Source organism: Pseudoalteromonas sp. SiA1, assembly GCF_018732205.1.
GTDB lineage: Bacteria > Pseudomonadota > Gammaproteobacteria > Enterobacterales > Alteromonadaceae > Pseudoalteromonas > Pseudoalteromonas tetraodonis.
In genome coordinates this window covers 3,241,434-3,299,104 of record NZ_CP076084.1, presented here as the reverse complement: position 1 = coordinate 3,299,104, position 57,671 = coordinate 3,241,434, and the positions used below count along the sequence as shown (strand labels likewise).

Genomic DNA, 57,671 nt, shown 5'->3' with positions numbered 1-57,671 from the left:
GCTTGATGGTAAGTTCTTACCTTACAAGCCTTTCTAAACGCTTTATAATATTTGTATATAAACAGTCGGCGCTAAGCGCCGGCTTTTTTTGGTTATTAAGGATGGTTTTTATTGATGAGTAATCACAGCACTTCTACTTCTTCTTATGTATCGGCGCTTTCGCTTTTTTGGCCAATGTTAATCATTGCTGTGCTCGCAATGACCTTACGACCCACGCTTACCTCTACCGGCCCATTACTTGAAGAAATTCGTTTAAGCACTGGGCTTGGTTTACAAGGGGCGTCTTTGTTAACCGTACTCCCTATGTTTTGTATGGGCGTGTTTCCATTATTGCTTCCTTGGCTTGGGCGTTATTTAAGTGAAAATGCGTGGATTGCTGGTGGATTGTTTGCAATTGCATTAGCTGGTTTTTGGCGTTTGTGGCTTGGCAGTGGTTGGGCGTTAATAATCAGTGCGCTATTAGGCGGTACAGGCATTGCAATAGTGCAAGCGATGGCTCCAGGAGTGGTTAAACGTTGGTATCCACAGCGAGTTCCTTTAGCTATGGGAGTGTATTCTGCCTCACTTATGGCAGGCGGTGGTATAGCTGCAATATTAACGCCGCGAGTGGCGGTGCACTATGGCAGTTGGCAAGCAGGGCTTGGAGTGTGGCTTATTATTCCTGTTATTGCTCTGTTGCTTTGGTGGTTAAGGCCGCAGGAGCCGATGGACGCAAAGCATAACAGTATTAAGCTTAATTTATTTTTTAACCAGCGAGCATGGTTACTTGCTGCCTATTTTGGACTCGCTAATGGCGGTTACGCGTGCATGATTGCTTGGTTACCTAGTTACGCTCAGGATTTAGGATGGAGTGCACAAAATAGTGGGGAGCTTATTGGCGTTATGACTGTTTTTCAGGTAAATGGTGCATTGGGTGCACCGGTATTTTCAGCACACCGCTTAGACAGGCGACCTTGGTTATTTTTTGCTGTTGCGATTCAGCTAATAGGTTTTATAGGATTAATATTGATGCCCGATTCTATGATGAACGTTTGGGTGGGGATGATAGGGTGTGGTTTAGGTGCTTGTTTTTCGCTAACACTCACCGTGGCGCTCGATCACTTGTCTAATCCAAAATTGGCAGGTGTACTCACTGCGTTTGTCCAAGGTGTTGGCTTTATTATTACCGCTATCGTGCCTTATATAGCAGGTGTTTTACTCGATGTTACTGCACGCTATCAAGCATCTTGGTTTATGTTGGTAATAACGCTAATTGCAATGCTGTTTATGACCACCCGCTTTGCTCCTGCTACGTATGCAAAGGCTATAAATATTACCCATTAACTTTTTAATGGGATTTAAGCTTTTTTAAATCCCATCCCCTTTCACTTTATTCTGCGTTTTATTGCCACCGTCATTTTTTCTTCATCAAAATTACCTTTATTAGTCATAACTCTTTTTTAGAGTACAGCGGTTGATGTTTTTTGTGTTCACACTTTTAAAAATAACCACTACATAATGGGAATTACGGATGAAAATTAAAAAAGTTGCTGCGGCAATCGCACTAACATTTGCGTTTAGCGCCGTTAGTCATGCCAATGTTCTACCGCAAAGTCAAAAAGACAGCAGCTGGTACAGCGCTGCGCAAGCAAAACTAACAACAAAAACAACGCAAGCACAGGCAATTAAAAACACCAAAGCTAAAAATGTTATTTTATTTGTAGGCGATGGCATGGGTATTTCTACCTTAACGGCAGCGCGTATTTTACAAGGTCAACGCAATAATCAGCTTGGCGAAGAAGGCTATTTAAGCTTTGAGCAGTTCCCTTACTCTGCGCAAGTTAAAACCTATAATGTGGATGCACAAACGCCAGACTCTGCAGGCACCATGACGGCCATGATCTCAGGTGTAAAAACCGATGTGGGTGTTATTGGTGTTGATGAAGATATTGAGCGCGGTGAGTGCTCAACGGTGGCTGGTAATGAGTTACTTACAGCCACTGAACTTGCTGAAATTAAAGGCCTAGCAACAGGAATTATCTCTACTGCTCGCATTACCCATGCAACGCCTGCGGCAACCTATGCTAAATCGGCAGATCGCAACTGGGAAGATATCTCAGACATGCCCGAAGCGGCTGTTAATGCTGGCTGTGAAGATATTGCCTCACAGCTGGTTAATTTTGAAAAAAACCTAGAAGCACGCTTTGTCGGAACCGATGTTGATGGCTTAGATTTTGTGATGGGTGGCGGCCGTCGTCACTTTTTACCAAAAGAGGCCGCGGCTAATTCTACTGACGCTATGAGCGCCGTAGAAGGCGATCGTACCGATGAGCGTAACCTTGTTACTGAGTGGCAAACACAGTATCCAAATGGCACTTATGTGATGGATGAAGCCGGTTTTAATAGCATTGCCGATGACGCCACTAAAGTATTTGGTTTATTTAATGAATCGCACATGCAATACGAAGCTGACCGTGCCAACGATATAGCAGGCGAGCCTTCACTTACCGAGATGACCACCAAAGCCATTGATGTACTGGGTAAAAACGAAAAAGGGTTTTTCTTAACGGTTGAGTCGGGGCGCATTGACCATGCTCACCATGCGGGTAACGCATATAATGCACTTAATGACACCATTGAATTTGCAAAAGCAGTACAAGCTGCCGTTGATAACACCAATCCAGAAGAAACCCTTATTTTAGTTACAGCTGACCACAGCCATGTATTTACTATTGCAGGTTACCCTAAACGTGGTAACCCAATTTTAGGTAAGGTGGTTGCTGTAGGGCAAACTACACCAACGCTAGCTGCTGATAACATGCCATACACCACAGTAGGTTATGCAAATGGCCTAGGTTTTAGAAACTTAATCGATGAAACGGATGCAGACGCAAGCTATGAAACAGCTGCGGTTGCAGGACGTGTTGAGCTAAATGGTGTTGATACAACAACGCCAGGTTTTCACCAAGAAACCACGGTACCACTGAGCTCTGAAACACACGCAGGTGAAGATATTTCACTGCATGCAACCGGACCGGGTGCTCACCTAGCTCAAGGTGTTATAGAGCAAAACGTTGTATTTCATTTAATTAATCAAGCTCTTGAACTAACTCAGCGATAATGGCGGCTCACATGAATAAATTAACAGTACTTTCTTTAGCAGTAATGGTCGCATTAACGGGGTGTTCGAGTGATGACGACAAAAACAGCAATAATATTTTAGCGGTCGATCTCCCAATTGCTGTAGGCTCAGCACAATGTATCAATGGCGGCGTAGAAACACAAAGCGGTGTTGATACCAATACAAACGGGCAATTAGAGAGCAACGAAGTAACGCACACTAACTTAGTCTGTAACGACCCAGCCACCTCATTAACGAGTGAGCAGCTGGCGTCTCTTAGCAATAACGTATGGTTTAGTGATGCACAAACTAAGCTCGCCGGCGCGCAAGATGCTGCAAGTAAAGTGGTAACTGAATCGGGTAAAGCTAAAAATGTGATCTTGTTTGTTGGCGATGGAATGGGTATTTCTACTGTGACAGCTGCCCGTATTTTAGCGGGGCAATTACAGGGTGAAATGGGTGAAGATCACCAATTAAGCTTTGAAACCATGCCGTACTCTGGGTTTGTAAAAACCTATAACGTGGATGCACAAACGCCAGATTCTGCCGGTACAATGACGGCAATGGCCTCAGGTGTAAAAACCGATGTGGGTGTAATTGGTATAGACGAAGCGGTTGAACGTGGTAGTTGTGCATCAGGCAAAGGACATGAGCTTGTTACGTCATTAGAGCTGGCTGAGATTGCCGGTAAGTCTACGGGTATTGTTTCTACTGCGCGTATTACTCATGCAACACCTGCGGCAACCTACGCTAAATCGGCAGACCGTAACTGGGAAGATATTTCAGATATGCCTGCTTCTGAGTCAGCTAATTGTGAAGATATTGCCTCACAGCTGGTTAACTTTGAAAAGAACCTAGAAGCACGTTTTAGTGGTGTTGATGTAGACGGAATTGAAGTGGTTATGGGTGGCGGGCGTCGTCACTTTTTACCAAAAGATGCCGCGTTTAACTCAGCTGATGCTGTTAGTGCTGTAGAGGGCGATCGTACAGATAATCGCGACTTAACCGCCGAGTGGAAAACGCAATATCCAAATGGTGCTTATGTGATGGATCAAGCGGGTTTTACTGCTATTGATGCAACCACAACTGAGCGTGTATTTGGTTTATTTAATGAATCTCACATGCAGTACGAAGCCGACCGTGGCAATGATATTGCAGGCGAGCCTTCATTATCACAAATGACCGAAAAAGCGATTGATGTGCTTAATAACAACGAGCAAGGCTTTTTCTTAACGGTTGAGTCGGGACGTATTGACCACGCGCATCATGCGGGTAATGCATACAACGCACTTAACGATACTGTAGAGCTGGCTAAAGCAGTAAAAGTAGCGATGGAAAACACCAACCCAGAAGAGACGCTAATTGTAGTAACAGCCGATCACAGTCACGTATTTACCATTGCGGGCTACCCTAAACGCGGTAACCCAATTTTAGGTAAAGTGGTTGGTGTAGGGCAAACAGAGCCCAGCCTTGCTGCCGACGATATGCCTTATACTACAGTTGGTTACACTAATGGTTTAGGCTACAGAGACCTAGGTGCAGAAACCGATGCTGATGCATCTTACTTAGCAGCACCCGTTACAGGGCGTGTTGATTTAAGTAATGTTGATACTACAACGCCAGGTTTTCACCAAGAGGCACTTGTGCCACTATCATCAGAAACTCACGCAGGCGAAGATGTAGGTGTGTATGCAATGGGCCCTGGGGCGCATTTAGTAACAGGTACTAATGAGCAAAGCTTTTTATTCCATGTTATGGACTTTGCCGCTGACTTTGTAAAAGCCGCGGATGAAAAAGTAGCGCAATAAACCTTGCGATATAAAACAACCCGCACACTGTGCGGGTTTTTTTATGTCATTAAACTGCCATTATTTTTGGTTATGTTAAAGGCAATTAAGCTAAAAGCGATTAACTAAAGAGATAGTCCAATGAAAAAAGTATTTTTAATAATGAGCGCATTATTTAGCGCAAGCAGCTTTGCTGAGCAGTGCGATATCAATCCACAGGTATTAAAAGCCACTTACACTATTATTAATAAGGCTCCACAAGCGCTTAAAAATAATAAGGAAAACAGCCAAACTCTCACCCTTTGGCGAAATGAGCAACAAGTGGCGCACCAAAGCCAAGTTATAACAGAGCTTTGGCAACATACGAGCAACAATCAAATACGGCCTATTCGTTATTTTAATGCGCAGCAGCGCGGTATTGAATATCAGCCCTCAGAGGTGCAAGGAGTGCAAAACTGGAGTGCAAAAGTACAGCTGGTAGATAATCATCTTATTGAAAAAATGACATTAGTGAGCACCGAAGGCGAAGGCTGCAACGAAATAAAAAATTACAGCTTAGAAGAAAATAACTCTCAGTATAACTTGGCATTTTTTACCCATTCAAAACTAGTAAAAACATTTAGTATTAGTAACCTAGCGAATAAAGCAAGCACGTCACTTAGCTTAGACGCTGTGCAAAATGACACACCAGCTATTAAGGCTCAGTTTGCAAAATGGGATAACTTTCAAACCACCGACTATGCCGACATTGGCGATAACGAAAGCGACCCATTTTTAGCAAAAATGATTAACCTAGGCTTTATAGAGCACGGCGCCACCGGTTTTTATAATCCTCAAGGTGAGGCTATTCAAGGTGGACATCATCATTAGGTCGTTTTTTGGGCTTAGCAGAGTCTTCTGTTAAGCCATTTTCATAATTGTTGGCATCACAGGTATTTAAATTTTGCTGTGCTTGCTTATCTTGCTGTAATACCTGTTTTAAATCTTCCATACGTTGGCGTACTGCAACGCCGTAGCTGGCATCATCTCCCCAAAGCTCAGAAAGTTGTAACACAGATGCACGGTCATGATCCCTAAATAATTTACCAGCACGCTCAGCGTCTTCTTTGCTATTGCCAAGTAGCTGCAGTGATTCTATGGCTAAGTTAATGGCTGAGTCGACGGTTTCGCGGTTAAATGCATCCACTTTTAGATTCAGTAATTGATACGCATGGCGACGATCGATTGCGCGCGCCACTATTTTTAATTGTGGGTAGTTTTTATGTGCCAGCTTAATAATTTCAATGGTTTTATCTGGGTTATCAATCGCAACAACCAGCATTTGTGCAGTATGCGCGCCTGCGGCTTCAAGCAGTTCTTGGCGAGCAGCATCACCGTAAAATACGGTGTTACCAAAGCGGCGCAGCAGTTCTATTTGGCTTGGGCTGTGATCAAGTACGGTAATTTCGTAGCCTTGTGCATGTAATAAACGTCCCATAATTTGCCCAAAGCGGCCATAGCCCGCAATAATTACGTGTTTAGCGGTATTTATTTGTTCTGGTTTATCAAACTCAGGCTTAGTGCTACTACTGCGTTTTTGTATTTGCTCATACAGCATCAGTAATAAAGGAGCTATCAACATAGATACCGCAACCACTAAGGTCACTAGACTGGTTTGTTCTGGGGTTAAAATACTTAATGTGGTGGTCACGCTTAAAAGTACAAAAGCAAATTCACCACCTTGTGCTAGTGCCAATGTAAACAATAGTTTTTGCTTTGAGCTAATTTTAAATGTGACAGCAAGGGCAAACAAAATGCAGGCTTTAATGACAATTAATAAGGCAACTAAAGCAACCACGGTACTAAATTGATTAAATAATAGCTCAAAATTAATTGAAGCCCCTACAGTGATAAAAAATAGTCCTAGCAATAGGCCTTTAAAGGGCTCTATGTCGGCTTCTAATTCGTGTCTAAATTCACTTTCGGCCAATACTACACCGGCTAAAAAAGTACCTAAAGCAGGTGATAGGCCAATACTGTGCATTACAAGCGAAATAGCCACGACTAAAAACAATGCAAAAATAGTGAATATTTCACGCATGTGAGTTTGTGCGATGTATCTAAACAGTGGCGCAGAAACATATTTACCGCCGGCAATAATAGCGGCAATAACAGCTACAGAAACGCCTACTTGTTGCCAAACAGGCCAGTCAGCAATGATTGAATCGCTAATTTGTTTTGAACTACTTGGTGCAGCAAAGGCCAGTAAGGGGAGTAGCGCTAAAATAGGAATAATGGCAATATCTTGAAATAATAAAACCGAAAATGCATTTTGCCCAGCTTCTTGCTTTAACCAGCCTTTTTCTTCGAGGCTTTGCAATACAATCGCGGTAGAAGAAAGTGCCAGCATTAAACCAATGGCCAATGCGGTTTGCCAATGCATGGTAAAAAACCAATAACAAAAGGCAAAAATAACCGCCGCAGTTAGCACCACCTGTAAGCCACCAAGCCCTAAAATAGAGTGCCGAAGCTTCCATAGTCGTGAGGGTTGTAGTTCAAGTCCGACCAAAAATAGCATCATCACTACGCCAAATTCGGCAAAATGCATTACATCGGTTTGATCCCCTACGACTCCCAATGCATAGGGACCAATTAGTATGCCAGCAATTAAATAACCCAGTACTGATCCTAAGCCAAGTCGTTTGGCAATAGGAACAGCCACAATGGCGGCGGCTAAATAAATTAAAGCAATTTCTAGCATGGGGTGCTCTCTTGAGGTTAGGAGTTATTTATATTTTGATACTACTATAAATTAAGTTTGAGTTAATTGTGAAAGAAACATTATTAACGCATACTAATCCGCAATACTATTTAATCATTTTGAACGGGTAAACCAGATGTTAGTTGCGTTAAAAACTTCTCTTTTAGAACAACTAAATAACAAAGTTTTACCTTGCTATCGACACGATTGCCTTCCCTCAAAATAGCTCACTTAATTAAGCGAATTGGTATTACTTTATTGTGTACCATTAAATTTAATAATATGTTTTTTATAGGAACTAAAATGAGTATTAAGCTGCTTTTAAAAATTATGCTGACCACTGTGTTTGCTGCGGTATTTACACAAACGGTGCAAGCTCAACAGTACAAGGTTGAGTTTGAACCACAGCGAGCTGAGCTTGAACAGCAAATTACTGGTGATGAATTTAATGACTATTTAGTTAGTGCAAAAGCAGGTGATATCCTGAATGTGACTCTGACTCCTTCAAATTTAAGTAACTACTTTAATATTTTGCCCTTAGACAGTAATGAAGCCGTATTTATTGGCTCAATAGAAGGGCATGAAGCTAAATATCAACTCAGCACAGATGGAGATTATATTGTGCGAGTTTATTTAATGCGTAATGCAGCGAGACGTGGTGAAACAAGTGATTATAAGTTAACCATCATTAAACATGCAGGTGTAGCCGTGCCTGTAAAAACTATGCACCCAAGCTGGGATAGCGATGGCGATGGAATAAATGATTGTGAAAACGATGGCAGTTGTGACCACACCATTGATTATACAAAACCAAAAACGGTCAATTAATTGACCGTTTTATATGATTTAAAAGTAAGATTAGATTATTAGTCTAGCTTTACTGAACCAGAGATATTATCGATACTAACATCGCCAGAGCCTGCTTCTGTAATTGTTAGCCCTTTAGCGTAATTAACGCGAATATCGCCAGAGCCATCTTCAATCGTCACGCTTGAGCCAATATGTTCAATCAACATATCTCCTGAGTTATCGTCTACGGTGACTGCGCCTTTAATATGTTTAATAGTTATGCCGCCCGAGCCATCTTCAACATTTAATACGCCTGTTACGTTAGTCACTTGCATTTCGCCCGAGCCATCTTCAATAGCGACATTACCACTGACATTATCAATATCAATGCTGCCTGAGCCGTCATTTAATACTAAGTCGCCGACCACATTTTTTACGTAAATACTGCCCGAGCCATCATCAATATTTAGGTTTTTAGCACCATTGATAGATAAGCTGCCAGAACCATCTTTTACATCAATATTGCTGTGCATCTCGTTAATAACAATATCGCCTGAGCCGTCGTTAATATCTAAATTTAGGGTGTTAGGTACGGTAACAACTAAATTGATACTTGGTGATTGCCCGCTGTAAAAGCTAATCCCATTATTACTTTTATTTTGTGCAACAAGTTTTGCTTGTGTACCGCTTTTCTCAAGGGTGAGTTCGTATTCATCGTCAATGTCGGCGGTGTAAATGATGGCATCAACGCTAATATTGGTTGCAGTATTAGAGCCCTGAATATCGAGCGAACCGGCACCACTTAATATCGTTAAGTACTCAAGGTTATTGCTTGGTAGTGAAAGCTGCTGGGTTTGTTTAACTGATGCGACACTGGGCGATATGTGAAATACACAACCGCTGAGTAATAAAATGCCACTAATTAATGAAACGGGCTTAGTGAAGTTGAATAGAGTTGATGCGCTCATGTTTAGTCCTTTGATATTGATTATTTTAGTTAATATACAAAGTATAGAGCAAAATTGAGGCCGAAATGTAAGTTGTTGTTTTATATGAGGTGGCAGCAGTAATTAAAAAGTTAAAATGCCAAAATATGGTTAAAAATACTAAATGTTAATAAAAAGGATGCACACTGCATCCTTTTGTAATTACTCGATTGTTAATGGGCGTTTTACTTAAAAATTGTAAGTAATGTTACCGTATAAAAAGCGCCCATCTAAACTGTAGGGTGTGTAAGGCGTGTACGGAAATATTTGGCCAAAGTTAGAGTAGCCAATATTATCTACCGTTGCTTGAGGGTACTGATCGAACAAGTTATTTGCACCCACTGCAAATTTCCACGCTTCGTTAGGACGATAAGCGACTTCTAAATCAGCAATCCATTTAGCATCTAAATATTCATCACCCTCGCTGGTGGTTGAAATATCTGCCACTTCCCCATAGCGAGTTGCACGCAAGGTTGTTTGCCATTGGTTAAAGCTCCAAACAGCCGATAGGTTTAACTTGTTATCGGGTGTGCCTTGCTCAAAACGGCCTACTTCACGACGGGCAAATACCACGTAGTCATCGCCTAAAGAATTTAGCTCGCTCGGGTTTGCATCTACATGAGTCACTTCGGTATCGTTAATGTTTGCCGCCGCATTTAAGCGCACATCACCCAATGTATTTAAATCAAGTGTGTACGTTGCCACAATATCAACACCTTGCGTGCGCGAATTGATGGCGTTGGTAAAGTAACGAACACTTTCGGTATTTAGCTCGCCAGCATTCGCTAGAATTTGCTGCACAGCGTTACCGCTTAAGTTTTCAGAGAGTACAATCCGGTCATCAATATCAATGCGATACGCATCAACTGTTAAGCTAAAGCCACCTTGAGTGTAAACAAATCCAGCGGTAACGTTAACTGAGTCTTCTGCATCGAGCTGTTTTGCACCTAACGCTTGCGCTGCAGGAGCAGAGCTTGGGAATAGACCAACTTCAAAAGGCTGGTTATTTTCGAGAATAGTCGATATTTGACGGTACGAGCTTTGTGCAAGTGACGGCGCACGAAAGCCAGTACTTGCCGCACCACGTAACGATAGGTTGTCGTTAATACTGTAACGCGTGGCTAATTTTGAAGTAAATGTGTTACCAAAATCGCTGTAATCTTCATAGCGACTGGCTAAAACAACATTCCATTTATCAGTTAAGTAAGTATCAAATTCAGCAAATACAGCAACATTATGACGACTTTCATTGGTTGCGCTTTGCGGCCCAAACCCAGGAAGCACTTGCGCACCGCCAGCAGCAATTGGGTTGCCGTTGTTATCAAGCGCAGTAATATAAGAGGCTTCTTCGCCTTGCTCTATTTTATAGCTTTCACGGCGGTATTCAGCACCAATAGTGAAAAACACATCATCGGGTAAACCAAAATCAACGCTGGTATTGGCATCAAAGTTAACTAAAAACTGATCGTAAACCATGGCGCCGTTATCAAACTCAGTTTGGCTGTTAGTACCTAACGAAGTATTTAGGCTATTTACAACCCCTAAACCAAAGTCATTTCGGCCGTAGTTGGTGCTTACATCCCAAGTCCAGTCGCCACTATCGCCTTGTAAACCAAGTGCCAGCGAGTAATCTTTTACGTCGGTAGCAATTTGTGGCAAAAAGCCATTAGGGTATAGCTCTAAAACATTGCGGCTGTCTTTTGCACGACGGTAAAATCCGCCCGAGTTACCTTCACGCTCTGAATAGCTACCAAACGAATAAACATTAAAGCCATTCTCTAAATCGTATCCCATATTGTAAAACAAAGCGTAGTCTTCCAACGCTGCTTTACCAAAACGGTGATTGTAGCGATCAATTGTAAATTCGCGTGGGTCTAGGCTGCCATCATCTAGGCGGTTGTATTGTTCGCGTGGATCAAAACCAGAGCGTTGAGTTGAGTCGTTATCACGGTATTCAATTGATACATTTACAAAACCATTGTCTGTTAATGAAAAACCTGAGTTTGCGCTAATTGTGCGGGTACTACCGTCGTTAACGTGACGATCGTCGCCTAAATTAAATGCAAGGTTGCCGTTATCATCCGCATAAGTGCTATTTAGTTGCGGTACACCGGCCATTTGGCTGTCGTATTGGCCATAAGTTACGCTAACACTGCCGCCTTCGGTGGCATCTTTTAAAACAATATTGATTACTCCCGCAATGGCGTCAGAGCCATATTGTGCTGCAGCCCCATCGCGCAGTACTTCAACACGCTTAATTGCAGAGGTTGGGATCATGTTTAAATCAACCGCGGTAGAGCCGCGACCAACCGTGCCCCCTAAGTTTAATAACGCACCAGAGTGGCGACGCTTACCGTTAATAAGGACTAAGGTGTGATCGGGTGCAAGGCCTCTTAAAACCGCTGGGCGAGCATGATCGGTGCCATCAGAGAGTGTGGCACTTGGGTAGTTAAAGCTCGGGACTTGGTTAGCGAGCACTTGGCTAATTTCAAGTTGCCCCGTACTTGCCATATCGTCACTGCTAATAATATCTACAGGCACAGTACTTTGCGCAATACTACGCAAACTGCGGCGCGTGCCTGTTACTGAAATTACTTCGATATTTTCTTCGACTTGGTTAGTTTGCTCAGCCGCATTAGCAGCTGAAAAAGAGGCGCTAAGTGCGGTGGAAATAGCCAAGCTAAGTGCTAATTTTTTATTAGCTGATAAATGCTGAAAAGTCATTAAGCGTGCCTTGAAGATTTTGAAAAGGGCGCATCATATATAAGCGGCTAGTGCATCGCAAAGATCTAAATTGACTAAGTTATTCAACTATTTTCATAAAAATAAGTGATCGGAATAATAGATTGAAACAGGAACAGACAAGGAGGCTAAAATATAGGATTATGCTTATTTAGGCAGCGAAAATGACTAACTTGGTTTAAAGCTTTGCTAAAGGGTTTAAATTATAAAGAAGCTACAGGCCAAACGATTAATGTGGCCTGTAGGGAATTAAAAAGTTATTCAGGTGCTACTTCAAGGGTGGTAAATAATACATAACGGCTGGCGTCTACATCTTTTTCGTTTACTGTCACTTTTTGAGAGGTTTCGATTAGGTATAGGCCTGGCTCTTTCCACGTTGTGCTAAACATGCCGTTTTTGTCGGTCGTTACTTTTATTTCGCCACGTTCGTTACGGTAGCGTGTATCGCCTTTTAAAATGCTGACTTCAATGCCTTCGCCAACCGGCTTTCCATCGCTTATTAGCTGAAAGCGCGCTTGCTCGCCAACAAATAAATCGTTTGGATGCGTTGGGCCGCTAAGCTCTAAGCCTTGACCTAATTGTGCTGGTTTAGAGGTACCATTATGACTAACAAAGGTATCAACAGTAGAGATGGTTTTAATTGTAGTGATGTCGCTGGCGTCTTTAGGTAGATTGGCATCTGCTTTTTTGGCGAATACACGGCTTCGCTCACCTGCTGCATTTTTGTAGAAGGTCATGTACATAGGTTTTTGCGTCATCGCAATATGATAGGTGCCTTGTTGCTGAAGTTTTACTGCAGCAGAGCTTTTGCGTTGTAGGTAGTAGGCACGAATGGTATCGGTAACTTGCTCGCCATTTGGGGCAAGTGCCATAAGCAGAGTGTCGTCGTATTCAGCGCCTTTTGTGCTTGGACGAAATGCTTTATCAGGTGCAAAAATTTCGTTAGAAATACTCGCATCAATCATTACATAATGGGCTTTATCCCCTGATAGCGAGGTATGCGAAGGTAGTAACCAGCGGCCATGTGCACTTGCAGCTGTTGATACCAGCGCTGATAAACTCAGTGCGCCAATGAGTGCTGTTTTTAATAAATTAACGTTCATTATTTTTCCTTTAAATTTGAATGATAAGTAGGGACTACCTAGCGGATACAGTGACAAAGCTGGTTGAAAATTCGTTTTTACCATCAATGGTTATTTTTCCTGATTGGGTTAAATCAAGCTCAATACGGCTGTAATCACGCCCGCCTTCTTCACGAACAACTTCAACATTTAACAGGTATTTTCCTGCGATAACTGATTTGCCATTAAGATCGTTTCCGTCCCAATTAATGGTATAAGTGCCTGCGCGTTTGGTTGCGCTACTAACCCCATCGAAGTTTGCATCACTTTTACCTGCTTTACGCCACCATTGGCGTAGGTCTTTAAACCATTCCGCTTTTTGTACCCAAAGCGCTAAAGTTGTGACATGTTTTCGCTCTGGTGTTTCGAGCCAAACTGCAACATAAGGGCGATGATAGGGCTGCACATCTAACTCAGGTAGAGTTAATTCGATTTCTAATTGGGGCGATTGCGCTGCCACCGAAGTGTGAAAACACACGGCAATTAACAACAATACGGTGCTAATTAAAGATTTAAACTTGAACATTAAAATACTCCTTTAATTTGTGGAACCCAGCATAAATAAATAACCAATGGTGTTGCGATTCCTAATATGGTTATCCATATTCCTGCTAAGCGTTTTTTTCTGTTTTGAAATAAAATAATCATGCCGGTGATGGCAAATAGAATCATCAGCACCGCTGATATATCAATAACCCAGCTCCATACTTCTCCTGAGTGACGACCTTTGTGTAAATCGCCAATAACACTTAAAACCCCCCCGGTTTGATAATCGAGTAACAATTCACCACTGATAAAATCAAACTCTGCATAGGCATAGCCTGCTGGTAATGGGTAGTCGAGCATAACCAGTGAATCTTGCTTTTCCCATTCAATGCTTTTTACTTTATTAAGCCCATAGTGTTTGGCTAAGTAAGCTTCAATTTGGGGATAAATAGCAGGCAGGCTATTTAATTGTGTATTTGCTTGAGTAAGCAGATCTTGGGGGATTTGGACCGTAATTTGGCCATTGTTTTTATCGTTTTTTAACCAGTCAACATGGTTTAGCACTATACCGCTTACACAAAATAGAATAAGTAAAAAAAACAAAGCGGTGGAAATATAGATATGTAGAGTACGACTTGTACTATATAAAGTGCGTTTATTAACAAAGGGCATAAAAGGTACAAACTTATTTAATTTATACGGATGATAATGATTTGCATTAGCTGTTACAAATTTATTTACCAAACTTTACACTTTATTTTTTAGGAGGAGCTGAGGGCTTAGAAATTAAGTAAGCCATAACCAGCACTTCAACAACCGCCACTAGGGCAATAATCCAAGCTGGAGGGCTGTTGTATAATAAAAATATAAAGCCTATTAGCATACCTATACCCGCAGCATACTTTGCCTTTACAGGAACCACTTGATGGGCGCGCCAATGTTGTAATGTTGTGCCAAAGCGAGGGTGGTTTAATAGCCAAGACTCAAGCGCTGCGGATGAGCGAGCAAAACAGGCTAAGGCTAAAATTAAAAACGGCGTGGTTGGCATAACCGGTAGGGCAACACCAATAATGCCGAGTAATACACACAGTAGCCCCAGCAATTTAAAGCCGAAATTTTTATAATAAATAAAAACGTTTTTTATGCTCACTTTAGCTCTTTTTTAATTAATTAAACGGTAAAAGGGTAAGCTAATTAAAAGGTAAAATGAAGAGAAAATGGCTTAGTTGCATGTTATCAACTAAGCCATTTAGGGTTAGCAAAGGAAAAGAATTTCCTGATTGCACTACCTATTAAAAATAATAGCCTAAATTAATATTAAAACGGCGCTCGGTATCGCCATCACCAATAATGGTACCGCCAATAAAGGGTTGATTGCGGGCTTGTACGAAATCAACATAACTAAAGAATCCGCCAGCAGTAATGCTCATACCGGTTACATTCATCCAAGTATTGGCGCTATTATCTGACTTGTTGTAGATGATCCCATAGTCGTTATAAAACTGCAGGTTGGTAACTGGGCCCCATTCTAGTGCGTAGTCATAGGCAATATTAAAGTTGGTCATTATGGCTTGGCTCGATACACTGTCATAATAGTCAAAAGCACCCACCGCAAAGCGGTTATTACCATCGTCTAAGTCGTAGTCATATTCACCGTGTTGCAATTGAATATTCCAGTTATTAATGTTGCTGTTTAAGTGAACAGCCCAAGCACTGTAATTACCAGCGCGCTCTTCACCGTCGTGAAGTCCGCCACTGAGTAACGATACCCCGATGTCAGTGGTGATATTTTTACTATGCTCAAGCTGATAAGTAGCGCGACCAGCAAAGGTGTTGTATTCACCAAGCTGCTTTGCTGGTTCAGCATAGATGCCTTCATCTGCAGGACGACTACCAACAATATCATAAGAGTAACGATGATTTTTGTCTGATGCTGAGCCATCAACTCCACCCAGTTCATCATTTTTGAAAAAGCCTAAATCAAGTGTCCAGTTGTCTTTAAGTTTGCGCTTAGCAACCACACCTAAATCAAAATCATCTTCTAGGCCAACATAGTAGTTGGTGCTAAAAAAGTAGCTGTGGGAATTATAAGGACCGTTACCAAACGGCACGGCTGTTATGCCTGCCTGAGCTTCCCAGCCATCAATAAATTCGTACCCTAAGTAAGCGTACTTTACGACAGTCATATAATCGTAAAAGCGTATTTCACCATTGACTGAAATATCATTAATTTCGCCAGAGACATTTAACCGGAAAATATCAAAATCAAAGTCACCACCGCGATCTTCATTGTCTTCATCGTAAGAGTTTATACCGTAGTTAGCGCGAATAGCACCTCCTACCTTTATTCCAGATGATTGCTTTTCTTGCTGTGCAGTATCTGTAGAAGTAGCTTGCAACTGTTTACTAACTTGTTCTACTTGCTGAGACTTTTTTTCAGCGAGTTTGCTTTCAAGTTTATCTACTTGTTGCTTTAACTGCGTTAATTGGCTTTGGAGAGGTTGAAGATTTGATGCATAAGAATTGCTAGCAACACCACTTAAAATTAATGCGAGTGTTAGTTTTGAGAGTTTAGTCATAATAGCCGTTTTGATTGTGATTAAAAAAATAAAGGCGCAACGATGCGCCTCTTAGTGTGGAAAAAGGAGAAAATGGCAGACTAATTTAGTTTATTGTTTTTATACTGCGTTTTATTCTTTAGAAGTTTGAAACAGTGCGCCTACTTCTAAAAGAGGAGAGGCATCTAGCTTATCTGCATCCATCATTGCGGCAATACGTTGCATTGATGAAAGTAGTAGGCTCTGTTCCCATTCAGCAAGCGCTGAAAATTTTTCGATAAAGTGTTCTTGCAAGGGCTGAGGCGCTTTTTCGAGTAATTCTTTACCTTGTTCAGTAAGGTATAAGCTGACCCGGCGTTTGTCCATTTGACTACGAACGCGTGTTACCAAATTCTTGCTTTCTATTCGGTCAAGAATATTTGTGACCGTTGCCGGACTTAAATTGACGTTTTGCGCAATACGACTGGCGGTAATACCATCAGTTTGAGACACTTCTTGCATAATAAGCAGTTGTGGTCCAGTTAAACCCGCTGTTTTATTAAGTTGTTTTGAATGTAAGTCAATCGCACGGATCACCTTGCGTAAAGAAACTAGTAACTCGTCATATTTTTGCATTTGTTTGTCTCATGAAAGGCGAATCAGTTGCCGTAATCACGAAATGTTACACATCAAATAAATTGAATTCAAATGATATATGTTGTTTTAGCCTGCTGTTATTAGTTTTTATTGGTTTTTATTAATTTGAGCAGTAATTAAAATGGCATTTATTATCTTTATTTTATTAAAAGTTAATAACACTCTGTTTGCTAAGGCTGCGCACCTTACGTAAGTTAAAAGCGATACGCAAGCCACAGGTTTAAAACTTTAGTCGTAATTGAGCCGTTGATGTGGCATAAAAATATAGTAACTAACTCAATTTAAATAACTATTCTATGTAGCTTATGCTTTAAGCATGCATTATTGTTTGTGTACAGTAACCTGAACTCAGGTTAAGTACTAAAAAATTAGTCTCAGTGTTAAAGGAAATAAAATGCAATTATCACCCTCAGTATGTATTGAGCGTACACATAGCGGTTTGGAATTTATTAGTATTAATAGTCGCCAATGTAAGGCGAAGATATTTTTACAAGGTGGGCAAATAACTGAGTTTACACCCAAAGGAAAATTGCCACTATTGTGGGTGTCTGGGGATGAAACCTTTAGCGAAGGGAAGGGCATTCGTGGCGGTATTCCTATTTGCTGGCCTTGGTTTGGTCAACATGAAAATAAAGACTTTCCAGCACATGGTTTTGCGCGCACGCACGTATGGCAAGCCGATGAAGTGCATGAAACCGAGAACGAGATTACTGTTAGTCTTAAATTACCAATGAAGCAGATAGATTCTACCTTTTGGCCTCATCAATCTTCTTTAAGGGTTGAGTTTATTTTATCTGAGCAGTTAGAGGTGCGTTTAACCACCTGTAATTTAGGTAACACCCCATTTAGTTATACACAGGCGCTGCATACTTACTTTCCAACTGATGATATTAATAATACTCGCGTAACAGGGCTGCAAGGGGCGCAATACATAGAATTTGGCCAAGGGCCTTATCAGCAAAGTGATGTGGTTGGTTTTACCCGTGAAACCGATATGGTTTATACCCAAGCCGCGGCTGTGCAAACCATTGAAACTCCTCAAGGGATGATCAGCGTTAGCAGAGAAAACTCGCGCTCGTGCGTGTTATGGAATCCATGGATTGAAAAATCAAAGCGACTATCAAATTTTGCCGATGATGATTATAAAAGCATGTTATGCCTAGAGGCTGCGAATGTACTTGAAGATGCGGTTACGCTTGAGCCAAAACAAAGTCATACCCTAGTAACAACAATTAAGTGGCTTGGCTAAGCCTACCATAAGCGTAATGGAGCAAAGTGTGTTTACTAATCAACAAATAACCGACCTACCGCAACATAAAAGCATAGTGTTTGAGCCGCTTGCGGACAAAGCATTGTTGCATGCACAATTGAATTGGTTGTTATTTTTCATTCCTTTTTGCTTAGTACTAGCGGCTGTTTGCTATTTTAATACAGACTTTGCTGCTATGGCGCAAGGTTACTTATTGGTTGCTGTTCCGCTATTAATTTTACTGTGTATGTTATATAGCGTGTTCAGCATAAAATTACAGGGCAGCGCGTTGCGTACCCACGATATTGCTTTTAAAAAAGGCATTATTTGGCAGCAGGTGACAATTTTACCGTTAGCGCGTGTGCAGCATATTGAAATACACCGTGGGCCCATAGAGCGAAAGCTTGGTTTAGCCAGTTTAAGACTTTATAGCGCCGGCGGTATGAGTGCCGATTTACAAATTAGCGGCCTGACCCATGAAAAATGCAAAAATATTCGTCAGTTTGTACAAAGCTATCGCCACGATGAAACCGCAAGCGAGGTAGCTGCCAGTGAGTGTTGATGCTGCGCAAATAACGTCACCTTCACTTAATTGGCAAAAAGTGTCGCCCTGGGCGCTGGCTTATTTTGTGATGCATTTTAGTGTGCGCTTCATAAAAGACGGCTTATTTAATTTACTGCCCGTGTTGGTGGTATTTGTTACCCAAGTAGAAAATAAACTATTTTGGGGGCAAGTTGGGCTCGCGGTTGCTTTGACCTCATTGCTTGCCTATTGTTTTTTGTATTACCGTAGTTTTCGTTTTTGTATTACTGACGAGCATGAAATTTTACTTAATAAAGGCGTATTTAAAAAAGAGCGACTTACCTTAAAATTTTCTCGAGTGCAAAACGTAAATATAGCGGAGCCATTTTACTTCACCCCCATAGGGTTAGTTAATTGTATTTTTGATGCGGCAGGCAGTGTGGCTCAAGAAGCTGTTTTGCCAGGGGTAACTAAAGATTACGCGCAACAAATGCGTAAACGAGTGTTTGACTATAAAGCGCAGCAGCAACCATCAGCTGAAGTGGCTGATACAGCGCAATCTCATATTGAAGAGCAGAGCGAAAATAGTTTAGTTATCACCAATAAAGAAATAGCTAAGTTTGGTTTAATGTCGAATATGGCTATTTTGGCACTTGCGGCAATTGCCCCTTTTATGAATGTGGCCATCGACTTTTTAGAGCAGCAATTTATAACAAAAATAGAGAGTTATTATCAGCAAGAGCTCGGTATGATGGCTAATGCAGCTGTGTTAGCGGTTATTACTTTAATTATTATGTTGGTATTTATTGCGGTGTTTTTATCGGTGACTATGTCGCTCATTCGTTTTTATAACTATCAGCTTTACTTTAAAAATAATAAATTCAAACGTATTGCAGGGCTGTTAGAGCGTCATCAACTATCAATTAGTTTAGACAAAGTACAGTCAATCGTTATTAAGCAAAACCTAGTTGCTAGGCTATTAAAACGCTTTACTGTGGAGTGTTTGCAAGCCAGTAGCGGCGGTGCTGCAAGCATGGCGAAAAAGAATAAACAAACCTTAGTGCTGCCTGTGCTCACGCAGGAGCAAGTTGATAATGTGTGTCAGTGGATTTATCCGTGGTTTGACAGTAAAAAGCTGGCATTCAATGCGGTAGAAAGGGCGTTGTTATATAAAAACACGGTGTTTTATGCTTTGCTACCGAGCGTTGCTTCTGGTTTTTTTATTAGCTTTATGCAACTTAATATATTAATTGCATTAGCATTATTCTTGGTATTAGCCGCGTTAGTGTTTTTATCTTATAAACGTTATGGGTATTACCTTCATCAACAAGATGGGCGTTTTTATTTGGTGGTACGCAAAGGTATGATTGGTGTGCATTACCGGGTATTTGAGCTGTACAAAGCACAAAGCGCTCGCAGTGTGAGCACCTTTTTTATGCGTCGTTCTGGCTTAAAAAGCCTGTATATACAACTTGCTGCAGGCGGTGCGTACGTCCCATATTTAAAACAGCAAGATGCTGACTTCATTATAGATTTTACACTTATGCAGGCTGAGTCAGACCCTCGCAGTTGGATGTAACTTCCTTTGTTCAAAACTCAGATTAAATAATAAAGCGGGTGTAAATACACATTTGCACATGCTTTATTACACTTTTTTACTGCCCGTTTTTTCCATTTGATAATACTCTAAACATTATCAAATGTACTATTTAAGGGATTATTGTGAAAAAGTCACTCATTGCATCAGCCTTATTATTGGCTGCACCTAGCTTTGCTGCTAATTGGCAAACCATTCATACCGAGCATTTTAATGTTCACTTTAGTAGTGAGCATACTGATTTTGCTAAATCGACTGCTGTGGAGCTGGAAATTGTTCGCACTAAAGTGCTTGAGCAACAAAATCGGGCGCTTGATAAAATCGTCGATGTGGTGGTGTTTGACCCTCTAAATGCAGCGAATGGCTTTGCCTTACCAACCTCTAATAATCCTGTTATGGCGCTTTTTACTACGCCACCGCAGTCGGATACCGTGATATCAAATTCATCGGGTTGGCAGCAATTGTTGGTGCTGCACGAATACATTCATTTAGTCCATTTAGCGCAGCCAACCCGTAACGACTGGCAGCAAAAGATTCGCGGTGTATGGGATATATACGATTTAACCTATGGTGATACACCGCGCTGGGTAGCCGAAGGGTACGCCACTTTAATTGAATCAAAAATGACAGGTCGAGGGCGCTTATTTGATAACTATGCTGAGGCAATACTTAGAGAGTTTGCTCAGCAGGGAGCGCTTCCCACCTATGGGCAACTAAATAGCGATGAGGGCTTTATGGCGGGCTCTATGGCATATTTAATGGGAAGTCGTTTTTTATATTGGTTAGAGCAAAATTACTCAGAGCAGCTACTCGATAATGTATGGGTTCGTATGCGAGCAGTGAAATCACGAGATTTTGACGACGCATTTTCTGGTGTATTTGGGCAAAGCGCTGCCAAGCTATATCGTCGATTTATTGCTGAATACACTTATAAAGCAATGCAACAAGAGCAAACCGAGTCATCACTTAATAGCAAGCTTTGGTTAAAGCTAGATTTATACGCTAGCAATCCTGCCCTTTCAAATGATGGCAGCAAAATTGCGATAGTTGAACGTGATGAAAAAAGTAAAACAAAACTAATAATTTACAGTACAGAAGACAACATCAAAGCACGAGATAAGTTTACTAAGGTGCAAAAGGAGCTCCTAGAGAACGATAAGCAAGATGTTCCTGATACCCCACCAATCGTGTTTAAGCGCGAACAAAAACAAGTACTAAATCAAATTAATCGCGCAGGTATTGCTAACCCGCAATGGGTAAATAACAACACACTTTATTTTAATGCCTACAGTAGTGAAGAATTGGGTACTTATAACAAAGTGTCTGACATTTTTAGCTACAACACCGACACTGGCAACATAGAGCAACTTACAGAGCTGGCCGGTATTCGCCGTTTTAGTGTTACCCGTGATGGGAAAACACTTTACGGTGAACAAATACGAGCTGGTTATTCTGAATTGGTTAAAGTCGATCTTAATACGCAAACTATAACGCCGCTTTTCAGCAAAAGCTTAAAAACCACGTATGATTACCCGACGCTTAGCCCCGATGAAACAAAACTAGCTTACTTATCAGCATCATTAAACGAAAACTGGCAGTTGTATATACAAGGCTTAAACGGTGATGCCAGGCGGTCAATCCCAATGCCTAACGGGTATCAGTATTTAAGTCAGCCGAGTTTCAGTCAAGATGGGGAATCTATCTATTTTGTTGCTGGCCTAAATAATAAAACTGATATTTATAATTATCATATAAAAAATAACACCCTCACCCGCTTAACTAACGGGCAAGAAGCGCTCGCATACCCGATTGAGGCTGAAGATGGCTCACTACTTTATTTCTCTATTAATGCCGATGGCCCTGATGTAAAAACGCTAACAACAAAAAACCGCACAGCCGTGACTTATTTCGCTGTAAACAGTGAAGCTCCATTGTTGATGGTAAATAAGCATACTCTGCCACCGGCAAAAATATATACCGATGAGATAGCAGAACAAAGCGATTACGCAGTACTTGATCAGCAAGCGACGTTTGCCTTGGGATCTCAGTATTATTCAGCGTCAACCAGTTTGCTAAGTGTAGGTATAAAAAGTAGCGACCTATTAAAACAACTTGATTTACAAGCGGGTTATAACATTGATTTGCATGACGGTGCATTACATGGCGGCTTTATACAAGCAAAATACAATGCGTTAAATACAAAGTTTAAGCTTGCGCTATTTGATTATAATTTGGATACATCACATCAATATCAACCTAGCTTAAACGCTGATATTGAAGCCCGAGGTGGTTATGCTGCAGTAAGCCACCCATTGAAATTTGGCCAGTTACATTTAACCCCAGAATTGGCCTATAACTATACAGATTATAAAAATAGCCATAAAAATTGGACACGGTTGAGTATTGCTCAAAGCTGGCAACATGACCGCCAAGCATTTGCTATTGGGCAGAGTATTTATGCCAGCATTTATGATGGGCAGAATCACAGTAGTCATTGGCAAGGTTATGACTTGGCAGCAAAAATATTTGGTAAAGCGTTTGATATACCACTTTTTGTTAACTTTGAGCAAAAGCAAAGAGATGACAGTAGCCTGACATTAGGCGGCTTTAGTTCTAATTTAATTAATCAGCAGCAAAGTAGTGAATTTGTGCTTGCTGCTGAACTGCCTTTTTATAGTGCAACCACTGAGCGCTACCAAGGGTATGGTGGTGGCATCAGCTTTAAAGAAGGCATGCCTTGGCTTTATTACAAGCAACATCAATTAGACAGCAACGTTTATGCACAAAGTTACGGCTTAAAATACCAAGGTGACTTTAGCTTTGGTATGGGGCCTGCGGGCGTTAATGACTTAACCTTTGATATGGGGTTGTCGCGAGTAGAAGGTGACAGCTTTGAAGATGAAATGCGCGCGTGGTTAAGCTTTTACTATTCATTGTAAAAGCCTATTTAGCTAAGTTACTTACTCGCTTTTAAGGACAGTAACTTAGCTTGATATACATTTAACTTTTGCTTGTCTTTTTCGAGCTCTATCGCTTTCTCAAGTAATTTTTGTGTTTGGTGATTTTTTCCTTGTTGATAGCGAATTTTAGCAAGCTCTAAATAAAGTTCTGCAATATACGGCGCTTTTGTTATGGCTTGTTCAATATGCTCTGTAGCGGTATTAATTCGTCCTGTTTCTAGGTCATTTTTTGCAATAACTAAAAGTTCATAAGGATCTTTTTCTACTTCAGTAAGTCGGCTTGCTAATTGTTCAACAAGTTGCTGATCACCAATTTGTTTGGCTAAAACTTGATAATTACTAAGTAAATTTATATTTATCAGCTTATTATCTAAAGCAGTTTGGTAAATAAGCTGTGCACTTTTTAAATCGCCAGCTCGTCGATGTAAAATTCCAGCCATATTAAATAGCTCAGGATCATAAGGGGTGTATTTATTTGCTTGTAAAATAAGAGAGTACGCTTGATCAAGCTGCTTATCTAAAAGCGCGTCAGCAGCTAAGTTACTATAAAATTTAGAGATTAAATCATTATAATTAGCACTATCAGAATACACACTACCTCTGGTTGGGAAGTAGTCTATTAAGGTTCCTGGGCGAAAAAAAGTGATCACATTTTCTTCTTTTTCAGGCAGTTCCTCTTCTGGGGCATAAACTTTAGTTCTAAAATGGTTTGCTACATAAACCAAGTTATCTTCCTGTGCGTAAACTGGCTCGCTAGTCATTTCTTGAAAGCTGGTTTTAAGCCCTAATGTTTGTGCATAACTTTGGGTAAGAACAGCAAGGCTGATACAGTTACCTTGTGCAAGGTTGAGAGATTGAGATGATGTAAGCGTATCGCCATGATACTTAAAATTAGAGAGCTGATTTTCAAGGTAGTTATAAATAATACGGTCACTACGAATATTAGCTGTTTGTTGTTTTGTTACGAAGGCTAAAAAGCGTGCTTTTTCTGCCTCGGGAAGTTCAAATATAACCTTTTCAGAAGGTGTGGTTTGTTGTACAAATAATGTGTGATTAATTAATGAACTTAATTGTACGCGCTGAGTTTGCATATTGATTTTGCTGCTGCACCCCACAACAAATAAAAAAGTTAAACTTATTATTACCTTGAACATATTCATTAACTCACTCCCTCGTTGGTTTCACTTTACAAGGGAGTGATTGTTTTATCAAGCATTCGCGCTTCGTTGTTGAGTTAAGCGATTTTTGTGTGATTGCTTTTTACGTTTACGGCGTGTGAGCCATAAATAAAAGCCTGTACCAGCGAGCCATACAGGGCTAAGGCCAACAATACACCATAGTATTTTACTGATAAGCCCAGCAAAATAACCAAAGTGTAGTTTTCTAAAACTGTCTATTACTTGCCAACCAGCACCAGCCTCTCGAATATCCCAGTTAGCCATGTGTTCACCTGTTTGCTTATCATAGGTTATGGTATTGGCGTATTCACTGGTTAGTGGGTTACTGGTATTTACTTCGCCATAAAGAGTAATATTTTCATCGGGCTCTCGTGGAAAAACTAAAAAAGTTGTATTAAAAGTGGGTATTTGCAGTTTGCTATCATTAAGAATCCGCTCAAAAGAGATGTCGTCACTATATAATTTATTTGTAATAGTGTGGTGCTCTTCTTCTGCGTGTTCTATTACTTCGTGATACCACACTGCTCCATTAAAATAGCCACCGGTAATTGCTAAAACGATAAGGATAGGTGAGCCTAAAACACCGGTCATCTTATGAATGTCACTGAGTACTATTTGTAACGTTGCGCGCCAGCGTACGCTAAATAGTCGCTGCCAAAATTTGCGGTAAATAATTAAGCCAGTAATACCTAAAGTTAATAAAAATAAAGCAAAAAAGAACCCTAATACGGTGCCTGTTTGCCCTGGTAAACTTTTTAAGTCGTTAAGTAAAAAGGTGTAATGGAGCTCTAAAAACCAGTCGGTAAAATAATGAGTTGTGCTTACGGGTTCTGATAAAACTTCTCCCGTGTATTGGTCTAAATGCAACTTATACCAATTGTCAGTGCCACGCTTAACCAAATAAAGCCGGTCGGCGGTGGTGTTATTAAAAAGCTCCCAGCTTCCTACTACATACTCAGGAAAGGCTGCTTCGGCTTTATCTATTAATGAGTCCATAGGTAAGCGAGCAGCTTGCTGCTGTACCACAAAGTGTTTGTCAGGCATCAGTAAGCCGTCTATTTCACTTTTAAACACTAAAACACTGCCAGTAATGCTAATAACAATTAACGGAATAATGGCAATTAGCGCCAACCAACTATGAATTTTAAACAGTGTTTTTCTCATTATTTTAGCTTGTATGTTAAATTACACGTATGCGCATGATAACAGTTATCATTTGTATTGCAATTAGTTGAAGTGGCGTGCTGTGAAGTTTTAGTAACGGTTTTTGTATACTCAAGTTGCCATCACTAAAAACTAAAGTAAGCATGAAGCTTGTATAAAACCTAGCCAGCCCTACAATGCGCGCACACAAATAAAGCCTTTAAAAACAAATGTTTAAAAAATGTTTTATTTCTTCCTTTTTATTAACAACAATGTAACGAGCGAGGTTTGCTTTGGCGTATTATTTGCCTATTTTGTCAGTGTTTATTTTGGTTTTTAGTTTTTTACCGTTACTTAATAAAATTATTAAAAACCGCAGTGTATCGGGTGTATCACTGCTAATGATGACATTTGGTTTAGCGCAAAGTGTGTACTTTATTAGCTACAATCTTTATTTTGCTCGCTTTTATATTGCCTTGCCGTTTTTTGCGACAGGATTGTTGAGTGGTTTAATTTTATACTTTTTTGCCCGTTATAATGCCGCTAAACGTCAGAAGCTGCAGTTACTTGGCATGCTTAGCTTTTCGTTATTACCTTTTTTGTTGCTGTTAAACCCTAACCTAAATACTGCCTCTGTGCTAAACGGCTTAACTTATGTGGGCTTAATTATGAGTTCGGTTCGGGTTATGCCACAAACCTATAAAACATTGCGAACAGGGAATATTAGTAACCTGAGTGCGCGCTATTTTAGTTTGCAATTTATAGCAGGTATCTGTGGTTTGTTTGCAGAACTTGCCATGCCAGTGCAAAGTACTTCGCATATATTAATGTTTATTATGATATTGCTAACTAATGCGCTGCAATTTGCGTGTATGCAGTATTATCGCGTACGTCCTGTGTTGGCATAAAATTATAGTGACCGTTAATTTCATTTGTGGCACTTTGAGTGACCAATAAATAAAAAGTGCCCACTATGAAATTAACTATCCATCAAATCGATGCGTTCAGCAGTGAACTGTTTAAAGGTAATTATGCTGCCGTGATCCCATTGGAGTCTTGGCTTAGTGATGATCTTATGCTGAATATAGCTTCGGAAAACAATGTGTCTGAAACCGCTTTTACTTGTCAGTCGGCAGATGGAAGCTTTGCGATACGTTGGTTTTCGCCATTAATGGAGATTGATTTTTGCGGCCATGCTACTTTAGCTGCGGCCTATGTGCTTTGTGAGCAACATAGTATATCGCAGGTGTGCTTTAGCGCAGAGGCGGTGGGCAAACTGATTGTTAATAAAAATAACGATGGCAGCTTTGCTATGACCTTTCCTAAACAAGCCCCTGAAGAGGCTCAGCTCATCCCTGATGCTCTATTAGCTGGCCTGTCTATACAACCTGTTAAAGTGCTGAAAAACCGCCAAGCTTATTTTGCTATTTATGATAATGATCAGCAGGTTGTAGATCTGAAAACAACCAATGAACAACTAAAAAAATTAGCCCCATTAGATGTGGTTGCAACAGCATCGAGTGTTGAGTATGACTTTATTTCTCGTTATTTTTGGCCTGCCAGTGGGGGTGATGAAGACTTTGTAACCGGCTCAATTCATACTGGGCTTGCCCCTTATTGGGCAGGGCAGTTTGGAAAAAATTCTCTCAGTGCTTATCAAGCCTCACAACGAGGTGGGAAGCTACACTGTGAAGTGGGCAATACAACAGTGACATTAACGGGTCATGCCGTAAGGTACCTTAAAGGCACTATTTACCTTTGAGTTAGTGTAAAAAAGGCCACGTATGACGTGGCCTTGGTTTACTCAGTGTTATTTATGCTTCTAGCGCTTTGCTAATTAAGCGGTCGATATATTTTTTATGTGCTTTGGTTGCGGTATCAGCGCCCCATGCAACCTTTTTATCGGCTATTTGAGTTAGCTGATATAGCGCGGCTGTTTTCGCTAAGTTATCGTATTTACTTGCTTTTTCTAGGCCTGCAATCGCAATTAGCTGATTAACATATTCAATCTGTAAATTATGACTGATTGAATTAGCGGTTTTACTATCAACAAAGATACTCGCAGTTAAATCCTCCATAAATTGCGTAAGGCTGTATTCATTACCATATAAAGCAGTATCTGAAATACGCAGTAACACAGCAGGATGTAGTAGTTGCGCTAGTACACTCTTTTGCATACCTAAAATCATTTTATGCGGTTTAGGGTCTTCGTTTTTACCGTAATGATTAAACCCACGACGCTGCTGCTGCATAAAGTTATACAATGGCTGCATGCTTTGCAGTACATTTGGAGCAAACACATACTCAGCTAAAATAGCCATTGCTTGGGTTTGACGCTCAAGTGGTACCGGTGTAAAAGGCTTTGCTGCATTTTCATCGCCCACGACGGCACGCTCTACATACACGCCACCAATTTGACGAGATACCACGCCTGCTTGTGCACGATACTGGCCAAATAGGCTGTTAGCTGAAGTAACAAGCTGTTGGTAAGACTCACCTTTTACTGTAGCTTTGTCTTTAAGTTCTGCAAAGAGCGTATTGATCAGTGCCATTCTATCTGCGCCGTAAGCTGCAGGGTTAGACGACAAGTCACCTATCATCACGCGAGGGTCTATATGGCGGCCAGGGGCACGCATATCGTCGGCATCGTTACCAAAGGCCAGTGCATGTTCGCTTGAGCGAGCGAGTATTTTATCAAGGCGAGCTTGCTCTGCAGCTTCATCTTTAAGCGCTGCGCTGTAGCCGTAATTTATTGCCCAATCATCGTATGGACCTGGTTTAGTTTGGAAAATATCGCCTTGAGTCACACCCGTTGGCGCTATATTTGCTGGCGCATAGTCCATTACCGAGCCGGTAACTATGCCTTGGGTTTTACTTTTGTCGTGAACTTCTTTCTCATCCCACAAAATAGAAGACTTCATGTTGTGATTAAGACCTAGAGTATGCCCTACTTCATGTAAAACCAGCTGAGTTAAGCCTTGGCGTAACATTTGGGTATCTTCAATATCAGCGCCATTTGCTAAGCCCTTGGCCATTATTAGGCTTTGCTGTAATTCATGACCTAAAGAGCAATTGAGTTCTGAATAGTTGGTTGGCTGTGTATGGCTCATCGTGCCTTGAGTATACAGTGTGTCGTATATCCAGCGGTTTTTCATAAATACAAACTCAAGCATAATGTCTGAGCCTAAAATTTCACCGGTTAACGGGTTCGCTAATGCTGGCCCATACCCACCAAACGGTGGTTTGGGTGATGAAGTCCAGCGTAGTACGTTATAGTTAATATCGCCGGCATCCCAATCGGCATCGTCAGGTTGTATTTTTACTTCGAGCGCATTTTTAAAGCCTGCTTTTTCAAATGAGGTGTTCCAAGCAAGTACGGCATCACGCACGGTGTCACGCCATTCAACCGGTGTGGTGTTTTCTATCCACCAGGTAATCGGTTTTACTGGTTCTGAAAGTGCAGCGTTTGGATCTTTCTTTTGTAAATCCCAGCGCTTAATGACATCTTGGTATGGCGCCCAGTCGGTTGACGTCATTTTATCAAACTGATTGGTGAAATAACCAATACGTGCATCATCAAAGCGAGGTTGGTAATTGTTTTCTGGTAAAGCCACAAATGAATGTTGTACTTTTACCGACACACTTCGGGGGTCGCTTATCGCACCTGAACCTCGAACGGTTGGGCTGCTATTGGTAAAAACATAATCAACAACCACATCTAGGTTGTTAGGGTATGGGCGCTGTTTGATGATGCGTGATTTTTTATCGTCTAATTTACCTAATTTAAAACGCTTTTTAGCATTTTTATCGTTCGGGTTAGGCGTAGGAGACACTTTATGTAGCGCTTCACTTAAAAAAAGCTTATTTACATTAAAGGCTATTTTACCTTCTTCTTGTTTTTCTATTTTTATACTTGCAAGCACGGCTTCGCTGATATTAGCTTCACTGGCTTTGGCAAGTGCGCTATTTTCGTTAAATAAGTAGCGAGGGGTTTTACTAATAATATCAATACGATCAAAGTATTTTCTAAATTCAATCAGCTTTGTTTCACGATACGACCCACGAAAATGACCTGCATCAGTTACACCATCAATGGTATGCGCAAAGTACACAAAGGGCGTATCGAGTTGTGATTCGTTTATCACCATTAAGTGATCGCCGGTTTTTTCATCTTGGTAAAGATTAAAAATACCCGCAAATTCGGTTTGGCCTTTAATCATTTCAGTTAATGTTTGTGGTTTCTTTTCTTCTTTTTTTTCTGCTGCAACAGCATAGCTGCCACTAAGCGCTATACTCAGCGCCAAGGTAAGTGTGGTTAATTTCATCGTTTAGTCTTTTTTAGTTGTTAATGTAATTTTACTGTACGGTGTGTCATGCTTTTTCGCACAGTATGATTAATAAATACTAACCTAAAGTGATTAGCTTTATGATTTATAATGGTAAAAGATTGTAACAATACATTTATAAAGCGACTTAACAGTGCTTTTGACTTACCTTTTATTCGCTGAAGCAGACCTTTTTTATACTTTTTTGTAACAGTTGCTTACAAATGTCACGTTAATGTTTCATTAAGCTTTGGTATCATAGTGCTAATAGTAATTTGGGAGAAATAAACAGATGCAAGGTAATGTACTTAGATGGGCTTTTCCATTTGTAGCACTGGCATTAGGTGTTGCTGGTTTTGTTGCAATTAATGCGATTGCAAAAGAGTCAGATAAAAAAGAAGTCATAGACACTCGACCAACGGTGCAAGTTGAAGCCGTTTCCGCTAACGATCATCAAGTTATCATTAATAGTTATGGTGAAGTGCAGCCACTAGAAAATACCCAACTTTCAGCGCAAGTGTCAGGTGAAGTCGTCAGCTGGCATCCAAGCTTTGTGGCGGGTGGTGTTGTGGGTCGCGGCGAAACCTTATTTACTATTGAAAAAGATAACTACGAGGCTGCGGTATTGCAAGCTGAAGCTGAACTTGCCCGCGCTCAAGCGATGTTAATTGAAGAGCAAGCGCAAGCCAAAGTCGCAGAAGACGAAGCAAAACGTTTCCCAAATAAAGCACGTACAGATTTATTTTTACGCAAACCACAAGTGCTGAGTGCGCAAGCATCAGTTAAGTCGGCGCAAGCAGCATTAAAAAGAGCCCAACGCGATTTAGACAATTGTGAAATCACCGCACCTTACGATGCATTAGTGGTTAGTCGGAATGTGGGGGTTGGCCAGTTTGTTAGTATGGGCGCTCAAGTTGCCGAGCTGAATAATATTGAAACCGCTGAAGTGATTATTCCGATCGCAGGTTTTGACAGTGTGTTTTTACCTGAGCGCGTTAAAGGGGTAACGGCAACCGTTATTAAAACAGGATTCAATGGGTTTACTCGCCAAGCAGTAATAGACCGCGATTTAGGGATTGTTGATAACGCGACTCGCATGAGCAGTTTAGTGGTAAGAATTGAAGATCCTTACGGACTGACTAATCAGCAGCCTGCAATTAAATTTGGCACTTATGTACAAGTAAACTTTGCCGGCACTATGCTCAATAATATTTATCGTTTACCGCAAGAGTTAGTAAATAACCAAACCGTGTGGATAGTTAATGATGAGCAACAGTTAGAGCCGCGTAAAGTAAAAGTGATTCGTGAAGAAGGCGAATATTTTTATATTAGCGATGGCTTACAAGCCAACGATAAGCTCGTTACCACCTTACCGGAATACCCTCAAAAAGGCATGGCAGTAAAAATAGCCGGTTTAACAGAGACTAAAAATACAGATGCAGCAGAAAATGCATCCACTGAAAAACTTTAAGGTAGGGTGAGTTATGAATAACACAGAACAGCCCAATACAACCAAACAAACAGGGTTAATTGCGTATTTTGCTAACAACTCTGTTGCTGCCAATTTAATGATGTTTTTTATTATTGTAATGGGGCTTATAAGCTACTTTACCATTCAGCGACAAATGTTCCCTAATATAGAAGTCAACTATATTACTGTAAATGCAAACTACCCGGGGGCGTCGCCACAAGAAATTGAAGAAAGTATCTTAATAAAAATTGAAGAGTCGCTAAAAGATATAACTGAGATAAAAAAAGGGGTATATCGCGCTTTTCGTAATGGGGGTTCTGCCAGCCTTGAAATTAATACTGACGCAGAGCTTACTGACGTTCTCGATAAGGTAAAACTGCGAGTAGATGGTATCGCGACTTTTCCTGCAGGAATGGAGCCGGTTACCATTAGCCAAATAGAGTTTCGCCAAGATGTAATTGGCATGACGCTCGTGGCTGACCTACCGCTAAATGAGCTTAAGCCAATCGCAAATCAGGTTGAAGATGAACTCTTGCAGTTATCGAATGTATCTTTAGTGGTAAACGATGTGCCACTGGATGAAATTGCCATAGAAATAGAGCCCGACACACTGCGCCAATATAATTTAACCTTATCGGATGTAGCGAACGCGGTACGTCGTTATTCGGCTAACTTTTCAGCCGGACAACTAAAAACTGATGCGGGTGTTATTTCGGTTCGAGTAGAAAATCAGTTTTATTCTGGTGAAGAGTTTAGGCAAATTCCGGTAAAAATTGGCGCCAATGGTGCCAAAGTGTTGCTACAAGATATTGCTATAATCAAAGATCAGTTCGTTGAAGGTGAGCGTTACTTTAAATTTAATGGCGAAAACGCGGTTTATTTATCGGTAAAAGCCACCGAAGATCAAAACATTATTCCGGTGGCCGATTCGGTTAAAGCGTATATTGATCAAAAAAATAAAGAACTGCCATTGGGTGTACGTATAGAGCCGCTAATGGACTTTACTTACTATCTAAATGCACGCTTAGACATGATGAAAGCTAATTTGCTGCAAGGTGCAATTTTAGTCGCTATTATGCTTTCATTATTTTTACGTTTTAAGCTCGCACTGTGGGTAATGATTGGTTTACCAGTGTGCTTTTTAGGTGCGATGATGCTGATGCCGTTATTTGGTATCACAATTAATATTGTGTCTTTATTTGCCTTTATTATGGTGCTGGGGATTGTGGTGGATGATGCCATTGTCATAGGTGAAAGTGCCTACACCGAAATAGAAAAAAAAGGCGGCGGTGTTGTTAATGTGGTTAATGGCGCTAAACGAGTGGCAACCCCTGCCACCTTTGGTGTACTAACAACCATTGCGGTATTTGCGCCGTTTACGCTTTCAAGCGGCCCTGAAAGTTCCTTTTTTATAGGTATTTCAGTGGTGGTGATTTTATGTTTAATATTTAGCTTGATTGAATCTAAGCTGATATTACCGGCACACATTGCGCATACTCACTTTTCACCTATTAACCCTGACGGTTGGCGAGCACGCTTTAATAAGCGCTTTTTTGGCTTTGTAAATGGACCGTATAGGCAGTTTATTGTTAATTGTATAAAGTGGCGTTGGACGGTGCTGTTTAGTTTTATTGCGCTACTAATTTTCACCTTTGCGTTAATATCGTCAAATCAGGTGAGAATGATCCCATCGCCTAAAGTGCCGCATGACTTCCCGCAAATTAATGTTGAGATGAACGATAACGTATCAGACATCCAAACTATTAATGCTATTCGCCAAATCGAAGCCATGGTGCTTGAAATAGATAAGCAAACCGAGCGCGAAGAAGGGCAAAAGATGATTCGCGATGTATTGGTATTTAACCAAGGTCGTACAGAGGCGCAGTTATTAGCGCCATTGGTTGATGAAGATTTACGCCCTTATAATGCCTTTGAGCTTTCGCGCCGCTGGCGTGAAGCGATGCCTAATATTGCGGGCGTTAAATCGTTAACTATTCAGGATGATGTTGGCGGTGGAGGTGGCGGCGGTAACGGTGAGTTTGGTTACTTGCTGTATGGCTCTGATATCGATACATTGAATGAAGCAGGGCGTCGCTTTATTGGATTATTGCAGCAGCAAGAAGGCTTATTTGATATAAGCTCTACCATTGATCCTGCTAGCAAAGAAGTACAAATGAGCTTAAAACCAGTCGCCTTTGACTTAGGGTTAGATTTGGCCTCAATTGCAAATCAAGTCGGTGCCAGTTTTTATGGTGGCGAGGCGCAACGTGTTATTCGTCGCGGTGAAGAAGTACGGGTGATGGTACGTTACCCTAAGCTTACTCGCGAAGCGTTTTCATCGCTTAAACACGCGGTTATCACCACGCCCCAAGGCAAAGAAGTATTGCTAGGAGATGTGGTTGAGCTAACTGAAACCCCTGGTATTAGTTATATTCGTCGTGAAGGCGGTTATCGCACTGTTTATGTGTATGGCAACATTGATGAGGAAGTGATTGAGCCAGGCGAAGTGGTTAAGCAAGTAAAAGAAAATTTACTACCACAACTGTTGGACGAATACCCAAGTGTTAAGTCAGAACTAGGTGGCGCAATTGAAGAACAGCAGGCGCAAGCTAATGAGCAACTGCTATTTTTTGCTGGTGGTATGATTTTAGTTTATATACTACTTGCCGTACCGTTAAAAAGTTACTCACAACCTCTCATTGTAATGTCGGTTATTCCATTTAGTTTAACGGGGGCAATATGGGGTCATTTTTGGTTTGGTTTAGATATTAGTTTAATGTCGGGCTTTGGTTTAATTGCTGCTGCAGGGGTGGTTATTAACGACTCCTTAGTGATGACTGATTTTATTAATCAGGCGCGTCGTGCTGGTATCAGTATAAAAGATGCGGTTATTGAAGCAGGCTGTGCACGTTTTAGGCCCATATTACTTACCTCAATTACGACCTTTGCAGGGGTATTGCCGATTATGTTTGAGACCAGTTTACAAGCCAAATTTGTAATACCTATGGCGGTAGCTCTGGGCTTTGCGGTTATGTTTGCAACACTGATCACCCTTATTTTGGTGCCGTGTTTGTATATTATTTTAACCGACATAGGCGCGCTATTTAAGCGCCCGTTCGCAAGTAAAAAAGCGAGCGTAAGTTAACATCACCCAGATCATGTAGCTGAAAAAAGCCAACCGTTTATAAAGCGGTTGGCTTTTTTGTTTTATGCTCATTAGTGCAAACTTTAGTATTGTTTTTAAACTCTGGTTACATTCTTTTGTTTGATTATTGCAACATTGCGAATTACAATCAGTCGGTATTGGTATTACACAATGGTTTTTAACCTAATACTTTAGTTAACGCATATTAGCTCACGAGCTAGTTTGCCTGTTGAAAGCCATATGTTATGGGCGACGTTTGACTCTTTAAGGTTTTGCAGTGTTTATACATTCATCATTAACATGTGGAGAATGGTTAACTATTGGCTGTCTTGGGCTCGATCAGTATAGCCAGCTCTTTGTTGGTGATACGGTTAGTGTGAGCTTTTACGATGAGCATGGCGAATTAACTCAGCTAGCGTTTGATTATGAAATACTCTCTCCAGAGCAGGGCGAACCGCATGCTTGGAGTTTGCTGGTGGTTGAGCATATTAATATGCATATTCCGCTTGTGTGCGCTGGTAGAATGACAGAGCAAGGATTGGTGGTTGCGTACCGACATAACAAAATATTTGCACTTGAAAGCAGTGGTATTTGTAGCGCGGTGGTTCACTTTAATCGCGCTGAAAAAAATAAAAAATTAATCACAGTCAATAGCCTTGGATACGACGCGGTTTATCCTCAAAATGGCGATATGTACAGTGCGGGCACCAAAGTATTACAGCCAAAAACAGGGCATATATACCAGTGTAAGGCATGGCCATTTAGTGAGTTTTGCCGTGTGAATGAGAATAGCGCTATGTTTGAGCCAGGCGTTGGTGAAAGCTGGGCGATGGCTTGGCAGCAAATACAGTAAATCAACTTCCCTTAGGTATAACGACAACAATAAAAATTCTCGTAGTTTTTAGTTATCGAATTTATACCGCTTTAGCCCACTCAACTATGAGTGGGCTTTTTTATTTTTATGATAAACTGACCGCCATTGTTATTTTTTAAGCGGTTTTTTTGTGTCTTCTTCTGATTATTCTTTAAGCTTATTACCTAATTTCCCTGTTGCTAAAAAGCAAGCTCATGCGCTGACTACTCATGCTAAAACACGCAGTGATGATTATTATTGGATGCGCGATGATGAGCGACAAAATGCCGATATACTCGCACATTTAGCGCAAGAAAATGCCTATTGTGATGCACAATTAGCTGCCATTAAGCCACTACAAAATACATTATTTGAGGAGCTTAAAGGTCGTATTGTAAAAGACGATAACACTGTACCGGTAAAAGACGGCCAGTATTGGTATCACTCAGAGGTTCGCGGAGATGATGAATATGCGCGTCATTATCGCAGCCGCAGTATGGCAATGGCTGATAAAGAACTACTACTTGATGTTAATGAGCTTGCCAATGGCTATGAATTTTATGAGTTAGGGGAAGTGGCACTGAGCCCCAACGAGCAATTAATGGCTTACTCTGAAGATACCGACGGCAGACGTATATACACAGTACGGTTTAAAGATTTAAGTAGCAATACAATGCTCGACGATGCACTTGAGATTACCGAGGGGCAAGTTGTTTGGGCGAACGACAATAAAACCGTATTTTATGTAAAAAAGGATTTAAAAACCTTATTGGGTTATCAAGTTTTTAGACATGAGCTAGGGACTGAGCAACACCAAGATGTGCTGGTATACGAAGAGCAAGACAGCAGCTTTTTTATGGGCTTAGGTAAAAGTCGTGATGAAAGCTTAATTATTATTGATTTAGCGAGCACAGAAACTAACGACATGTGGGTGCTTGATGCCAATCAACCGCAAGGTGAGTTTACCGCTTTAATGCCGCGCGAAGAGGGGCATGAATTTGATATCGATAAGCTTGGTGATACTTTTTATATAGTGACTAACTGGCAGGCCAAAAACTTTAGATTAATGACCGCAACAAGCGACACCATTGCTGATAAAAACCAGTGGCAAGCACATACCCCTCACCGTGAAACTGTATTATTAGAAGGCGTTGAACTATTTAACGACTTTTTAGTGCTTAGCGAGCGCGAACAAGGCCAAGCACGCTTTGTTGTGGTTAACAAAAACGGCGAGCGAATGAACCTTGAGTTTGATGATCCTTGTTACTACGCCGCTATTGCGATGAACCCAGAGCCAAGTGTAACCCATGCACGCATTTACTATTCAAGCTTAACAACGCCAGGTTCGCTCTATAATGTTGATTTAACCACAGGCGAAAAAACCTTACTTAAACAACAAAAAATACTCGGTGATTTTAACGCAGAAGGCTACCAGTCAGAGCGACTTATGGTAAGCGCTCGAGATGGAGTAAAAGTACCCGTGTCGTTGGTATATCGTAAAGATAGCTTTAACAAAGATGGCTCAAATCCGTTGTTTCAATATGGTTATGGCGCGTATGGGATCACCATAGATCCTAGTTTTTCGAGTACATCACTGAGTTTACTAGACCGTGGCTTTGTCTATGCGATTGCGCATGTGCGTGGTAGCGAAATGCTAGGGCGTTCATGGTACGAACATGGTAAAAAACAGCATAAACAAAATAGCTTTAATGACTTTATAGATGTAACCAAAGCGCTCACTGAGCAAGGATATGGCAACAAAAGTAAAGTGTTTGCCTCTGGTGGCAGTGCTGGGGGGTTATTAATGGGAGCTGTGGTAAATCAAGCGCCTGAGCTTTACTGTGGAGTGGGCTGCCATGTGCCATTTTTAGATGTACTCACCACAATGTTAGATGAAAGCATTCCGCTTACAACAAATGAGTATGATGAATGGGGTAACCCAAATGACCCCCATTTTTACGACATTATTGAAGCGTATTCACCGTACGACAATATTAGTGCGCAACACTATCCCAATATACTGGTGACAACCGGTTTGCACGACTCACAAGTACAGTATTGGGAACCAATGAAATGGGTGGCTAAAATGCGTGAATATAAAACCGATGATAATATTTTAGTGTTTAAAACCGACATGGATGCAGGACATGGTGGGGCATCGGGTCGCTTTAAAAGCTTAGAAGAAAAAGCGCTAGAAATGGCCTTTTTTATCGCTTTGTCATAGCCCGTAAATGATTGTTACAAAAAAGCCTCAGTAATAACTGAGGCTTTCTATTTTTTAAAATAACTTAATCTAGGTAGGCTTTTAACATCCACACTAGTTTTTCTTGCTCTTTAATGTAGTCACTCATTAATGACGCGGTACCTTCATCATCAGCTTCAGCGGCTTGTGCAAGAATATCGCGCTGCATTTTAATTAAGCTGCTGTATCCGGCAAGTAAGTTCTCTACTGCGGTTACGCCGTCGCTGATCCCTTTTGCTTCTTTAATTTCGCTTACTTCTAAGTAATCTGAAAATGCATGTAGCGGTGCACCATCAAGCGTTAAAATACGTTCTGCGATTTCATCTACTTTTAACAGTAGTAAGTTATAAATTTCTTCAAACTTTAAATGTAATTCAAAAAAGTTTCGGCCTTTAATATTCCAGTGAAAACCGCGCGCATTCATATATTGAATTTGATAGCTGCTTAAAAGCGTATTCAGTGACTTAATAATATCTTCACTTTTTGTACTGTTTAAACCAATTGCATTTACTTGCGACATACTTTGCTCCTTAAATAACCGTTTTATGAATTTGTTTACACCTTGTTCAATACAGTCAGTATTACCTAAGATGGTGTATTAATAAAATCGTTTATACATATTGGTGTCATAGCTAAAAGCTATCACCGTAGCTCGACTTTTTAAATAAGTTAGCTAACGCTGTTCAATAGATATGGGTTGTGTTTATAAAAATACTACCTTGAGCAGCGAAATTGTTTATTTTGTGAGTACAAAATATGATCTAAAACAAGCTTTTGACAGGCGCAGCGCACACTTATTTTATTTATTGATGTAGGTCAAAAAACGCTCATAAGTAAAGCGCATAATCACTATAACCCAACTTGATAGAGATCACTTTATTGAGTTAAGGGGCTACTTGATTAGATGCGGAGAGAAATTATGGAAGCTAAAACACGTAAAGAAAATAAAGCTGAACTCATCGTTATTGGTATTGCTTTGCTAGGGTTTGTATTAGGGTTAGTTGCGCACTTAGCGGGTGCAAGTTTTGCAAACTCTGATGCCTTTGGCTATATTGCTGCACCAATGCCCTTAGTGCTAGGTATTATATTTTTGATCAGCTACAAAGTGGCGGCTGCAGCCGAGGACTAAATGTCCTCATTCAAGCGCTCAAGAATATAATTAACGACTTGGCGTGAGTAAATCATACTGGTATGGCTTAAGTGAAATACCTTATGTTCGGCCATACCCTTTAGCTTGGTTTCATCTAATAATACGGTGCCATCAGAGCGGCTGCCTTTTACAATGAGTGGCATTAAGCCAATCGGTAAGTCGCCGGCAATGCTATATAGCTTGGCTTTAAAAGGCCAATCACCATTCTTAGAGAGTAAAAACTCAACGCTATTTTTTAATAATAGCTCGAACCCTTTTTGCTGCATTTTTTCAGCAATATGGCTGCCAGTATGTGGCGTTCCTAAGGTGATTACCTTTTCAACATGATGACTTGGCGCTGAGTTTGCCTCTAAATAGGCGCGAGCAACTAAGCCCCCCATAGAGTGACACACTAAAGCAGAAGGCTCGTTGCCAATAAATTCATCTATTTGCGAAAAAATAGCATCCCGATTAGGGTCACGCGTATTGTAGGTAAGGTTTAAAACTTTCACCCCCGACTCCTCCAAGCGTGAGCACAACGGGCGCATCACCAAGCCAGACATATATAAGCCATGTAAAACAATAACGTGTTTAACTTTCATATGCCCCCTAATACCAATTTTATTAAAAACATGATCATTCTAGCGTATTAAATAATCCGCTACCTACGTTAAAAATTATTTATATAGAACAACTATATGTCACAATTTTCGCCTTGTTACCGACTTATTTACTTGTCGCTATAATAGATAACTAATTTAATGCAATTGGTATAACCTATTCTAGTTACATTAATTGCTGAGGTTTTATCTCAATGTTAGTGGTGTCGGTATTAACCCAAACTTCACCATCTTGAATGGTAATTGCCAATTTAATATTACGATCAACCAACGCAGCTAATAGCTGAGTAGCAGCATAATCAAGACTAAAGATGCTTAAGTTTTTAAACTCATATAATTTAGGCTGATGCTTTTGCCACCAAATAGCTTGGTTATTCTCGCCATAGGTATATAAAATTACTTTTTTAGCTTTATTACAGGCTTTTTTAAGGCGCTTTTCATCTGGTAACCCCAGCTCAATCCACAGCTCTATTTCTTCACTGTAATTGACATGCCAAAGCTCCGGCTCATCATCAGCGCTTAACCCTTTGGTAAACTCTAAACCATCACAGCTATTAAGTGCAAAAGCGAGTAAGCGGATCATCAACCGCTGATCTGTTTCTGATGGGTGTTGTGCCAAGGTCAGGTGAAAGTCTTGGTATACGTGACGGTCCATATCGCTAAGCGATAACTGCGCCTTCATGATGGTAGATTTGAGAGCCATAGTGTCTTATATGAAAAAATTTGCGTCAGTATAGCGCAATTAAATGAATTGCCAGTTAAAATAGCTACAAATTATATGTTAGGAGTTAAAAATGGCTATCCAGTGGTTCCCTGGGCACATGAATAAAGCCCGAAATGAAATTAAAGAAATAATGCCACAAATGGATGTGATCATTGAAGTGCTAGATGCGCGCATTCCTTACAGTAGCGAAAACCCGATGGTGGCTACCCTGCGTGAAGGTAAGCCGGTCATCAAAATTCTCAATAAAGCCGATTTAGCTGATCCTAAAATGACGCAAACCTGGAAAGACTATTTTGAGCAAGAAAATGGCGTAAAAGCCATTGCATTTGGTAACGATAAAGCCGCAGAAGTGCATCGAATTAATGAGCTATGTAAAAAGTTAGTGCCACATAAAGTCGGTGCCGATAAGCAAATTAAAGCCATGATCATGGGTATTCCTAACGTAGGTAAATCGACGCTCATAAATGTGCTTGCTGGGCGTATAGTGGCTAAAACGGGTAACGAGCCTGCAGTTACTAAGGCGCAGCAACGTATTAAACTTGATGATGGCATTATGCTTTACGATACGCCAGGGATGCTGTGGCCAAAAGTAGAGAACGAAAACTCAGGTTATCGTTTAGGCGCAACCGGTGCGATACGTGATACCGCTATTGAGTACGAAGAAGTGGCAAGTTACACCGCTGAGTATTTATTGCATGCTTATCCTGAGCTTTTAAAAGCGCGCTATAAATTAGATGAACTGCCAGAAAGCGATTGGGAGTTTGTTGAAATGGCGGGTAAAAAGCGCGGCTGTATTCGCGGTGGTAACCAAATCGATACGTATAAAATGTCGGAAATTCTAATTAATGAATTACGAGATGGCATTATCGGTCGTATTACCATGGAAACACCTGCCATGCGTGAAGAAGAAGAAATAATGGTGGCTGGATTGCGCGCGGCAGCAGAGGCGAAAAAGCAAGCCAAAGAAGAAGAGAAAAAACAACGCCGAGCACGTGCACGAAAAAACCGTCGTTAATTTATAAAAGCGCAGGTTAAGGCCTTACGCACTAAATTACAGACATAAAAAAAGCCCGTAAGGGCTTTTTTAGTTTCATATCTACCGTCACCGATATGAGCAATGTAGCAAGTAAATGAGTAGGGCGGAAACAGGTCATAAACAGCAAGGGGCGTTGTGGTTTATAACAGGTTTCCATAGCTGTTAACGTGCGCCACACGTTGTTTCAGGGTCGAGAAACAAATGAACTTTTCCGTCACAAGAAGTATGCTTCGTCTTGTTGATAGTGATTATCAATTAGATTTAAATAACTGTCAACACCTAAATGCAAATAATTCTTATTTTACCTTTTTGTTCATTTATAGCACTAAAGTAAGGGCTGCTTTTTGCTACACACCCCCTTATGCTAAGTTAAGTATTATAAAAATAATAACAAGAACAAAAATATGTTTTCAATTTGGTTTATTAGCCTTATTGCTGTGGTGTATCTAGGGATATTATTTGCAGTTGCGGGCTGGGCGGATAGGCGTAAGGTACTTCCTTTCAAAGGTTTAACCTACGGGCTGTCATTGGGTGTTTATTGTACCTCATGGGCTTTTTACGGCACCACAGCACAAGCGGCTAGTAATGGCTGGTGGTTGGCGCCTACCTATGCGGGCACGATTATATTATTTATTTTTGGCTGGCAGCTGTATTGTCGTATTGCGCATATTTGTCGACAGCAAAAGCTTACCTCTATGGCTGACTTTATTGCTACTCGCTATGGGCAGTCGTCGAGTTTGTCAGGGCTTATTTCACTTATTTCAGTGATAGCAATTGTACCGTATATTTCTTTACAACTTAGTGCGACCGCACAAAGTATTAATTTACTCACCGACCGAGCCCCCACTCAAAGTAACCAAGTATGGGCAGATAGTACGTTTTATATTACGTTATTGCTGGCTTTATTTGCTATTTTATTTGGCGCTCGCAGGCTTAAGCCCAGTGAGCATAACCCCGGGTTAATTGCCAGTATTGCCTTTGAATCAATTGTTAAGTTACTTGCCTTTATTGCGGTGGGCTTGTATGTGTGTTTTTCTATATTTGATAGCCCTATTGCTTTGTATGAACAGGCGCAAGCGCTAAACATACCAACACACGTTGCCGCGACTCAAAGCCCCGTTTATGTCTATGTTGCACATACCTTGTTGGGGATACTGGCAACGTTATGTTTGCCGCGTCAGTTTCATATGAGCTTTATTGAAAACAATAACAATAATGAGCTGGCAACCGCTCGCTGGTTATTTCCGTTGTATTTATTACTGATCAACTTATTTATTTTACCTATAGCTTACGCTGGGCTGGTTTATTTTAGTGATAGTAGCGTTGGTCAAGATACCTTCGTATTAGCGTTGCCAATGGCGACAGATAATAGCGGGGTAACCTTACTGGCCTTTTTAGGTGGCTTTTCAGCGGCCACAAGTATGGTGATTGTGTCGGCAATTGTGCTGTCGGTGATGATCACTAATGATTTTATTAATCAGTTTATTTTGCGTCGCTCACAGTTAACGTCAAGCAGCCGAGGATTGGATAAAAACAACTTATTGCATGCGCGTAAAATTGTAATTGTACTTATTTTATTACTCAGCTATTTCACTCATAGAGTGCTGGCAGAAACCACCACACTTGCAACCGTTGGGCTTATGTCGTTTACCTTAGTTGCGCAATTTGCTCCTGCGATGATTATTGGTTTATGGTGGCGCCACGCATCGTGTCGTGGTGCACAGCTCGGTATTTTAAGTGGCTTTGTAATTTGGGGTTACACTTTACTGCTACCTAATTTAGCCAGTGGTTTTGGTAGTCAAAGTAGTTGGTTAATAGAAGGGCCATGGCAAGTTGCTTGGTTAGCGCCCACTAATTTACTTTCATTGAATTTAGAAAGTATTAGCCAATCATTACTGTTGTCGTTAGGGGTTAATACGTTAGTGTATTTGCTTGTACCACTATTTAGTCGTGCAACGCTTGCTGAGCGCCTGCAAAGCAATAAGTTCATATCTCAATTAAACGACTCGCGATTAAACACCACATTGCAGCCACTCAATTATGAAGATTTAGGGGCATTATTACAGCGTTTTGCTGAAAAAGACGCGAGCCATTCTTTAGTGCAGCAGTATTTTCCGCATGACAAAAGCCAATGGAAACGGATTGCTAATGTTGAGCTTGAGTTATTAGTTGAGCGTGAAATGTCAGCGGTTATTGGTGGTGCATCAGCACGGCTAATTTTAGATGTAGCGAAAAATGAGCAGCGTCAGCCTTTAGAGCAAGTTGCTGAGTTTGTCGATGAAGCTAGCCAAGTGCTTAAATTTAATCGTGATTTACTGCAATCTACCATTGAAAATATTCAACAAGGGATTAGCGTAGTAGATAGTGAGTTGCGTTTGGTCGCTTGGAATCAGGGCTATAAGCACATGTTTAATTACCCCGATAGTGCTTTATATATAGGCCGACCCGTTGCCGATATTATTCGCTTTAACGCTGAGCGAGGCTTATTTCGTGGTGAGGATATTAATACAGAAGTCGATAAGCGTTTAGCTTATTTAAAACAAGGCAGTGCGTATAAATATCAACGCGCACATAGTGATGGCCGAGTATTTGAAATGCAAGGAAATCCCTTGCCTGGTGGCGGGTTTGTAACGACTTACACCGACATAAGTGAGTTTGTAAAACAACAAAAAGCACTCACCGAAGCGAATGTTAGTCTTGAAGAAAAAGTGGCTACGCGCACTGCAGCATTAACACAGGCTAACCAAGCGCTTTCTAAAGCTAAGCAAGTAGCAGAGCAGGCAACAGTAAGTAAAACGCGTTTTTTTGCCGCGGCGAGTCACGATTTATTGCAGCCATTTAATGCCGCAAGTTTATTTTGTTCGCTAATGAACGAAAAAGCCCAAGATACTGAGCTTAAAGATCTAGCTATGAATATTAAAAATTCCTTAGCAAGTGCAGAAGAGCTACTTTCGAGTATTTTAGAGTTAACTAAACTCGATTCAGGTTCGTTTAAAGTGCAGTTAACGGAATTTAATGTGAGTAGTTTAATAGAGCCACTGCGTAATGATTATTTAGCACTAGCTCAAGAAAAAGGCCTCGGTTTTATCGTTGAGTCGTGCGATGCGCGAATTTATACCGACAAAGCATTACTTAAGCGTGTACTAAGAAACTTACTTAGTAATGCTATACGCTACACAGAGTATGGTGAAGTACGTTTAAAAGTTTTACTTGATGAACATCATGTATCGTTTGTGATTGAAGATACAGGCATAGGCATTGCTACCAGTGATCAGCAGAGTATTTATCAAGAATTTAAGCAGCTGGGCGATAAACCTAACGCCGAGGGATTAGGATTGGGGCTTTCTATCACCAAACGTATTTGTGATTTATTAAATATTCCTTTGGTAATGGGCTCTCAGCTTAATAAAGGCACTCAATTTACTTTAACCATGCCATGCAAACCTAGTTTAAAAACACCAGCCACTGCGCATGTACCTGCCAATTCAGAAACTGAATTGGGTCGTTTATATATTTGGCTTGTGGATAACGATCGTAATGTACTTGAAGCGCTAAAACAGTTGCTAGAAAACTGGGGCTGTGAAATTGCCACCGCCACTAACTTAATTGAACTTGAGCAACTCAAAGCAGAAAATACACTACCACAACTACTTATTGTTGATTATCAATTGGATGATGGTGTAACGGGGCTTGAGGTGATTGAACAAGCAGGATTAATGACGTTGCCTGCCATTGTTAATACTGCAAACCATGATGAGCAAATACGCGAGCGCGTACTCGATGCAGGTTATCCTTTATTGTACAAACCACTTAAAGCACCGGCATTAAAAAGAATGATAAAACGACTGACTTTACTTTAAGGCAAGTGGGTTAATAACACACCAGAGCCTTGTTTTTCATGATTTTTAGCTATGTTTAAATCACTAATTGCGGGTGAAAGGCATGACTTGCTAATTATTATCGATTAATTAAACTTATTCGATAACATATCACAGGCTTGCTGATAATGTTGCCAGTAGCCAATACTCTTACTATTGAGTGGTTGGCGAATTTGCACTTTGCTAGCAGTAGCCGAGGCGCTGTTGCTTTTATAAAACGCTAAGCAGCTGGGCTGCCATTGTAAATTACAAAAATTAAATAATGTTTGAGTTTGCAAGGTGGCATCTGTTACTAGCTCTTCATAGTGTTGAATCATTACATTATTAGGATACTTTTTCTGAAAGTGGTTGATAAGTAACTTATAATCTTGATAAAAATGAGCAATATCTTGTAAGTCATAGCTGTAATGATGAAATGCACTGTGCGGGCTATATAGCTGCCTGTAATTTGCAATACAGCTATCCACAGGGTCGCGCAGCATACAGACTATTTTTGCCTCTGGAAACGCAGTTAAAATAAAATCAATAAAGTAAAAATTAAAGGGTTGCTTGTCACAGCTCCTAGATGAAGTCATCATGCCTTCGCAGCGCGATTGGTAGCCATTTAAGGGGTTATCAAGCGTAAACTTTTGAAATGCCTGCTCAATCATACGGATATCTAAAACATGTTTTGACGCCGCAGTGCTTTGAAGTAGCTGTGCAATGTCATTTAGCTCCCCAAGGCCGGTCACCTCGGTACTTTGATTAATAATTTTTTCTACTAATGTGGTACCAGAACGAGGCATACCCATGACAAATATGGGTGAGAAGTCAGCGTTTTTTGCTGTTAATTGAATCTTTTCACTTAATGCTATTAATTGTTGGCAAAATATTTGGTGTTTGCTGGCTTCATAGTTTACTTGATGTTTTATAGCCAATTTACTATCACGAAAGTAACTAAAAGCTTGTTCATAATCACCAATATGTTCGTGATTTAGTGCCAAACTGTGATAAATCATTTGCTGTTCTGTTGCAGTTAAGCTACTACTAAGTCGTTTTTTTAGCTCGGTAATATGTGTTTTTGCTTCAGTTGAGGTATTTAGTTCTGCAAGAGAGTAATGTGCTTGTAAGTAACTTGGCTCGCGTTTTATAAGCGCTAATAATAGCGTTTTTGCGTGATCTAATTGGCCATTTATTTTATAGGCAATGGCTAAGTTGTAATTAATTTTGGGGTGTGTAGGTGCGGCTTTATAAGCTATTTTTTGCCATGCTAAAGCATGTTCATAGTCACCAAGTCGAGTCGCTATATTAGCTAAGGTATCCCACTCTAGAGGCCCATAACCTTGATACTTGATAGCTTCCTGATAGTAACTGGTCGCCAATGTTACGTCACCCTTTAGTATCATTAGCTTAGATAAATGCAGCACATATAAGGGATGGTTATTGAGTGTTAAGGCTTTTTCTATCAGTTGTATGGCTTTGTAGCTGTCGCCTGCAGCAATATTCACTTCGGCTAGTAGGTAATAGCAAAAATGGTCTGTCGCATCGTACTGTAATTGCTTAACTAGCAGTTGGTGAGCGGCGGATAACTGGTTATTGTTTATTGCTGTAAATACCTGTGTTTTTAACTGATGTTGATGTGCTGTTAGCATAAATAACCTTAACGAGAGGTAATAATAAAGCCTTGCTGATTATCAACAAGGCTTTTAACTATCGCTCAGTTTTATAGTTCAAAGTTATAAGTAAACTTCATACCAATAGTGCGAGGCGTTGTTGTATAGTGAGCGTATACGCGTTGTAATTCAGGTAACGCTTTATTAGCGCCAGAGGTCGACATACCAGCCCATGACTTATCACGGCGTACCGAAGTAAAAGCATACTTATCGAACAGGTTGTCGATATATAATGTAGCTGACCACATATCACCTGTTAACTTAGCTGATAAGTTGCTTAATGAATAGCCAGCTAATGTCTCACCATCGTCTCTTAAGCCCACTTTGGTAATCATATCGCTTTGTGCAGTCATACCGTAGTTAACGCTCAGTAGTTTATCGTCGAGCACATCTTGCTCATAACGAAGGCCGAATGAAAACTGATGCTCAGGGGCGCCGGGTAATCGATCCCCATTCATAGCGCCAATGCCAATACCAAATAAATCTGGTGCATCTTCAGTTAGTTCTGCTTTTGCATAAGCGTAAGTCGCGTAAGCTGTCCAGTGATCGCCAATGATTGCACGAGATGAAATTTCTACGCCTTTTGAGTTTGCTGAGCCTGCATTTGATGTAATAAGCTCTTGGCCATTAACAGTAGAGCTACCCACTTGGGCGTCATTCCAGTCAACATTAAAGAGTGCTGCATTAAAGTGCAATCGATTTCTGAGCCAGGTTGATTTAAAGCCAAGTTCATAGTTTACCGTAGTATCAGCCTTATAGTCTTCTTCACTTGGAAGAGCACAAACAATTTGCTGTTCTGGTAACACATCTGGACACGGCGCAATACCATTACCGCCACCAATTCGAAACCCTTCACTGACAGTAAAGTAAGCGAGTACACCAGAATCAAACGTATAGTTTGCATTAAACTTAAATAGATTACCGTTATCATTGGCGCTAACATTTTCCATCTCAATTTGGTCAAGAGACGAGAAATCGCCAGAATAAAGTGGTGTAGCTGACCCTGCATTGGTGGAGATATCATATTCATATAAACGCGCGCCCAAAGTGATATCAAACTGATCAGTAAAGCTATAGCCAGCCTCACCAAATAATGCTTTTTCTGTTATTTCTGAATTACTAAGGGCGATATATTCTAGATCTTTTTGTACGTTCGCAATACCACCGCCCCAAAAGTCAGTTAAGCCTGGGGTATATTCGCGGTCATCTGATAAGTTTTCTTGCTTATTATAGTAGCCGCCTACAATCCAACTTAATGGGCCCTCTGAAGCCGATACTAAACGCAATTCTTGAGTGAAGTTATCTTGATCTGAAGTATCTAAAGTTTGACCAACAAATGCAGGAAAATCAGCGTAACCAGTCCAAATATCATAAAGTAAGTCGGTTTGATCTCGCTGCCCAGACTGCTCATAGCTTGACCAACCAGAGGCTGATACAAGTTCAGCAAAGCCTAAATCAGCTTTGATTTCTAAGCTAAGTAAATCGTTTTCTTGCTCGCCCGGTTCAAGCACGCGAGCTGCGTTTTCATATTTACCTACAGTACCTTGAAGTGCGCTGCTATTTGCTAATGCGCCATATTGTGACGTTGAGTTGCCGCCATTTTCTTGTTTTTGATAAAAGTAATTGAGTGTTGCATCAATTGATGAGTTTGGCTGCCAACGAACAGAAAAGCGTCCCGTAGTGATTTGCTCATCGTTAACGTCATTAACGCGTTGTAAGTTTTCATCAATATCATCTTGGTTTGTAAAATCTGGATTAGGGTTTGAGACCCCTGGGTTTCGTACTACGTATTTATAATCAATATAACCAGGTCTGTCATAATGATTAACGCTGGCACGAACGGCTAACACGTCATCGATAAGCGGGGTATTAAATACCAGGCCAAACTCACCCCCAGTATCATCGCTTTCATTAATTGCGAATAAATCGCCACTCACGCTACCTTCAGTAATGTCTAATTGTGGTTGCTTTAATAAATAGCGTATAGCACCACCTAAAGTACCAGCACCATATAAGGTACCTTGCGGGCCAATTAATACTTCGACTCGATCAATATCAGTCAAGCGAAGATTAATATTAAGCGGTATTTCACCAACATAAGTAGCTACAGTGCCCCCATCAGAGCCGCGATCTGACGAGTTAGTATTTAAACCTCGAACAATAATTGGAGAACCTTCACGACCACCTTGATCTGAAACTGTTAGGCCTGGGACCCAACGAGCTACATCTTCTAAATCACCAATGTTTTGATCCTTTATGACATCACTATTAAGCGCTGTAATATTTAAAGGAGCCTCTTGAATTGAACCTGAGCGACGTGTAGCAGTAACCTCAATCTGTTCAATTTCTTTATCAACTTTAGGCTTTTCTTCTGCTGAGGCATGATAAGAGGTGATTAATTGAGTTGTAATTGCGCAAGCAAGAATTTTTCTTTTAAACTTTTTCATTTTGACCCTGTGAATGTTTGTTTGATTATTGTTTTATATCAAGAAAGCATGTTAATGAGGTGTAATCAAATGCGGTGGGTGTGGCTTTAAAATCAATATTCATTAATCTAGGGAGGTTATTCATTGAAAAGGTTTTTTTCGGTGTTTTTTAGTTTTTTATTGCATAAAAATATCAACATGAAATTTTTTAAATTTGGTTTGTTTTTTGCAATTTTACATCATTTGTTAACTTTTTGGTTGGCGCGTTTGGTGGGCAGTACAGTCCGCGTATGAGCCAGCTAGTTGTAGGTGCTAATGTATGTATTAACAATTTCAGCTAGACAGCCTTAAAAAAGATTATAAAGAAATACTTAAATTGTATTAATTCATATTAGCTCGCCTCTAACTTACCAACTTGAGATAGCTGATTAAACAAAATGCCTGCTTGGGTACGGTTATACACATTCAGCTTTCGCAAAATGGCCGATACATGTTGTTTTATGGTGGTTTCTTGAATCGACATTTCAAAGGCAATTTGTTTGTTCAAGAGCCCGTCGGCTATCATCGCGAGTACACGGTATTGCTGTGGAGTGAGTTTTTCTAGGTTGCGGGCAAAATTGCTCTGTTCGTCATTAACAACCACATCAGTTAAGTCAATATCTGTTGGCAACCAAGAGTCTCCATTGAGTACATGTTCAATGGCTTCACTGATCACATCAAGGGATGATGACTTTGGAATATAGCCTGCAGCACCTAAGCTCATGGCTTGTTTTATGATAGTGGGGGTTTCGTTAGCCGATACCATAATAATTAATATATCAGGGTATTGATTTCTTAGTTGCGAGAGCGCTTGTAAACCATTGGCGCCAGGAATTGTTAAATCTAAAAATATCAGCTCTATCTCGGGGTGTGATTTTAATAAGCTAAATAACCCATCGATATCGCTGGTTTCTTTTATATATTGTTCTGGTACAGAAGTCGCTGCTGCTTGACGTAGCGCACTTCTGAATAAAGGGTGGTCATCAGCAATTATGGTATTCACAGCACAAGCCATTTCAAATAGTCTCCAATGCATTAAGTTATATGTGATTTTGCGATGTGAAACAAGGTTTGTCTGTGGGGATATACAGACAAACCTTAACGCTTAAATTAAATTTTAAAAACGATAGCCCACAGTGAGTGATATTGTGCGGGGGTCACCGTAATAACCAATTAAGGTATTATCGCCACCAAGACCCGGTGTGTATTTGCTGGTATCAGTTGGATCTGATGGGTCAGGAGCCACGAACTGATAACCACCAATCATGTATTCTTCATCGGTTAGGTTTTTACCATAAATACCCGCAGTCCAATGGCCATCTGCGCTGTACCAAGTAACACCAATATTTAATAATCCGTAGGCGTCTTGTGTTAAGAGGCTATCTTCTTCGAATAACGCATAATCACCGCGATGGTAATAATTACCATTTATAACGAAGTCGCCCATTTCTGTGTATAAACGATAGGTAGCACCTAAGTTGAAAGTTAGATCTGGGGTGTTTGAAACACTAAAACGGTCTGATTTATCAAATGTTTCACCGGTATCAGGATTGGTATCAATTACATTTTCAAAACTACTGTCGATGTAACCTATTGACGCGTCGAAAGTTAGTGCATCGTTTGCAACATAGCTAAGTTCTAATTCAACGCCATCAGACTTAGACTCGCCAATATTACCTAAGCGCTGGTTTAAATCGGCGGCGCTGTCACCGGGTAATACCGATATGTACTGACGGTCTTTATGATCAAGTGTGAATACAGTTAAATTTGCGCGTAAATTATCATTCCATTCGCTTTTCATGCCTAACTCAATAGAGTCAACCACTTCGGGCCTTGCTGCAGGTTCTGCTGTTGTAGCTCGTGGATTAAATGTCCCTGACTTAAACCCTTGCGAGTAACTAGCAAAAAACATGATGTCGTTATTATATTGATATTCAACACCCGCACGAGGCGTAAAGCGTGACCAATCTTCGCTGTCATCTAGTACCGTAGGCACGAGTTGTCCTTCTGGGCGAACATAACCCGGGATCCAACCTGATTCAGGGTAAACAATGTCAAAAATAAGACCATTATTTACAATCGCTTCTTTGCTGTCTTTGGTATAGCGAGCGCCAAGTGTCATTGACCATTTTTCATCAAAGTCGTAGCTTCCTTGTATATAAGCCGCTTTGCTGGTGGAATTGCTGCAACCGCTTACTTCACGCGTAAGCCCAGGGGCACCTAAACTTTGACCAAGCACACCTAATATTGCTTCAAACTGGCCACACGATTCACCATCATAGTAATATAAGCCCGATACTAATTTGTAGTTATCGCCACTGTGATTTAGCTGCAACTCATGCGTGGTTTGTTCATCGTCATAAATGGCTGGAACATCAAAAATAGGTAAAGAGGTATTATCAAAGTCGATATTGGTTGGTGAATAGCTCTCTCTTGTTGCTGCAACGTATTTAATGCTGGTGTTTGCGCTCATATCCCAGCGAGCAGTTAAGCTCATACCTTCAAGTTCTACTTTGTTCCATGTAGGTAAACTAGTATAAGAGTCATACACGCTATCTGGCACAGGTGCATTCGTTAACAAGCTTGGAAGTAAGCGATACCCGCCTTTCGCATTGGAGTCATCATCGGTTTTATCCCACGCTAAACGAAAGAATAAGTCATCGGTAGGGGTGTACTCTAACGTAACCCGTGCTGCGGTAACATCTTTGTTATAGTTTTCGCGGTCTTGATTATCAAGCGCTGACGTTAAAAATTCACCATAGCCATCACGGTTCAATGTGGCAAAACCAAAACCAACATAGAGTTTTTCGTCAATAAGCGGGAGCTGCCCAGTGACTTTTAAATCTTTTTGGCTGTAGCTGCCTACGGTGCCTTGAATATTTAGCGTTGCATCTCCGCTCATTTCTTTGGTGACATACTTAACTGCACCACCAATAGTGTTTTTGCCATATAGCGTACCTTGTGGGCCACGTAACACCTCAATTTGTTGTACATCAAGTAAGTCGAGCACGGCACCTTGCGGGCGGGCGATGTATACATCATCAATGTAAATACCTACGCCAGGTTCATAGCCCCAAAGCGGGTCTTGCTGACCTACACCGCGAATAAACGCAGTGATGGTAGAGTTAGTGCCTCGGCTTGATTGTAGCGTAGTGTTGGGTGAAAACTGCTGTACTTCAGTCATTACGCTGATGCCGTTTTCTGCTAATTCTTGTGCGCCAATTGAGGTTACGGCAACCGGAACTTCTTGTAAGTTTTCAACGGTTTTGCGAGCGGTTACTTCTATTCGCTCTAACTCTGCTTTTTTTACTTTAGGCGCTTGTTCAGCTGCCACACTTGTTGCACTTAATAAGGCGAGTGAAACAGCGAGTGTAACGGGTGTGATATTTTGTTTGAGCTTTATCATTGGTGTGTTCCTGTTGTTATTAGTTGATTATTTGTTTGCTCATGTCACCTGCACTTAATGTAGAAGATAGTGTTAAAAAATGAATTAGTACCATAGTGCTATAAAAGCTTAACACCTTGACTTATATGATTTTTGTGTAAGTTTTATAACGTATAGTACCTTAGTGCTATGTCTTTATTTGCGCTGAGCGATAAAACTAACAACAGTTACTGCGATGTCACCTCATCTGGGTAATAACAATAATTATAGGAATGTCTATGCTGAGCATGATAGGGCTGTTAGGCGGTTTAATACTGCTGATAATTTTAACGTTGCGCGGGGTCAATTTATTTATTGCCGCGCCAATATGTGCATTGTTGGTGGCACTAACAAGCGGGATGGCTATATTCCCGGTGACTGCCGACAGTAATTTTATTAACGCGTACATGGATGGCTTTGCTGGATTTTTAAGTGCATGGTTTTTTATGTTTTTACTGGGCTCGTTGTTCGGTAAGTTTATGGAAGATACTGGTGCAGCAGATAGTGTAGCCAGTTACATTGTTGGCAAGTTAGGTATGAAGCATGCGGTGCTGGCGGTGGTGATTGCTTGTGCCGTGCTGACTTATGGCGGAGTCAGTGTATTTATTGTGGCGTTTTCGGTTTACCCGATGGCGCTCAGTTTATTTAAAGATGCCGATTTGCCGCGGCGCTTTATACCCGCAACATTAGCGTTTGGCTCAGTGACGTTTACTATGACCTCTGCGGGCTCGCCTGAAATTCAAAATTGGATACCCGTAAAGCATTTAGGTACCTCACCCTATGCAGCATGGGAGGTAAGCTTAGTGGTGGCCATTTTTATGGCAACAGTCGGTTATTTTTGGCTAAATAAAATGATTAAAAAGGCGGTTGCCAAAGGTGAGCGTTTTGCTGCAAGAGACGATGACCCAATTATTTTAGAGCGTGAACGCCCTCATCCAATCACCGGCGTAATTCCTTTGCTGGTGGTGCTACTCTTATCATTTATGTTGCATGATGTTTTACAACAAACCGCACTAATTGTGGCGTTGCTTGGTGGTGTTTTAAGTATTGTGGTCATCAATTACAAGTATTTTCATAACATGGCAAATGCCATCAATATGGGGACCACTGGCGCCTTAGTTGCTATAGGTAACACTGCTGCTGTAGTAGGGTTTGGCGCAGTGGCTAAAGTATCGCCGGCGTTTATTGCTGCTGTTGATGCTATGACTCATATGCCAGGTAATGAGTTGATGGGGGCTGCTGTTGCCGTGAGCGTAATAGCCGGATTAACGGGTTCAGCATCCGGCGGGCAAGCGATTGCACTACCGCTTGTGGCTCCTGGATATTTGGATATGGGGGTTAATCCAGAGCAATTACACAGAGTGGTTGCTATTAGTTCTGGTGCATTAGACAGCCTGCCACATAATGGTTACGTGGTCACAACTATACGTGCCATTTGTAAAGAAACACATCAACGCGCTTATTGGCCATTAGCCGCATTGACGGTGGTTATCCCATTGGTTGGGGTGGCTCTTGCGCTGAGCTTATTCATCACTTTTTAAGGAATTGCAATGAAAACAATATTAATAATAGGGTTGCTGTTTTTATTTAGTAGTACGGTGTCTGGCGCTGATAAAGCCGAGCCGTTACTAGTAGAAAAGCAACATTTCAGCACAGAAAACTTCACAACGGTTTCTGGCACAACGTTGCCACAGGTTGATATTGGTTGGGAAAGTTATGGTGAGCTTAACAAAGCCAAAGATAATGTAATCTTGATCACTCATTATTTTTCAGGAACCTCTCATGCAGCAGGTAAATATTCAGCCGACGACGCCGTAGCAGGATACTGGGATGCGTTAATTGGCCCAGGAAAAGCCATAGATACTAACAAGTATTTTGTGATCAGCTCTGACACCTTAGTCAATGCTAATTGGCATGACCCACACGTAATCACTACGGGGCCTGCATCAATTAACCCAGCGACAGGTAAACCTTATGGCTTGAATTTTCCAGTGGTTACTATTACTGATTTTGTTAACGTACAAAAACGCTTATTAGAGAGTTTGGGTATTACTAAATTACATGCCGTGATGGGCGCATCTATGGGCTCTTTTCAGGCGCTAGAGTGGGCAACGCGTTATCCAGATCAGGTTGAACGCCTAATCCATGTTATTGGTGCAGCAACCATGGATGCATGGACTGTCGCTGCGCTTGAAAAATGGGCACTCCCCATTCGTTTAGATAAAAACTGGCAGCAAGGTAATTACTACGACAAGGAGCGCCCATTAGATGGACTTGCCGCAACCATGCTAAATATTACCCAAGATGCGATGCATCCAATTATTTATAACGCTAGCTTCCCTGACTTTAACGTACTTGATGAAGGCGCGTTAAAAGACATTCGTACCTTACCTAAGTTAAACCAAGTACTAGCACAGCGTGCAATGGCGCGTGCAAAAACCCAAGATGCAAATCATGTATTGTATTTGGTACGGGCATCACAACTGTTTACTGCCGGTATGGAAGGCAACTTAAGCGCAGCACTTAAAAAAATTAGCGCTAAAACACTGTTATTGCCTGCAACCAATGATTTACTGCTACGCCCTGAAAATATGCGCACTGTATATGAGTCAATGAAGTCGCTGGGGAAAGAGGTTCAGCTTTCTGAAATTGAAGGCGGCTGGGGGCATCTCGATGGAATTTTTTCAATCTCGCCTAAAGCGCAGCTGATCAGTGAATTTTTAGAGGAGTAGCAGTATGAGTAAAAACGTATTAATCACCGGCGCGGCTAGTGGTATAGGGCTACACATTGCTGAGCAGCTAGCCCGAGCTGGGCATAGCATTATTGTGACCGACCTTAATGAACAGGTAGCTCAACAGGCAGCGCAAAAAATAGTTAATCAGGGCGGTACTGCTCGGGGCTATGCATTGAATGTGGCAGATAGCCAAGCGATTGAAGATTTTTTTAGCACTTTTACGCAACCTGTGGATGTATTAATTAATAATGCAGGAATACAGCATGTAGCTAAATTAGAAGACTTTCCTGCAGATAAGTGGCTGCTTTTACAGCAAGTGATGTTGGTAGGTCCCGCAATGATGACTAAAGCGGTACTGCCACGCATGCGTGAGCAAGATTTTGGCCGCATCATTAATATAGGTTCTATTCACGCCATGGTGGCCTCTAAGTATAAATCTGCTTATATCGCCGCGAAGCATGGCTTAATTGGCTTTGCTAAAACCATGGCATTAGAAACAGGTGATGCCAATATTACTATTAATACAGTGTGCCCAGCGTATGTAAAAACGCCATTAGTGGAGCAGCAAATTGCCGCACAAGCCAGAGAGCATGGTATTTCTGAGCAGCAAGTAATTGACACCATTATGCTGGCACCCATGCCGAAAAAGGCATTTATCGGCTTAGACGAAATCTTGCATACCGTGAGTTTTTTAATGGCAGATGCTGCACGCAACATTACCGCTCAAGCAATCGCCATTGATGGCGGTTGGACTGCACAATAAGGGGGAGCTAATGGCAGGTTTTGATAAAGTAGTAACAAGCTACAGTGACGCTATGACAGGGCTTGAAGATGGCATGACCGTGATTGCTGGTGGTTTTGGTTTGTGTGGTATTCCTGAAGGCTTGATTGCACAAATTAAACGTCAAGGGACACGTAATTTAACCGTAGTATCTAATAATTGTGGTGTTGATGGTTTTGGGCTTGGATTACTACTTGAAGATAAACAAATTAGTAAAATGGTCGCTTCTTACGTCGGTGAAAACGCACTTTTCGAGCAACAATTACTTAGTGGCGAGTTAGATGTTGAACTAACGCCACAAGGGACGCTAGCCGAAAAAATGCGCGCAGGCGGCGCCGGAATTCCAGCGTTTTATACCGCAACGGGTGTCGGTACGCCTGTGGCTGAAGGTAAAGAAACCCGTTCAATCAAGGGGCGCGAATATTTATTAGAGCCCAGTATAATCGGTGACTTTGCCATTGTTAAAGCATGGAAGGCAGATCGCTATGGTAACTGTATTTATCGTCATACAGCGATGAACTTTAATCCTATGGCAGCCACCGCTGGTAAAATTACCGTATTAGAGGTTGAAGAAATTGTCGAGCCCGGAGAGCTTGAGCCAAGCCAAATTCATACGCCAGGTATTTATATCGATCGCGTTATTAAAGGTGAGTTTGAAAAGCGTATTGAAAAAACCACTACTCGAGCGGCAAAGTCCTAAGGAGCACATAATGGCATTAACACGAGAGCAAATAGCAAAACGCGTGGCAATGGAATTACAAGATGGCTACTACGTTAACTTAGGAATAGGGATACCTACATTGGTGGCCAATTATGTGCCTAAGGGCATTGAGGTAATGCTGCAATCAGAAAATGGGTTACTGGGCATGGGGCCCTATCCTAGCGCTGAAAATGTAGATGCCGATATGATCAACGCAGGAAAAGAAACAGTAACCGCAGCTACGGGTGCCGCTATTTTTAATTCTGCTGAAAGCTTTGCCATGATCCGCGGTGGGCATGTTGATTTAACCGTGCTGGGTGCGTTTGAAGTGGACCAAAACGGCAACATTGCCAGTTGGATGATCCCTAATAAATTGGTCAAAGGTATGGGCGGGGCGATGGATTTAGTGGCTGGGGCAAAAAACATTATTTGCACTATGACCCATGCTAATAAACACGGTGAATCAAAGCTACTGAATGAATGCAACCTACCGTTAACCGGTGTTGGTTGTATCAATAAAGTAATTACTGATTTGGCTCTATTAGAAATAAAAGATGGCGCTTTTCATTTATTAGAATGTGCACCCGGTGTGACTATTGATGAAATCAAAGCCAAAACTGCGGGTAATTTAGTTATTAGCGACAAAGTCAAAACTATGAGTTTTGAGTGATTTTACTAACGATTTGCATGGGGTAAAATAATTGTATTTGCTTCATGCCATTACTCAGTTGCGCTTTTGATGTTTAACAATGACGCTGATAAAGACTTAAGTCGTTTAAATACAGTTTATAATATGCCACTTTTAAGCCCATCTCATACCTCAAAATATCTTTAAAGCAAGTTTTTTATAAATTGATTGCATTTTAAGCGACTTCTATGGTGATGTTCGCTTTAAG

The 57,671-nt window shown here is 41.0% G+C and carries 43 protein-coding genes (1 of these 43 only partly in view); 24 read left to right on the top strand and 19 right to left on the bottom strand.

Annotation, left to right across the window (positions count from 1 at the left end):
- The 5 genes from cynS to KK487_RS15280 form a co-directional block, all read left to right on the top strand.
- A protein-coding gene (gene cynS, locus KK487_RS15300; protein ID WP_028834723.1) for a cyanase crosses the window boundary here: on the top strand, positions 1 to 37 show its 3' end. The gene continues 434 nt to the left of window position 1, outside the view; only the last 37 of its 471 coding nucleotides appear in the window; its start codon lies off the left edge, out of view; its stop codon occupies positions 35 to 37.
- A gap of 77 nt (positions 38 to 114) precedes the next feature.
- Positions 115 to 1,323, top strand: coding sequence for a CynX/NimT family MFS transporter (locus KK487_RS15295; RefSeq protein ID WP_128583400.1), 1,209 nt, complete (start codon positions 115 to 117; stop codon positions 1,321 to 1,323).
- A gap of 187 nt (positions 1,324 to 1,510) precedes the next feature.
- Positions 1,511 to 3,100: an alkaline phosphatase gene (locus KK487_RS15290; RefSeq protein WP_128583399.1), complete on the top strand. Its 1,590-nt coding sequence runs from the start codon at positions 1,511 to 1,513 to the stop codon at positions 3,098 to 3,100.
- A gap of 11 nt (positions 3,101 to 3,111) precedes the next feature.
- A complete protein-coding gene (locus tag KK487_RS15285; protein WP_128583417.1) occupies positions 3,112 to 4,908 on the top strand; it encodes an alkaline phosphatase in 1,797 nt (598 codons plus the stop codon).
- A 120-nt stretch (positions 4,909 to 5,028) separates the two neighbouring features.
- On the top strand, positions 5,029 to 5,757 hold the full coding sequence (locus KK487_RS15280) for a hypothetical protein (RefSeq protein ID WP_033103572.1): 729 nt from the start codon (positions 5,029 to 5,031) through the stop codon (positions 5,755 to 5,757).
- Here the strand turns inward: KK487_RS15280 and KK487_RS15275 are convergent.
- Positions 5,732 to 7,627 (bottom strand): monovalent cation:proton antiporter-2 (CPA2) family protein, encoded by a 1,896-nt coding sequence (locus tag KK487_RS15275; RefSeq protein WP_036957005.1) that lies wholly within the window; start codon positions 7,625 to 7,627, stop codon positions 5,732 to 5,734. The two genes, KK487_RS15280 and KK487_RS15275, sit on opposite strands and share 26 nt — an antisense overlap.
- 303 nt (positions 7,628 to 7,930) lie before the next feature.
- Here KK487_RS15275 and KK487_RS15270 point away from each other — a divergent pair, with 303 nt between their 5' ends.
- Positions 7,931 to 8,455, top strand: a complete 525-nt coding sequence (locus KK487_RS15270; protein ID WP_016899006.1) for a hypothetical protein — start codon at positions 7,931 to 7,933, stop codon at positions 8,453 to 8,455.
- A 38-nt stretch (positions 8,456 to 8,493) separates the two neighbouring features.
- Here the strand turns inward: KK487_RS15270 and KK487_RS15265 are convergent, their stop codons facing one another.
- The 8 genes from KK487_RS15265 to KK487_RS15230 all read right to left on the bottom strand — a co-directional run bounded on the left by KK487_RS15265 (position 8,494) and on the right by KK487_RS15230 (position 16,924).
- On the bottom strand, positions 8,494 to 9,384 hold the full coding sequence (locus KK487_RS15265; RefSeq protein ID WP_215521879.1) for a DUF4097 family beta strand repeat-containing protein: 891 nt from the start codon (positions 9,382 to 9,384) through the stop codon (positions 8,494 to 8,496).
- A gap of 207 nt (positions 9,385 to 9,591) precedes the next feature.
- Positions 9,592 to 12,126, bottom strand: a complete 2,535-nt coding sequence (locus KK487_RS15260) for a TonB-dependent receptor plug domain-containing protein (protein WP_138764429.1) — start codon at positions 12,124 to 12,126, stop codon at positions 9,592 to 9,594.
- Positions 12,127 to 12,401: 275 nt separating this feature from the next.
- On the bottom strand, positions 12,402 to 13,247 hold the full coding sequence (locus KK487_RS15255; protein ID WP_008466776.1) for a DUF4198 domain-containing protein: 846 nt from the start codon (positions 13,245 to 13,247) through the stop codon (positions 12,402 to 12,404).
- A gap of 34 nt (positions 13,248 to 13,281) precedes the next feature.
- Entirely contained in the window at positions 13,282 to 13,791 is a 510-nt protein-coding gene (locus KK487_RS15250; RefSeq protein ID WP_016899010.1) for a DUF2271 domain-containing protein, read from the bottom strand.
- Entirely contained in the window at positions 13,791 to 14,423 is a 633-nt protein-coding gene (locus KK487_RS15245; RefSeq protein WP_215522134.1) for a PepSY-associated TM helix domain-containing protein, read from the bottom strand. The genes KK487_RS15250 and KK487_RS15245 overlap by 1 nt, the downstream gene beginning before the upstream one ends.
- 82 nt (positions 14,424 to 14,505) lie before the next feature.
- Complete coding sequence (locus KK487_RS15240) at positions 14,506 to 14,901, bottom strand: YbaN family protein (protein WP_033103568.1); 396 nt, start codon at positions 14,899 to 14,901, stop codon at positions 14,506 to 14,508.
- Positions 14,902 to 15,043: 142 nt separating this feature from the next.
- On the bottom strand, positions 15,044 to 16,330 hold the full coding sequence (locus KK487_RS15235; protein ID WP_215521878.1) for a porin: 1,287 nt from the start codon (positions 16,328 to 16,330) through the stop codon (positions 15,044 to 15,046).
- A gap of 111 nt (positions 16,331 to 16,441) precedes the next feature.
- A complete protein-coding gene (locus KK487_RS15230; protein WP_016899014.1) occupies positions 16,442 to 16,924 on the bottom strand; it encodes a MarR family winged helix-turn-helix transcriptional regulator in 483 nt (160 codons plus the stop codon).
- Positions 16,925 to 17,339: 415 nt separating this feature from the next.
- On the opposite strand from KK487_RS15230, the gene KK487_RS15225 reads away from it, so the two are divergent.
- The 4 genes from KK487_RS15225 (at position 17,340) to KK487_RS15210 (ending at position 23,253) form a co-directional block, all read left to right on the top strand.
- Positions 17,340 to 18,194, top strand: a complete 855-nt coding sequence (locus tag KK487_RS15225) for a D-hexose-6-phosphate mutarotase (protein WP_008466787.1) — start codon at positions 17,340 to 17,342, stop codon at positions 18,192 to 18,194.
- 16 nt (positions 18,195 to 18,210) lie between these two features.
- Entirely contained in the window at positions 18,211 to 18,756 is a 546-nt protein-coding gene (locus tag KK487_RS15220) for a PH domain-containing protein (RefSeq protein ID WP_036950028.1), read from the top strand.
- Complete coding sequence (locus tag KK487_RS15215) at positions 18,746 to 20,296, top strand: PH domain-containing protein (RefSeq protein ID WP_138764431.1); 1,551 nt, start codon at positions 18,746 to 18,748, stop codon at positions 20,294 to 20,296. Before KK487_RS15220 ends, KK487_RS15215 begins: the two co-directional genes overlap by 11 nt.
- A 143-nt stretch (positions 20,297 to 20,439) precedes the next feature.
- Positions 20,440 to 23,253: a TolB family protein gene (locus KK487_RS15210; RefSeq protein WP_138764432.1), complete on the top strand. Its 2,814-nt coding sequence runs from the start codon at positions 20,440 to 20,442 to the stop codon at positions 23,251 to 23,253.
- Between the two features lie 17 nt (positions 23,254 to 23,270).
- Here KK487_RS15210 and KK487_RS15205 read toward each other — a convergent pair whose 3' ends face one another.
- Positions 23,271 to 24,434, bottom strand: coding sequence for a tetratricopeptide repeat protein (locus KK487_RS15205; RefSeq protein WP_138764433.1), 1,164 nt, complete (start codon positions 24,432 to 24,434; stop codon positions 23,271 to 23,273).
- Positions 24,435 to 24,482: 48 nt separating this feature from the next.
- Complete coding sequence (locus KK487_RS15200; RefSeq protein WP_138764434.1) at positions 24,483 to 25,616, bottom strand: PepSY-associated TM helix domain-containing protein; 1,134 nt, start codon at positions 25,614 to 25,616, stop codon at positions 24,483 to 24,485.
- A 272-nt stretch (positions 25,617 to 25,888) separates the two neighbouring features.
- On the opposite strand from KK487_RS15200, the gene KK487_RS15195 reads away from it, so the two are divergent.
- On the top strand, positions 25,889 to 26,503 hold the full coding sequence (locus KK487_RS15195; protein WP_138764435.1) for a PQ-loop domain-containing transporter: 615 nt from the start codon (positions 25,889 to 25,891) through the stop codon (positions 26,501 to 26,503).
- Positions 26,504 to 26,568: 65 nt separating this feature from the next.
- Positions 26,569 to 27,357 (top strand): PhzF family phenazine biosynthesis protein, encoded by a 789-nt coding sequence (locus tag KK487_RS15190; RefSeq protein ID WP_215521877.1) that lies wholly within the window; start codon positions 26,569 to 26,571, stop codon positions 27,355 to 27,357.
- Positions 27,358 to 27,409: 52 nt separating this feature from the next.
- Here KK487_RS15190 and KK487_RS15185 read toward each other — a convergent pair whose 3' ends face one another.
- Entirely contained in the window at positions 27,410 to 29,920 is a 2,511-nt protein-coding gene (locus KK487_RS15185; RefSeq protein ID WP_138764437.1) for a zinc-dependent metalloprotease, read from the bottom strand.
- 292 nt (positions 29,921 to 30,212) lie between these two features.
- On the opposite strand from KK487_RS15185, the gene KK487_RS15180 reads away from it, so the two are divergent.
- The 4 genes from KK487_RS15180 (at position 30,213) to KK487_RS15165 (ending at position 37,613) form a co-directional block, all read left to right on the top strand.
- A complete protein-coding gene (locus tag KK487_RS15180) occupies positions 30,213 to 31,391 on the top strand; it encodes an efflux RND transporter periplasmic adaptor subunit (protein WP_028834707.1) in 1,179 nt (392 codons plus the stop codon).
- A 13-nt stretch (positions 31,392 to 31,404) separates the two neighbouring features.
- Positions 31,405 to 34,536: an efflux RND transporter permease subunit gene (locus KK487_RS15175; RefSeq protein WP_013466226.1), complete on the top strand. Its 3,132-nt coding sequence runs from the start codon at positions 31,405 to 31,407 to the stop codon at positions 34,534 to 34,536.
- Positions 34,537 to 34,813: 277 nt separating this feature from the next.
- A complete protein-coding gene (locus KK487_RS15170; RefSeq protein ID WP_013466224.1) occupies positions 34,814 to 35,389 on the top strand; it encodes a hypothetical protein in 576 nt (191 codons plus the stop codon).
- 151 nt (positions 35,390 to 35,540) lie between these two features.
- The gene (locus KK487_RS15165) at positions 35,541 to 37,613 is read left to right on the top strand and encodes a S9 family peptidase (RefSeq protein ID WP_036957027.1); all 2,073 of its coding nucleotides are present in this window, start codon (positions 35,541 to 35,543) and stop codon (positions 37,611 to 37,613) included.
- 64 nt (positions 37,614 to 37,677) lie between these two features.
- Here the strand turns inward: KK487_RS15165 and KK487_RS15160 are convergent, their stop codons facing one another.
- Positions 37,678 to 38,151: a Dps family protein gene (locus KK487_RS15160; protein ID WP_008112861.1), complete on the bottom strand. Its 474-nt coding sequence runs from the start codon at positions 38,149 to 38,151 to the stop codon at positions 37,678 to 37,680.
- Positions 38,152 to 38,550: 399 nt separating this feature from the next.
- On the opposite strand from KK487_RS15160, the gene KK487_RS15155 reads away from it, so the two are divergent.
- On the top strand, positions 38,551 to 38,760 hold the full coding sequence (locus KK487_RS15155; protein WP_016899028.1) for a hypothetical protein: 210 nt from the start codon (positions 38,551 to 38,553) through the stop codon (positions 38,758 to 38,760).
- Here the strand turns inward: KK487_RS15155 and KK487_RS15150 are convergent.
- Both KK487_RS15150 and KK487_RS15145 read right to left on the bottom strand, forming a co-directional pair.
- Positions 38,757 to 39,362, bottom strand: coding sequence for a PGAP1-like alpha/beta domain-containing protein (locus KK487_RS15150; RefSeq protein ID WP_028834704.1), 606 nt, complete (start codon positions 39,360 to 39,362; stop codon positions 38,757 to 38,759). The two genes, KK487_RS15155 and KK487_RS15150, sit on opposite strands and share 4 nt — an antisense overlap.
- Positions 39,363 to 39,546: 184 nt before the next feature.
- Positions 39,547 to 40,083 (bottom strand): YaeQ family protein, encoded by a 537-nt coding sequence (locus KK487_RS15145; protein WP_024602252.1) that lies wholly within the window; start codon positions 40,081 to 40,083, stop codon positions 39,547 to 39,549.
- A gap of 91 nt (positions 40,084 to 40,174) precedes the next feature.
- On the opposite strand from KK487_RS15145, the gene ylqF reads away from it, so the two are divergent.
- Both ylqF and KK487_RS15135 read left to right on the top strand, forming a co-directional pair.
- On the top strand, positions 40,175 to 41,119 hold the full coding sequence (gene ylqF / locus KK487_RS15140) for a ribosome biogenesis GTPase YlqF (RefSeq protein ID WP_008465001.1): 945 nt from the start codon (positions 40,175 to 40,177) through the stop codon (positions 41,117 to 41,119).
- Between the two features lie 425 nt (positions 41,120 to 41,544).
- Entirely contained in the window at positions 41,545 to 45,000 is a 3,456-nt protein-coding gene (locus tag KK487_RS15135; protein ID WP_215521876.1) for a PAS domain-containing hybrid sensor histidine kinase/response regulator, read from the top strand.
- A 104-nt stretch (positions 45,001 to 45,104) separates the two neighbouring features.
- On the opposite strand, the gene KK487_RS15130 is transcribed toward KK487_RS15135, so the two are convergent.
- From KK487_RS15130 to KK487_RS15115, 4 genes are all read right to left on the bottom strand, one after another.
- Positions 45,105 to 46,649, bottom strand: coding sequence for a tetratricopeptide repeat-containing sulfotransferase family protein (locus KK487_RS15130; protein ID WP_036957029.1), 1,545 nt, complete (start codon positions 46,647 to 46,649; stop codon positions 45,105 to 45,107).
- 71 nt (positions 46,650 to 46,720) lie between these two features.
- Positions 46,721 to 49,117, bottom strand: a complete 2,397-nt coding sequence (locus KK487_RS15125) for a TonB-dependent receptor (protein ID WP_036957030.1) — start codon at positions 49,115 to 49,117, stop codon at positions 46,721 to 46,723.
- Between the two features lie 370 nt (positions 49,118 to 49,487).
- The gene (locus KK487_RS15120) at positions 49,488 to 50,150 is read right to left on the bottom strand and encodes a response regulator transcription factor (protein ID WP_010392247.1); all 663 of its coding nucleotides are present in this window, start codon (positions 50,148 to 50,150) and stop codon (positions 49,488 to 49,490) included.
- Positions 50,151 to 50,252: 102 nt separating this feature from the next.
- Complete coding sequence (locus KK487_RS15115) at positions 50,253 to 52,541, bottom strand: TonB-dependent receptor (protein WP_024602250.1); 2,289 nt, start codon at positions 52,539 to 52,541, stop codon at positions 50,253 to 50,255.
- Positions 52,542 to 52,798: 257 nt separating this feature from the next.
- Here KK487_RS15115 and KK487_RS15110 point away from each other — a divergent pair, with 257 nt between their 5' ends.
- Genes KK487_RS15110 through KK487_RS15090 form a run of 5 tightly spaced genes read left to right on the top strand, consistent with a single transcriptional unit; the run spans position 52,799 to position 57,445 of the window.
- Positions 52,799 to 54,100, top strand: coding sequence for a GntP family permease (locus tag KK487_RS15110; protein ID WP_036957032.1), 1,302 nt, complete (start codon positions 52,799 to 52,801; stop codon positions 54,098 to 54,100).
- Positions 54,101 to 54,109: 9 nt separating this feature from the next.
- Entirely contained in the window at positions 54,110 to 55,291 is a 1,182-nt protein-coding gene (locus KK487_RS15105; RefSeq protein ID WP_036957034.1) for an E22 family MetX-like putative esterase, read from the top strand.
- 4 nt (positions 55,292 to 55,295) lie between these two features.
- On the top strand, positions 55,296 to 56,057 hold the full coding sequence (locus KK487_RS15100; protein WP_036957036.1) for a 3-hydroxybutyrate dehydrogenase: 762 nt from the start codon (positions 55,296 to 55,298) through the stop codon (positions 56,055 to 56,057).
- A 10-nt stretch (positions 56,058 to 56,067) separates the two neighbouring features.
- The gene (locus KK487_RS15095; protein WP_024602247.1) at positions 56,068 to 56,775 is read left to right on the top strand and encodes a CoA transferase subunit A; all 708 of its coding nucleotides are present in this window, start codon (positions 56,068 to 56,070) and stop codon (positions 56,773 to 56,775) included.
- A 10-nt stretch (positions 56,776 to 56,785) separates the two neighbouring features.
- A complete protein-coding gene (locus KK487_RS15090; protein WP_036957037.1) occupies positions 56,786 to 57,445 on the top strand; it encodes a CoA transferase subunit B in 660 nt (219 codons plus the stop codon).
- The last annotated feature ends 226 nt before the right edge of the window (positions 57,446 to 57,671 follow it).

Excerpts from the sequence above, each read along its gene's own strand:
- KK487_RS15295 (WP_128583400.1), top strand. The coding sequence starts at position 115 with ATGAGTAATCACAGCACTTCTACTTCTTCTTATGTATCGGCGCTTTCG.
- KK487_RS15290 (WP_128583399.1), top strand. The coding sequence starts at position 1,511 with ATGAAAATTAAAAAAGTTGCTGCGGCAATCGCACTAACATTTGCGTTT.
- KK487_RS15285 (WP_128583417.1), top strand. The coding sequence starts at position 3,112 with ATGAATAAATTAACAGTACTTTCTTTAGCAGTAATGGTCGCATTAACG.
- KK487_RS15280 (WP_033103572.1), top strand. The coding sequence starts at position 5,029 with ATGAAAAAAGTATTTTTAATAATGAGCGCATTATTTAGCGCAAGCAGC.
- KK487_RS15275 (WP_036957005.1), bottom strand. The coding sequence starts at position 7,627 with ATGCTAGAAATTGCTTTAATTTATTTAGCCGCCGCCATTGTGGCTGTT.
- KK487_RS15270 (WP_016899006.1), top strand. The coding sequence starts at position 7,931 with ATGAGTATTAAGCTGCTTTTAAAAATTATGCTGACCACTGTGTTTGCT.
- KK487_RS15265 (WP_215521879.1), bottom strand. The coding sequence starts at position 9,384 with ATGAGCGCATCAACTCTATTCAACTTCACTAAGCCCGTTTCATTAATT.
- KK487_RS15260 (WP_138764429.1), bottom strand. The coding sequence starts at position 12,126 with ATGACTTTTCAGCATTTATCAGCTAATAAAAAATTAGCACTTAGCTTG.
- KK487_RS15255 (WP_008466776.1), bottom strand. The coding sequence starts at position 13,247 with ATGAACGTTAATTTATTAAAAACAGCACTCATTGGCGCACTGAGTTTA.
- KK487_RS15250 (WP_016899010.1), bottom strand. The coding sequence starts at position 13,791 with ATGTTCAAGTTTAAATCTTTAATTAGCACCGTATTGTTGTTAATTGCC.
- KK487_RS15245 (WP_215522134.1), bottom strand. The coding sequence starts at position 14,423 with ATGCCCTTTGTTAATAAACGCACTTTATATAGTACAAGTCGTACTCTA.
- KK487_RS15235 (WP_215521878.1), bottom strand. The coding sequence starts at position 16,330 with ATGACTAAACTCTCAAAACTAACACTCGCATTAATTTTAAGTGGTGTT.
- KK487_RS15230 (WP_016899014.1), bottom strand. The coding sequence starts at position 16,924 with ATGCAAAAATATGACGAGTTACTAGTTTCTTTACGCAAGGTGATCCGT.
- KK487_RS15225 (WP_008466787.1), top strand. The coding sequence starts at position 17,340 with ATGCAATTATCACCCTCAGTATGTATTGAGCGTACACATAGCGGTTTG.
- KK487_RS15220 (WP_036950028.1), top strand. The coding sequence starts at position 18,211 with ATGGAGCAAAGTGTGTTTACTAATCAACAAATAACCGACCTACCGCAA.
- KK487_RS15205 (WP_138764433.1), bottom strand. The coding sequence starts at position 24,434 with ATGAATATGTTCAAGGTAATAATAAGTTTAACTTTTTTATTTGTTGTG.
- KK487_RS15200 (WP_138764434.1), bottom strand. The coding sequence starts at position 25,616 with ATGAGAAAAACACTGTTTAAAATTCATAGTTGGTTGGCGCTAATTGCC.
- KK487_RS15190 (WP_215521877.1), top strand. The coding sequence starts at position 26,569 with ATGAAATTAACTATCCATCAAATCGATGCGTTCAGCAGTGAACTGTTT.
- KK487_RS15185 (WP_138764437.1), bottom strand. The coding sequence starts at position 29,920 with ATGAAATTAACCACACTTACCTTGGCGCTGAGTATAGCGCTTAGTGGC.
- KK487_RS15180 (WP_028834707.1), top strand. The coding sequence starts at position 30,213 with ATGCAAGGTAATGTACTTAGATGGGCTTTTCCATTTGTAGCACTGGCA.
- KK487_RS15175 (WP_013466226.1), top strand. The coding sequence starts at position 31,405 with ATGAATAACACAGAACAGCCCAATACAACCAAACAAACAGGGTTAATT.
- KK487_RS15160 (WP_008112861.1), bottom strand. The coding sequence starts at position 38,151 with ATGTCGCAAGTAAATGCAATTGGTTTAAACAGTACAAAAAGTGAAGAT.
- KK487_RS15155 (WP_016899028.1), top strand. The coding sequence starts at position 38,551 with ATGGAAGCTAAAACACGTAAAGAAAATAAAGCTGAACTCATCGTTATT.
- KK487_RS15150 (WP_028834704.1), bottom strand. The coding sequence starts at position 39,362 with ATGAAAGTTAAACACGTTATTGTTTTACATGGCTTATATATGTCTGGC.
- KK487_RS15145 (WP_024602252.1), bottom strand. The coding sequence starts at position 40,083 with ATGGCTCTCAAATCTACCATCATGAAGGCGCAGTTATCGCTTAGCGAT.
- ylqF (WP_008465001.1), top strand. The coding sequence starts at position 40,175 with ATGGCTATCCAGTGGTTCCCTGGGCACATGAATAAAGCCCGAAATGAA.
- KK487_RS15135 (WP_215521876.1), top strand. The coding sequence starts at position 41,545 with ATGTTTTCAATTTGGTTTATTAGCCTTATTGCTGTGGTGTATCTAGGG.
- KK487_RS15130 (WP_036957029.1), bottom strand. The coding sequence starts at position 46,649 with ATGCTAACAGCACATCAACATCAGTTAAAAACACAGGTATTTACAGCA.
- KK487_RS15125 (WP_036957030.1), bottom strand. The coding sequence starts at position 49,117 with ATGAAAAAGTTTAAAAGAAAAATTCTTGCTTGCGCAATTACAACTCAA.
- KK487_RS15120 (WP_010392247.1), bottom strand. The coding sequence starts at position 50,150 with ATGGCTTGTGCTGTGAATACCATAATTGCTGATGACCACCCTTTATTC.
- KK487_RS15115 (WP_024602250.1), bottom strand. The coding sequence starts at position 52,541 with ATGATAAAGCTCAAACAAAATATCACACCCGTTACACTCGCTGTTTCA.
- KK487_RS15110 (WP_036957032.1), top strand. The coding sequence starts at position 52,799 with ATGCTGAGCATGATAGGGCTGTTAGGCGGTTTAATACTGCTGATAATT.
- KK487_RS15105 (WP_036957034.1), top strand. The coding sequence starts at position 54,110 with ATGAAAACAATATTAATAATAGGGTTGCTGTTTTTATTTAGTAGTACG.
- KK487_RS15100 (WP_036957036.1), top strand. The coding sequence starts at position 55,296 with ATGAGTAAAAACGTATTAATCACCGGCGCGGCTAGTGGTATAGGGCTA.
- KK487_RS15095 (WP_024602247.1), top strand. The coding sequence starts at position 56,068 with ATGGCAGGTTTTGATAAAGTAGTAACAAGCTACAGTGACGCTATGACA.
- KK487_RS15090 (WP_036957037.1), top strand. The coding sequence starts at position 56,786 with ATGGCATTAACACGAGAGCAAATAGCAAAACGCGTGGCAATGGAATTA.